The sequence below is a fragment of the Mangrovibacillus sp. Mu-81 genome (assembly GCF_036867415.1).
Taxonomy (GTDB): Bacteria; Bacillota; Bacilli; order Bacillales; family Bacillaceae_B; genus Rossellomorea.
Genome location: NZ_JBAJHU010000009.1, coordinates 115,343 through 168,582 on the forward strand (window position 1 = coordinate 115,343; position 53,240 = coordinate 168,582).

Below are 53,240 nucleotides of genomic sequence, written 5' to 3' on the forward strand. Positions count from 1 at the left end.
TCTTGGAAATCAATATCAACGATATTTTTCCCCCATACACTCCGGAGCTCCAGATAATTTATTCTTTCGGTGTGAAGGACGTCTAATTGAATGTTCAAATCCGGTGAAATTTCATCAGCAAAACCTGATAATTTTACAATCATTTTTTTCCTCCTTAAACTGATTCCTCATATTCAGCTATATATTCACAATCTATAACTCTACTAATCAATCTTAACAAATGAATGCCACGCTACACCTGTTCATAACTTCTAACATATTAAAAGCAACGGTCGCCCATTGGACGACCGTTCACTTCATTTAGAGATATACTTCAATTATATTCGTCTCAAAATTTAGTTTACTTTCTAATTCCGCTTTGGAAATGCATAATCCGCCTTGGCGATATCGATTCTTGATCGTGTCTATTGCTTTTACTGATTCGCCATTGATAACAACTCTTCGTCCCGTTTTTCCTGTGCCAAGATGATAAACAAATGAAACTGACTTATCATAAATCATATAGTCGAATGTTAACCTGTCAAAATTCTCAGGTAAAACAGGATCAATCACTAGTTCATCAGCAGCCGGACGAATACCCAAACAATTTGAAATCAGCTGATTCATATAAATACCAGGGCCGCTCGAATAGATCCGCCATCCCCCTTTTACCGGTACTGAACCATCTTTTAACTTATCAAAATCTTTCTGTGCCTCATAACGTGTGTTAAACTTACCGTCAGAACTGCTGAAGTACGCATTACTCTGGCGTCTCTCCGCATTCGGCACAACATCCTGAATGCGAACCGGATTAATTTTAGCTAATCCGCTCCATACTTCGTCTACTTTCCCAAGCTTGGCCATCGCTTCCACAAAACGAATATTTGCATGGACATACTGCAATCCAATCTCCCTGCCAAAGTTTGATGCAGTCTCCGCCCGTTGGAAGTGGGTACTGATTCCTCCCTTATATTTGGCTGGACGATTCATTAAACGAACTCCATCCGGGCTATATAAGGTTTCTTTTATCAATTCATAATGAGCTTCAGCCTGCTCCTTCGTAAGCAGCTCACTAATGATACTGCGCTGCATTGGCAGCAATCGATAATGAATCCCTGTTTTTTCATCTTCCGGGTGAAGCATCAATTCGGCTGAATCAGGATTCTCCATATATACAAAGCCTGGGATCACGCCTGATTTCAACATATATTGATTGAAATCAGCTTCAATTCCAGATGCTAGTTGTGCAAGTTCAGATGCTTCCTTTCCGTCTACTTCTTCCAGGACAACAGATAAATTCCGAAGAGCCTGATAGGTTAAAGCAACCGTCCAGCTGCTGACCATATATTGCTTCAATTTTGCATTTGCCGGCTGCAGGGTATCGTCCCAATCTCCATCTCCGTAAGATGATAAATGAGTGTCATGCAGGAAATGTTCTTTTATATAGTTGATCTGTTTTTTTGCATGCTCATAAATCGTTTCCACTTCATCCGTCAGCTTGAAACCATTCCCACGCTTAGTGTAAGGCACTTTCTCTTGTAATATATCGTAGTCCTTCGTAACCGCTAAATAATCACCTAATACCTTTAACGGCCATACGATAATGTCACCATGGCTCTCTCCAGCTTGGATATGAGAGTACTTATCAAACATAAACCATTGCGGCCAATTCCCATCATCCTCGAATTGATGAGTATAAACAGTTTTGATAATTTCCTTGACAGTTTCATATTTTTGCACAGCCATAAAGTATTCCATCGGCCCCTGGCAAACATCCCGTGTCCCCCATGCCGCTCCACTATATTGTTCCAGACCGTGCGGAACGGAAAAATGAACCAGCATATTATGTGTATACCACCATGCAAGAGCGTTTACTTTGTCTAATTCTTCAATTGTTTCGCCTTGCTGTGATAAATGGAATCCATTCATTAATTGACTCAAATAGTCACGATAACGTTCAATTTCTGTTGAGGCATCCCGCTTCGTAAATGGATACTCTTCACCATGCAGAAGACCCTGCATCGTCATTTCCCACTCTGCTGCAGGATCCAAATCGAACACAACGACAGATGCAGAATGAGGCTCAGCGTTTGAAGTAAGCTTACTTTCATTATCTAAAGTAAACTCAGCACCCTCAACACGGATCCGATATTTCAAGTCCGGATAAATAGCTGCAGAATTCGAATCAGCATCTGCGGTGAAAGATACCGTTTGACCTTCCCTTTCAAAATGGAATGGTACTTCGAGCTCATTTCCATTCATGGATACTTGATTCGTTACGAGATAACGATACGCATTCCCGGTTTCAGTTCTGACTTGCAGATGTATTTCCGGAGTATCGACCGATGAATAGTTTGTAATGATGAATGTTTCATCACTCGTTTTGTAGTACCAGCGTGTAAAGTTAAACCCCATTTCAAAGAGAGATGGCATCGTTAATAATCGATACACACCGCCGATTTCCACATAGATGCGCTGCCCGGATGTTTTCATTACGTTTAAGGCATTCCGTGCATTCGTTAACAGCTTATTGAATGAAGTGTTTCCCACAACAAGCTGAGAATTAAAGATCCCATATATGAATGATGTCGATGAGAGTACATTTTCTTTTATTTTGTCATTTTGCCCAGTCATGAGTATATGGCCGTGCGGGCGTTCGACAAGTCGCTCTTTTTCCTTTAAAACTATGTGCTCATATGTGTCTGTAAAGAATGAAAGTAAGGTATCTCCATCCCATTCTTCCTGTTGACGCTCAGGGAATAATTTCAAAATGTCTTCATTTGTCATAGAATCAGTAACCAAAGGTGTTCCGAATTCAGGGGTCCTGCCAACTTTTTCAAGAGATTGGACGGAACATTCTCTACGATTTTTCACATCTTCCCAGGCAGCTGCTACATCTTCGCCATACTCTATTGTGGTTACTGCATCAGGGTGATTTTCTTTAAATAATCCATAAAATACAAATTTTGTTTGTCCTGCTAATGTTACCCGTTCTGATTGTAAGCCTGTATAAGCAAACTCGTATTGGTAAATTTCATTCGGCAGAGAATCTTTATACAATACCTCCGGTTGATTTGTTTCTTTATAGGTCAAACCGAAGAACTGGAAACCATCTGTTGAGTAACCTACAGCTTTTGTTAATGACCCTTGTTGTAAATATGGAAACCCTCCTGGCTGCTTCTGATTCTGTCTGGAACAAACAACATATCCCTTCGTTTCATCTTTAAAAACCTTGTGATCGATGTATTGAGAAACATATGCTTCATTATTTCTGACAGCACCTTTACTTGCCATCCCTAAATCTTGTCCATACACCACATCTACTTCAACGTCATGACCATCAACTGTGATATCCCAAAACCAGATACCTTGTTCAGTCAAGTGAAAAGTGACTTGATAGTAAACATCATGAATATTTCCTTTCCATGTCACTTGAGAACTTGAAAATTCCACTTCACTATTTGATTGTGCTCCCAGTAATGGAAAAACGTGAATTCCATCCGATTGAAATAATCGCAAATATACATTATTCAGTGATCCATCAACGGGATTGGACAACCATTGATTGATCATAATTTGTCGATGAGTCGATTGAAAAATATCGCCGCTGTTTAAAAATGAAAAAAGTAAGGCTCCTTCTTTTAATTCAAACGATAAGTCCTTTGTTAAAGTCATCCTATTCCCCTCGATCCATTTCATTTGTCAATTCAAATGCAAGTTCTGTAACGTCTTTGCTGTTTGGACCAATATAAACAATAAATTCTCCCGGATCACTCCTGAACTGTAAATCCGAATGGTGGTAGTGAAGCTGCTCTTCATTTAAGGTAAACATGATTTCTTTCTCTTCTCCCGGGTCCAATGTGATCTTTTTGAAATCCTTCAACTCTTTTAATGGACGTACAACTTCGCCTACGACATCTCGCACAAATAACTGAACGATTTCATCCCCAGTGACATTTCCTGTGTTTTTTACTTTTACAGAAATCGAAATGGATCCTCCCGGGCTCATTGATGTTGCTGAAAGGGATGCATCACTGTAGGTAAAAGACGTATAACTTAATCCAAATCCAAATGGAAGCAGAGGCTCATTAGGGATATCCAAATACTTAGAAACATATTCAGTCACTGGTTCAATCTTCGGACGACCTGTATTGAAACTGTTATAATAAACCGGAACTTGGCCAACGGAATATGGAAACGACATCGTTAATCGTCCTGATGGGTTCACATCTCCATACAGTAAATCTGCCACAGCTGCTCCACCTTCTGTACCTGGGAACCAGGCTTCTAACACAGCATCTGTTTGATCAATTACGCCATGTAAGTCAAGAGGACGGCCATTAAACAATACGGCAACGATTGGTTTTTGTAATTGTTTCATTTTTGAAACCAAATCCAGCTGTACTTCGGGTAAACGAATATCTGCTCGGCATTTAGCTTCCCCGCTCATTCTTGAATGTTCACCTAAAGCCAGCACAATGACATCAGCATCTTTGGCAATTTGAAGTGCTGCTTCCATTTGCTCTTCTGTTCCTGACTCAACATCGCATCCTTGAGCGAGAAATAGAAGGGACTCATCTATTTTCATTCTAAAACCTTCACCTACTGTTATTGCATTTTCTTTCGATCCTTGCCAAGACCATGGCCCTAAAATGTCTCCATTTTGAGCAAATGGTCCAATTAATGCGACCTTTTGATCTTTATGTAATGGCAGGACTTGATCATTTTTTAATAGTACACAAGATTTTGTCGCAAGTTCCCTGGATGCTTGACGGTGTTCTTCACATAATATAAGTTCTTTCTCCAGCTGTTCATCCGCTCCGCGATATGGGTTTTCAAACAATCCCAATTTCTCTTTTAGTTGCAAAATACGAAGAACCGACTCATCGATCAAGCTTTCAGATATGGAGCCGTCCTCAACTAATTGCTTTAAGTTCTTAACATAACAGGCTGTCATCATCTCGATATCTACACCTGCTTCGATAGCCTTTTGGGCAGCTTCTCTTTCATTTGCTGCAACACCGTGGGGGATAATCTCCTTCACTGCACCCCAGTCAGATATAATGACACCGTCAAAGCCCCATTCATCTCGAAGCAATTGGCGCATTAATCTTTTATTACCAGTAGCAGGAATACTATCGACAGTGTTAAAGGAAGTCATAACCATCTCACAGCCTTCATCAAGGGCTGCTTTATACGCCGGTAAATATGATTCGCGGAGCATGCGTTCTGACATATCCACTGTATTATAGTCCCTGCCTCCTTCTGCTGCTCCATATGCAGCAAAGTGTTTGACACATGCAGCAACTCGGTGTTCATCCTTTTCAAGATCTGATCCTTGAAATCCGCGGACAAATGCCTTTGCAAACTCAGCATTTAAGTATGGATCCTCTCCAGTAGACTCCATCACTCTTCCCCAGCGCGGATCACGGACCAAGTCGACCATCGGTGCAAACGTAACGTGTACCCCGGAAACAGCAGCTTCTTTTGCTGCGACTTCAGCACTCTTTTCAGCCAATTCCATATCCCATGAACACCCGATTGCTAAAGGAACCGGGAAAATCGTTTTAAACCCGTGAACGATATCAGCCATCATCAGTAAGGGAATGCCTAGTCGATTTCCATCAAGATGGGCCTTTTGGATATTCATTGTTTCTTTTGCTCCTGCTCCACCCAGTACTGAGCCGCTGTTATGCACAACGTCTTTATTAATCCCCATATCCTCCATTGGCCCTGTAATTTTCCCTTGATTTGAGGAACCTTCATAAAATAATGTAGCTAACTGCATTAATTGCCCGATTTTTTCATCCAATGTCATTTGTTCAAGGATGATATTCACATGATTTTTTGTCATTTTGCCCCTCCGGTATGAATGTATATTTATCGTGATGTTTTAGAAACCCTATTCAAGTCTTGAATCAAACTATCCAAAACCTTTATCAACCAATAATTGAAACGTTACAATAAAAATATAAAAAAAATGGCTGACACTGAATGACTACGTTCTTATATTGGATTTTAAGATAAAGAATCTATTTTCATCCTTTGAATTGTTCGTGATAAATAATGAAAGTATCACGTTGAATGAAATCTGTGCCGCTTCAATTGAAACGTTTCAATAAAGATATTATAAGACTAAATGTATGCGATTTCAATATTAATACACTATTTTCTAAAATCCTTTTTTGACATTTATTCTATCAGGTTTACAGCACTTGGATTTGAAAGACTTTAAATGTCTTTAAAAAGCCGGCAGCTATGGCCATCAATCACTTTCTACTTAACTTTTCACACAGATGCCTGACCATTGCCGGTAAAAAAACAAAAGCAGCAGTTATAATACCTGCTGCTACTATTTTACACATGACATATCGCCTTATTTAAATTCATTCGGATGGCGTCTTTTTAGTTCGTCCACCGCATATTCACGGCCAGTCCTTTCCAGATGTTGAATGTATCTTGGTAAATTCCCTTTGGCATGGAAGGGGCCGCCTTCTCGCATCACTGTCCATAAAGGGTCTACATCTGATGAACTGGTATGCATCATTTCCTCATGCCATTCGTTTAATCGATACACCGCTTCTTTACAAATATGCGGATTTTCCTTTGCCACATTTTGAACTTCATGAGGGTCATCTTTAATATTAAAAAGCATTTCCTTGTCAAATAAATGAAAACCGTCATGGTAGGTTCGAATATATAACCAATCTTCAAACCTGACACTTCGCTGGCAAACATGCGCACATTGGGAAACGACTAGATAATCACGGCCAGTACCTGCTTCACCATTTAAGGCCGGGGCATAACTTTGCCCATCCCATCCCGGTGCTGGTTTCCGCTTTAAAAGTTCAGCCAGTGTTGGATTTAAATCTAAATGATAATGCAGTTCTTCATCCACATGACCTGGCTTCGTTAATCCAGGCCAGCGAATGATCATAGGAATATTACAAGTTGCATGGTCTGCTGTGCCATGTTCACCATATATCCCTAACTCCCCCATATTCTCGCCATGATCGCCGGTGATGATAATAATCGTTTCTTCCATGATTTCCAAATCCTCTAAAGATTTGAAGACTTTCCCCAGGTTCTCATCCATCCAGCGTACCCCGCAGTCATAACCATCTATCATCTGCCGCAATCCAGCGATGTCCTTTATCTCACCTGGAGATCTTGGAAAATCGGAGTTTTGTTTATTATCATACATATTGATCTCACTGGCACTATGAGGACCGACTTTCTTTTTGTGTTCTTCAAGCACATCTTCGGTGATCCATTCAGGGAGCGGATCGTGCTCGAACGGATTCCCAAATTCCTCCGGAGCACGATATGGAGTATGGGGATCCCAATAATTCACGTAGAGAAACCAATTATCCTCCTGGCCATTATGTTCGAGCCATTTCAGAACTTCCGGTGTCACTTCTTCTGCTGATTCTATCCCGGCTTTACCTGTGTTATGCATCTCCCGAAAACCCGCATAAAAATTCCACGTACCGTGCCTCTGAGCAAATGGGCTGATTAATACCGGCTTTAAACCGGCTTGATCCAGGAACGAAGGCAGGCTCTCCAGTGCAAGTCGATCAGAAAAATCCCTCTTTGGTCCATCATGACGTACATCACCTGCAGTTCCCCCGTGTCCTACCAGACCATTGTGTATACCAAGCTGGCCAGACATAAGGGCAGATCTGGAAGGTGCACAGGGTGCGTCAGAAGTATAATAGTTTGTGAACCTTACACCTTCCTCACATATGCGGTCGATATTAGGTGATGTGTCTCGATGATAGCCGTAGCATCCCAGGTGATCTGGTCTTGTTGAATCTAAATCTAACAAAAGAACTCTCATCATTATTTCCTCCTTTGATCATTCATCATTTTCATAGATATGTTTATTTTTATAGGTACAAGGAAATCTGTTTAGATGGATGATGGCTATACAGAATCCTCCATTAAACGTTTGCTTCTGTTTGGAACTTTTCCGGACGGTATCGGCGTTCCAATCTGTCAGCCGCAGGATTTCGATCTTGGTTACGCAGCTTTTCTAAATAGGAATCAAGATTCAAATCGTCTCTTGTATGGAAAGGTCCGCCTTCATGAATGACATTCCACATCGGGTCTACCGGGGAATCGGACGACACCATTTGTTCTGCCACCCATTCATCTAAGAGCCGCAGACCTTTTGCAACGATTTCTGGTTTCTGATCAACTAGATTATTTGTTTCGTGCGGGTCATTTTCTATATCAAATAACATTAATTCCGGAAATTCCTTCAATCCGTCATGATACGTACGTATGAACATCCAATTATCGAAACGCACCCCGCGTTGGCAGCTCCAGGCACATTGACTAACCACGAGATACGGACGTCCTGCAGTTTTTCCTTCTGTTAGAGCAGGCAAAAAGCTGACCCCGTCCCATCTTTCCCGCTGTACACCTCCAACCATCTCAGTCAAGGTAGGTCCAAGATCAATTTGGTAGTGGAAATCTTCATCTACATGTCCTTGTTTAATTCCGGGACCTGCAACAATGCAAGGGATACGGCTTGTGATATGATCTGCTGTCTGGTGGTCCCCGTAAACATTCAACTCTCCTTGATTCTCACCGTGATCTGAAGAAATAATGATGAGTGTCTCATTTAATATGCCTTTTTCTTCAAGGGCATGAAGGATTTTTCCTACATGATCGTCGACATGTCGAATGGCAGTATCATATCCGTCGATCCATTTCTTAAAATCTTTTCTACATGTAATCTCTTCCGGAATTCCCGGCCACTGTCTGACAGTCGGTAAATCTCTTGCACTATAAGGACCATAGCTTTCACGATGCATAGCGATCATCTCTTCCGTCAGCCATTCTGGCGCAGGGTCATCTTCAAAAGGATTTCCAAATTCCTCCGGGGTACGATATGGTGTATGCGGATCCCAGAAATTCAGATAAAGGAACCAATCTTCCTTTTCACTTCCTCTTTCTTTAATCCAGCGTAAAGCTTCTTTCGAAACATCTCCTGCTGTTTCTCCTGCATGTTTTCCTGTGTCATGAGCTTCCAGAAAGCCTTGCAGCATATGCCATGCAGAATGACGCCCCGGAAAAGGACTGATAATGGCTGTGTGATGTTTTTTAAATCTGAGTACATCGACCCAAGCTTGATATTCAGTATGGTGATAATTAAACGGGCGGTCCTTTCCGATTGGGCGCATATCAGCCTGTAAACCTCCATGGTTGACTACTCCTGTATGGATTCCATATCGGGAACTGAATAATGCAGTTCTAGACGGAGCGCATGGTGCATCGGAGGCATAATAATTTGTAAAGTGGACACCCCGTTCTGCAATGCTGTCTATATTCGGTGACGTATTTCGCTCATATCCATAGCACCCTAAGTGGTCGGGACGTAATGCATCTATATCGATATAAAGAATTTTCATATTCCTTTCATCCCCTTCTGCCATTTTATTGGTTATTTCATCAAAAAACATCGTTTTCTCTGCTCTCATCTTAAATGATAACGACTGCAAAAAATGGTCTCTTAATTGATCTCTAAAGTGGAAATGACTGGATAGTGATCGGATGGATAAGCATTATCTATTTTCCTTCTGTCAACATTTGTTTTTAACATCTTTATTTCAGGACCCGCGAAAATGTAGTCAATCGGCTCTCCTTCAGTCCCGCCATTAAAATGATGGAATGTCCTGCCTACAGGCTCTTTTAAAACCTTAAACGCATCTTGCAGGTTCACTGTTTCATTCATGATAGATGCTTCCCCCCGCAAGAAACGGACAACAGTATTGGCAGGCTCACTGTTTAAATCTCCTGTCAAAATAATCGGAATCTGTTTCCTATCATAATGTTCAGAAATCCTTTTCCAGATTAAGTGAATACCACTTTCTCTTGCATCTTGACTAATATGGTCGAGATGTGTGTTAAAGACTATAAATTCTGTATCCTCATTCTTGAGGCGAAAATGCCCCCATGTACAGATTCTCGGAAAGTCGCTTTCCCAGCTGATACTGTTTGGAGTATCTGGTTGTTCAGATAACCAGAATTGTCCCTTTTCAACTACATCCAATTTCTTATCATGATAAAAAATGGCACAAAATTCATCAGCCATACCGCCACGCCTGCCTTCACCGATCCATCGGTAATCTGTCAAGTCTTCCTCGATCTCTTTAATCATCCGGAGCAATCCTTCTTGTGTACCGATAATAGTTGGCTGGTGATTGTTAATAAGTTGATTAACCTTTTTTGCCCGATTCCCCCAGGCATTACTTCCATCCCGAGGGACATCCACCCTTAGATTAAACGTCATTACTGTAAGGACCATCTTTCCATCACTCTTTCTCATTTAAAATGGATTCACTCAAAAAACATGCAGTCATACACTTTTCTCTAACTTTACAAGCCGTTCAGTGAAGAAAGACATCCCACGCTTAAAAGCTGCCAGTCCATACAACATTGAACTCCAATCAATTAAGGTTACCTTGGTTGGATAGCATCGTTCCGGCTGTTCAAGATGCCACCATGAATATCTGTGCAATCCATATTGATAGGATGCACGGAATTTTCTTTCATCTTCTTGATCATTCGGGTTCGTATATACATCATACGGAATATGAAGGCGATATAACGCGTATAAATCATAAATCCCAGCTGGGTAAACAGGTAAAAAGCCAGCAACGATATAGGCAGATGCTATATCCCCTGGTGAATTATTGATTTTATCTGCATGGTATCCTCCATGGAATCCATCATTCGGGCCTGCTCCATATCCCCAGACATACGACGGAACATCTTTTAGCTCTTTCCATTTTAAACGATCCGCCATACAGGCATTAGCGTAAAAATCCCTGTAAATTGGACTTTCAGCATACTCAGGTACAAGGAAAAATGGGAATTGATGGACAAAAGAAGACAAAAAGTTTTCCCCTGCTCGATCCGTAAGAACCGGAATATCACGGTAATTGACCTTTGGTAATTCATCAATTTTATCTTCAGCGAAATTCTTATACCATAAATCCTGGATATCTTCATTTTCAGGCTGCCCCAATAAAGCAAGGTAAGCAACCAGTACATATTCGTTATATGCAGGTAATGGAAGTGTCCCTTGACCATCTTTGACGACCATGTTTATAACACCTTTGTCTTTATCTGCCACAACGACACTCCAGTCAATTCCTTTTAACAATTCATGTGCCATTTCTGCAATTTGAGGTTCAGTATCTTTGAAGTGACGGCCAGCGAACAGGGCTCCTGCCACTACAAGTGAAGTATCGATTGTTGAGATTTCCGACTTCAGGTTTTCTCCTGTTTCCATGTCCACAAAATGAGCGAAAAATCCTGTGTCTTTATCTCGGGCAGGTCTGCATCCATCTATTTCTCCCCTGAGAGCTTGAAGAGTGCCGATTGCTTTCTGCCTTGCATCATCGTCCCAACCTTCCACATCGGCTACCGCAAGACCAATGAGGCCAACTCCTGTTGCTGCAATAGAGCACCTTTGATCCGGGTTATTTCCTAATGTCATATAAGCATCAGCATAAAGCCCGGTTTGTGGATGACGCGAATCATCGAGTAATCGATACGTATCTTGATACTGACGATCAAAGAATTCTTTCACACTATTTGGTAATTTTTCATAAAAATCTGTAACAAGACTCATGAATAAAAACAATCCTTCCTTTGGTTTATGATAATTGACACTTCATTCAGCAGCCTTGCGATCATCGGATGTTCACGGTCTGACCCATTATTTCGTTTTTGCCTCATCCATCCAACTCTCTGGCGGAAGTTACTGACGATAAATGGAGATGAATCTTTTATTCAACTTACTGGAACTGATTATGCGTTCTGTGAATTTTTTTGAATTTTTCATGTCGGCTTTCCAGTTTATCTGCTGCTTCACTTCTTCCTTGGTTTCGAAGTCTTTTTGTATATTTTTCGAGGTTTCCTCTTGTATGGAATGGCCCGCCTTCCTGGATGACATTCCACATTGGATCGGATGGATAATCTGAAGTTGCCATTTGTTCAGCCACCCATTTGTCAAGAAGCTGCAGACCCTTAGCAACCACTTCCGGGCTCTCTTCTACTAAGTTTGTTGTTTCATGTGGGTCATTTTCTATATCAAATAACATCAGATCAGGAAAATCCTTTAACCCATCGTGGTAGGTTCTGATGAACATCCATTTATCAAAACGAACTCCACGCTGACAGCTCCACGCCGCTTGACTGACAACGAGATAAGGACGGCCGGCCGATTCACCTTTGGTCACGGCAGGTAAAAAACTAATACCATCCCATTTTCCGCGGGGAGTACCTCCTGCCATTTCAGTTAAGGTCGGCCCAAGGTCAATCTGGTAGTGAAAATCCTCATCGACATGTCCTTGACGAACTTCCGGTCCAGCCATGATGAGAGGTATTCTGCCAGTGATATGATCCGCGGTTTGGTGATCACCGTAAACGTTAAGTTCACCTTGGTTTTCACCATGATCGGCTGAGATGATGATTGTAGTATCTTCTAATATTCCTGCTTCTTCCAATGCTCCAAGAAGCATTCCTACATGGTCATCGACATATCGGATTGCCGTATCGTAACCGTCAATAAAGCGTTTGAAATCCTCTCGGGAAGTGATCTCTTTTGGAAGATCCGGCCATTGATTACCGGCTGGTACTTCACGAGCACTCATAGGACCAAAGCTGTCACGCTGTTTGGCAATGATCTCTTCTGTCAGCCATTCAGGTGCAGGGTCATTTTTGAAAGGATTACCATATGAAAGTGGTGTCCTGTAAGGCGTATGAGGATCCCAGAAATTAAGATACAGGAACCAATCCTCTTTCTCAGTTCCACGGCCTTTAATCCATTTAAGTGCTTCGGATGTGACGTCTCCCGCGGTTTCTCCGGCATGCTTCCCTGTATCATGCATTTCAAGAAAACCTTCAAGTACATTCCATTTTGCATGACGCCCCGGGAAAGGACTTATCATTGCCGTATGATGACCACGGAACCTAAGGACATCAACCCATGCTTGATATTCAGTGTGATGATAGTTAAAAGGACGTTCAATACCTATTGGGCGGGTGTCTGCATCCAACCCTCCATGGTTTACAGCCCCGGTGTGGATGCCAAGTTTTGAGCTGAACAATGCATTGCGAGAAGGGGCACACGGTGCGTCCGAAGCATAATAATTGGTAAATGTTGTACCCCTTTCAGCGAGACGATCAATATTTGGCGATGTATTGCGATGATAGCCATGACAGCCTAGGTGGTCAGGGCGCAAGGAGTCGATATCTATGTAGAGGATCTTCATTTTCATCTCCCTTTCTTATTCAAATTTATAGAATGACAGATTAATTTAAATATTGATGAAGAATCAAAAATATAATTGAAACGTTTCAATTATATTTTAAAGCTATGAAAGCGTTTTTTCAATGCTTTATTGTTGACTTGGCTTCATTCATTCAGCAGGTATCTTAAGCGATCACAAAAGAATCCAAAAGAAAAGTTAGGTGTTCATGCCATCCTGAAATTTATTTTTAATTGAGAGGATACATCCATTTATTTAATCTGTTGGTTCTGAAACCATTTAAATAGTTGTTCATTTTCATAGGTTTCTGTCCATGAATCGTGACCGACTCCTTTATATACAGTAAATTTTGCGCTTCCACCATGTTTATTCAAGGTTTGAATGACTTTTAAAGCCTCCTCCATCGGTACTATATCATCCTGTTCTCCATGGAATGCCCAAACCGGAAGATCCTTTAACCTCTTCAGTCCCTCTGATAATTGATCCGTGTTATTAGTTATCTGCAACTCTTCTCGTCTGGCTTCTGGTATTGAAAGTGCTCCACAGACCGGAGCAATGGCTGCAAAACGTTTTGGATTTGCAATTGCAAGATGCCAAGCACCAATCCCTCCCATACTTAACCCGGTAAGATAAATCCGGGCAGGATCTATTGGATACTTCTCGACAATTTCATCAAGCAGCGCACTCAATGATTCCAGTTCACTGCTCCAATAGGAGTCAGCAGGGCATTGCGGAGAGACTGTGATAAAAGGGAATTCTTCCTGATTTTCAACAATTTTTGGGACCCCATGTTTCTTGACTAATTCAATGTTTTCCCCGCGTTCACCAGCGCCGTGAAGAAATAAGATCAGCGGCCATTTTGGTGAGTCATTCTGTTGAAACGAATCCGGCAAATATAAAAGATAGTTCAACTTATAATCTTTTACATGGAACGTCAGCTCGTTTTGCATAAAACCAGGCTCCTTTCAATAGAAAATGATTATGTTGATAACTTTAGTTGACTATGCTAATAAAGCGATACGATCATTTGATGAATGTAAGTAGAAGGCTAATGTAAATGACGGCTCCTTTCTATCATAAAGAAGCCGTCATTTAAAATTATATGAATCGAAGAGTCAGGCGATCATCAATTTTTCCATGTTTCTTGGAAATAACGTAGGTCGTATTTTCTCTTTTCTGTACATGATAGTCTTCACTTGGTGCGATTTCACGATCTGTCTCTAAAGCGATGACATCCTCAGCCTGTGTTAGACGAAAATCGATTGTATCTTTTTTTACATTTTTCACTTCGGCTGTTGAATACTTTATTTTCACATCATTTAATGTGACATTGATCGGAATCATCAATCCATCTTTACTTTGAAGCATAATCTTGCGGCCATCTAATAGTTTTGATTCATTTTCATAAAGGTGTATGTCTTTATCAAATCCATCAAGATTCAGGATATGAATGAATCTCTCCCCTTCTTTTGTAGCAGTAGACGTCATAAAAATACCGTGATAGTTACAGTCGTGACGAAGAGATGCATGGGCACCCAGCTTTTCCAAGGCTTCTTTGTACAAATCAATATCCGTATTATAAGCCGTCGCTATTACTATCGCTCTCCCATTTCCTACCTTAGTATCAATCCCGCAGACTTCATCAGTTCCATAAATCCGGAAAATCACCTCAGCGTTATCAACCTCCAGTGCCTGCGCTTTATGTGTACGAATCTCAGGGCGCTGTTTTGCCCAGCCATCTGCATAAACAGAAAGTTTATAATTAAGGTTTGCTGTACGAACTTCAGTCGGTTGAACGCCTAGAGCATCAGCAAGAATTGTGCAAGGTTTTGCTTCCATATCATGTGTTGGAACTTCTCCATATAGAAGGATGTTCCCTCCTGCATATAGGAAATCAACCAGTTTTTGCTGGACCTCTCTGTGTAAGTAACAGGCTGATGGTACAGCAAGGACTGGAGTTTCATGAGGATCAACTGGCTTATTTTGAATATCTACTGAACCAAATCGGTATCCCGCAAGTAACATTGCACGTGCCATGTTATCCCATGCACTGCCGGCCCGGTTTGCTTCAATGTTTTGGTACATTTTCTTCATAGTTTCACTCTTAGAATAGCAAGACTCCGTCATGTAGTAATCAGGAATGAACGCAAACGCAACCGGATCACGTTCTTCTTCCATTACTGCCAGCTTATCTGAAACAGCCATAATCGTCTTGATTGAACGTGCCATTCTTGGGAACGTGTAATTTAGTTCACCTTCCGGGCCGATCGGGGCTGCAAATCCGTGTCTCTCTCCCGTATGGGCTATTCGATCATTTCCATCGTTGTATTCGTTATCCATCCGATAGTTTCTTCCACCAGTCAATAGATAATAGTTTAGTAGTCGGTTTCCTTGAGCAATACACATTCTCGCTTTGAAATCTGCAGCGGAAGGATCTAAACGTCCGCTGTAATTATTACCGAAGTTTCCGTCACCGCAATTGAATTCCACTGATGTTAAAGGCTGATCCTGATTGTGAACTGCATCCATAAAACCATTGATCAAATAGAGATCCTGGAAGGTCGCCATCGATAGGTCCCCAAAATATATATCAGACCCGGAAATATAACCAGGTGCTTGTGTATATGACTCATATAGCTGACTGATACCAATAGGAAATCTTAGAGCCCGGCCTCCGCCTGTCCCATGTATATTTACGACAAATGGTACGTCTTTTACACCAGATTCTTCACAATACGCTCTTAATGTTGCTACATAACGGGCGAATCGGTTTCTCATATAGTACCCAAGATCGTAGTGAAGTTCAGCAGAGTACTCTTCTTTAGGTGAACGAATGGCTTCTTTTCTTCCCTCAATATCATTGATATCAAATGGGTAACGGGAAATAAGGGCATTAACATCATAACGCTCTTTTAACCAGTGAGAAAAATCACTCAGAACATTGTCTGTTAAATCAGGACTATTACTTACCCATGAGAGCATTCCAATCTCATTATCAAGCTGCACAGCTATGATATTTCCACCGTTTGTATGCAAACGAGGTACAGACACAGCCGCCACGGCTTCAAACCATTTCTTTGTTTCTTGTAAAAAACCTGGAGCCATATAATCAAGGGTATGGGCCAAGGTCGTCTTTCCATCCCAAGTCACAGGAACTGTTTCTGGATGCTTTTCAATGACCCAGTGCGGAATTCCTTCATTTTTCATCTCAGCCATAATAAACGGTCCAGGTCGCAAGAAGAAATAAAGACCATTTTCTGCACATAAATCAATGAATCCTACTAAGTCGAGTTCCGGTCGTGTCTCACCAATCAAATCGATTTCTCCCTCAACCGGTTCATGACACAGCCAAGGTACATAAGTGGCAACGGCATTACATCCTGCAGCTTTCAATTTATCGATACGGTCCTGCCATTCATTACGATCTAGACGAAAATAATGGATTTCCCCTGCCATGATGATTTTTGGCTCACCATCTATGAGAATTTGCTTGTTTTTGATTTCAATCAATTATTTTCCCTCCCGCTTCCTATCAATTATTTATTTTAGATGAAAAATCCTTTTAACATTTGCAGGTATTCATCTTTTTTCACCTCATGATCGTTTCTTTTAACTTGTTCATTTTTATCGTTGTAGGCTTGCAAATATTTTTTACTTCAATGGAATTCGCTTTCGTAGATTCATTCGCATCCGATACCCATTTGCCATTCGTATTCACCTTTAACATTCCTGTAGGTCCAATCGGTTTCAGTGTCATTTCGATTTGATCTTTTGTTTCATGTAGGCGGGTGACTTCAGATGTGGCGAAATCAATCGTTAACCCCTCCGTAATTTGATAGTTTCTTATAATCATGACTGAAGATCTCGGAGGTAAATCAATCGCTTCCCCATCAAAAAGCGGTTGTCCATCTTCATAAATCACACCTGATTGCCCAATTTCATCATAGTTCCCTACAAATAAGAATGATTCCTTTCCATTCGTGCGTTCAACTAGAGATAGGTCTGCATTCGTCGAGCTTAAATGTATTTTTATTCCAAATTGTTCAGCGATTTCTGTGATAACATCTATTTGATAGTTGTAATCATGTCCCATTAAAATTCCCAGGATCAAGATTTCTCCCATTCCTATTTGCTTTTTATAGGAAGCTACTTGATTTGCCCCTGTACGTGTGAATGTGGCAATCGGTTCACCGTCAAATGTTGTAAAGTGCATTCGTTGTCTTATATTAACGGCATCAATGCCAAGTACATCAATATAATCAGGGGGGCCACCCACAACTTCCCATTCTCCTAAATTCAACTCATCTGCCAGAATGCGACAAGGTTTTCCTTGCACATCTTCAGATGGAACCTCCGGATAGATAATGAGCTTACCGCCCTGTTTTACATATTGTGCGAGACGTTTTTGCAGTTCCGCATCCATTTTTTTCGTTGAAAATACCCATAATGAAGGAATATCAGTAACGGATAAATCCTTCAATAGATCTATCGCTTCATACTGAATATTCGCAGCCACCAGTAATCGAAGAATACCATCAAAAGACGCTTGCTCCCGTTTCCCGATGACTTCCCCAAGGAGTGCACGGTCGCGCTCTTCAATCACCTCAGTCATATAGTCATTTGGATTAAATCCAACAAAAGTGTGGACTTTTTTGGGTGAATCAATTAACTTCTTCCCTATTGACTGGAATACTTCTCCAAGATGGCGTGCCTTATCATAGTTTGGACGTAACTCCCCTTTAGAATCGATCGGTGCCTGCCATTCATGCCTTCTGCCAAACAGTCCAATGTTTTCGTAGTTTTCGCCCCCGACAAACATATAATAATTCAATGCATTCATCCCATGGGCAACACAAGTTCTGGTATTCAAGTCCAGATCTTGTGGGTAAAGTCTCGGCCGGTCGGCCAAACGCCCGGATTGAAATTCCGCTGAAAATATCGGCTGATCTTTTTGCGAGATGGCTCTTGTGTATGTAGTTGCCAATACCAAATCGTGATAATTATCGTATCCGATATGTCCCGGATAAAAATCACCTGCAATCACAACATCATCAAATTCGGCCGTATCATACAATTGTGACAGTCCAATTGGATAATCAACCCCGCGACTATAGATTGAATAATCTTTAAAGCCATGAACATTGATAATGAATGGAACGGTTATTCCCGTTTCTTTAGCAAAACCCCTTAAGTCCCCTGCATAGTCTTTAATATATTTCCTTCTGAATTCACTCCATTCAAAATGAAAGGAAGGATATTCCTCAGGTAATCCACCTTCAAATGTTTTGACAAAATCTGAAAATGAAGCTTCATTTACTTTGTACTTCTTATTAAATTGTTCGATTGATCCATACTTTGCAGAAAGATAGCTGGTAAATTTATCTAAGGTCTCCTGGTTATAATCTGATGTATTGCTTACCCAGTGGAGCATTCCGATTTCATTACATAACTGATACATGATGATTGGTCCGCCTTGATTGACCTGTTCTGGAGCAAGCACCTTATTCACTGCTTCATACCATTTTTTTGTCTTTTCAAGGAAAACCGGATGTCTGTATGATACAACCCGGGTAGGATGCTCTTTTCCATCTCGTTTTTTTGCAATTACTTCCGGGTACGTATTTAGCAGCCAATCGGGCACGCCATGAAAACGGACCTCAGCCATTACATATGGGCCTGGACGAACGATACAATAGAGTCCAAATTCTTTAACCAATTCTAGAAATGCCACTAAATCACGTTCTCCCCTTGTTTCCCCTGTAAAGTCATAAACGCCTTCTTCAATTTCATGCCAAACCCATGGAACATATGAACTGACTAAGTTGCATCCGGCTTCTTTCAGTTTCGTCAGGCGATCTCTCCATTCTTTTTTCGGCACACGGTAATAGTGTAATTCCCCGCCATATAGAAAATCTTCTTTTTCATTAATCACAAATTTACCTTGCTTCATTGCTACTGACATGGTAAATTCCCTCCCATTTATTCGCTTTTCGTATGTGAATCATTTTCACTAGAGAAATCAACGAATCATTGAACAGATTTCGTATTTAGTTTGTCGATCATGCCATGTAGATTGTTCAAACTGATTTGTAAGCTCTTCAAAGGATCTCCCGGACACTCATCCTGTTCAACTGCGTACCAATCTATTCCACTTTGTTCTCCCCATAATAAAATCGGTTCGAACGTAATCATGCCTGTGCCTATTTCAGCAAATGATCGTGCTTCATCATCTGCCATATCTTTAAGGTGAATGATTGGAAGGCGGTGAGTGTACTTCTTGATGAAACTTAGCGGATCATACCCGGCTTTTTTTATCCAATAAACATCGATTTCAGCCAGAATGTGATTCTCCTCGACAGGATCAAGGATATATTCCAACGCACTCTTATCATCAATTGTTGTCTCAAATTCAAAATCATGATTATGATAACTGATACGGTATCCATCTTTTCGAAGTTTGCGTGCGATCTCATTTAAGTCACTTCTGATCGCTCGATAACTTCTTTCATTTCTTAATTCCTCATATATGAACGGGCATATAATGTCTTTCGTTTGAAAAAGTGCAGCTTCTTCTACAACTGTCTGCAAGTCCTCTCTTAAGCGATCGATACCAGCATGAATCCCGGCTGTCCTTAAACCTGTTTCTTCAAGTACGGATGCAATCTCTTCTTTTGAATATCCAAACAATCCGCTTATTTGTACCCCGCTCCATCCCATATCCTTTAAATCCCTTAATACTCCAGGAAAATCATCATTAAGTTGATCTCGTAATGTAAACAATTGAGCAGCCAGTTTTTGCTTCATGGTAAATCCTCCTCCAAGTACATGTAGATTCTTATCCAAATCTATTCTAAAAAGTCCCTTTAACATCTAGAATCTGAGTAGCGGAAGTTTGTTTGTTAAATTCAGAGTTGTTCATTCTTTCTTTCAGGTTTTCATAAAACAGTTCTTCATCAAGAGGCAAGTCCACCCAGGAGTCGGTCCATGAAGACAAGTGCATTGCATTCGAAAGAGTCAATCCCTTTATCCCTTCTTCACCAGGGGCGATTAGTGGTTTTTTATAAAGAATGGCCTCGATCCAATTGGTGATAATTCCTTTGTGACCGCTTTCAGAACCTTGCACAGGAATCTCACATTTCCAATTTTCCGGCATTCCAAATCCACCTCTCCATTCCTCATTAAACTGTCTTTCGGGAATACGATTTCTCCATAATGTTATCTTATTGTCTTCAACTACCAGCTTTCCTCTGTCACCATAAATCTCATAGCGATTCGTCTCAGGTGCGATGCCGGTAGAAGTAATAAATAGACCGGTGGCACCGTTTTCGTATTCAACATATGCCGTCACATCATCTTCCACTTCAATATTGTAATACTTGCCGAAACTGCAAAATGCCCGTACTCGCCTTGGCATCATATCGATTGTCCATTGCCATAAATCGAGTTGATGTGGGTCCTGGTTCAATAGTACTCCTCCGCCTTCACCAGCCCATGTCCCCCTCCAGTTTCCGGAATCATGATAGCTTTGCGAACGATACCAGTCGATCACCCAAATGGTTCGTTTTATTTCACCTAATTCACCAGACATTATCAAATCCCGTACTTTTTGATAAACAGGATTCGTTCTTTGGTTATACATGATAGAAAACACTTTATTTGATGTTGCTGCCGCATCATTCATTTCCCTTACTTGTTTCGTATAGACTCCAGCAGGTTTTTCACAAAGGACATGAAGCCCATTTTCAAATGCTTTGATGGCAATTTCAGCATGGTCAAAGTGCGGTGTTGCAATAATTACACCATCGACCAAATCAGAATTCAGTAAATCATCCGGGGTGTCAAAAACCGACACATTCGTCAGATGTTCCTTTGCCCATCTTTTCCTTTCTTCCGATTGATCTGTAACGGCCGTCAGTTCAATACCGTTAATCTTTTTATCTTGTATTATTTGTGCATGACTTGTGCCCATATTTCCAATTCCAATGATTCCCACGCGAACTTTTTTCATTTTTTCTCCCCCATAGTTTCACTTTGTCTTTCGATTATCGTGTATTGATTCCTTCCATCGTGTTACGGTTATCGATGATGACAGCCCTGTTATTCCCATATGATCCAACAAATTCAATTTTCGGATTGTAACGTTTCAATCATAAAAACAAAAGCAGTCAGCAATCCTTTAATAATTGGATTACTGACTAAATTATTCTTCTGTCATAAACAACCGTCATTTTACACTTACGACGTTTTCACTGTGATTGTAATTTAGGGATTCGCTTGTAATTTAGGATACGCCGGATATTCTGAATACTATTCTCCTGTAATACCTGAACGATCAATTCCTTCAACAAACCATTTTTGTGTCAGGAAATATACTACCAGTAGAGGTAAAATCGTTAACATCGTACCTGCCATCCTTATTCCTTCATTAATATTATCTCCAGTAGCGTCCTCACCGCCGGCGGAATACAATTTTTGATAAGTCGCAACAAATTTATTCAACTCGAGCGGTAAGGTGGTCAACTCATTTCCAAAATATAATGCAGCAAGATAAGTCTCATTCCAGTACCATACAAATGAAAATAAGAATGAAATAATGAACGCCGGAACTGCCATTGGAATCGCAATGACAATAAACACACGTAAAAACCCTGCGCCATCAAGCTGTGCTGCTTCCTCCAGCGACTTGGGAATCATTCTGAAAAATTGATAGAATATGAGGATGAATATGGCACTATTCAGTCCTTGTCCTAACAATGCCGGCAATAAAAAGGATTGAATATTCCCCAAGAAACCTAACTCATTAAAGAATACATACCTTGGAATCATCGTTAACTGCGGCGGTATGATGAAAGTTGCTAATACAAAGACCAATAAAGTCTTCTTAAAAGGAAATTCAAACCTTGCAAATCCATAACCTATTAACGAAGCAACTGCTGTTTGCACGATTGCAGGCAAAGCTGTAACATATAACGTCTCTATTAATGTCTGCAAGAAACTAAGGACTTGATTGGCTTTAGAAAAATTATCAAAGTATAGTTGCGTTGGAATCCAATTCACCAATGGATTTAAAATATCATCTAAAGATTTTAAGCTATATGAGCCCATATAAAGTAATGGATATAAATATACAAAACCGATGCCAATTAAAAGAATGTAAACGAAGCTTTTAAACAATAATCCGTTCTGCCCCCGATTACCAATGGAAATACTCATAAACGTATTACTGATTTTTTTTGCCGTTTCTTTCATCATGCTTCACCACCCTTTATCCATACTTTTTATTGACTCTCAATGTAAGTAATCCGACACTGATACTTAAAACAATTGCAATGACCAGAAAATAGATCCATGCAAGTGCAGATGCATAACCAAGACCCGTTTTAATTTCAAACATATTGACTTGAATATGGTCAATTACAGGATTCAATGCAAAAATTGAATACATAACGATGGTATAAATTGTATTAACAATTACCATTGGAGTTAAGCTTGGGAGAGTTACTTTCCAAAAAAGTTCCCAAGTCGATGCCCCATCGATCTTTGCAGCTTCATATATTTGATGATCAACCTTTTGCAAACCTGCTAAAAATATTAGTATTTGCACCCCGGAAAACCAAAGGATAAAAATCAAATTATCCATTAAATAGATGATCAGTTCATTCAAAAATCCCTCAGTGCCGGACATAATCATTTCAAAAATCGCATATTGCTCGATCGATGGAATCGATGTTACCCCCTGCTCCATTAATTCCTTCATGACTGGGCCACTTGCTATGATAACCGGAAGGAAAAAAATGGTTCTGAAAAATCCTTTAAATTTGATTGGCATATTCAGCAGCAAAGCAATAATTAATGAAAATACGATGATGATGGGGACAGATAGAACCAATTCTTCTAAGAACGTTAGTATTTTTTGGGTAAAAAGAGCATCCACTGCAAACGCATATGAGAAGTTGTCAAAATTCACGTATTCTGTCTGAATGCCATCAGTTGTCACTTTTACCTTCTGAAAACTTAGAAATAGAGAGTAAAATACAGGAAATGCTGTCAGAACAGCAAATCCCACAATCCAAGGTGAAATAAATGCATAACCAATCAAACTCTTTTTCGTTTTCATAGAAAGTGGTTTCATGATGTTTTATCCCCCTTGTTCAGTACCTTAAACCATTTGGCCTTAACCTCTATCCCATCGATCATATAGGGTTCGTTTGTATAATTGACAATGATTGATTTACCATTTGAGTACGTTACTTCAACAACACCTGTTTCATGGATATAACGACTTTCAATGCTGGCACCCTCAACTTCTCCCAAACTTTCTTGTATCATTTCATATTGTCTTACAATCTCATCCTCCCATTTATCAAATTCAGATGTATACAAGTCTCTCGAAGGAGTGTTCATCAATAATTGAGAAGATTGAGTCGTTAAATAAAATGATGGGTTGGCACCATATTCAACCATTCTAAGCACTTCTTCATCTCTATTAAAATGAAAATTTGAAAATGGGGCATAGTATGGAATATATCCTTTTAGTACAATTTGAATAAATGGTACGGTATCCGTTACAAAGCTGTAGTTCGAAGAATACATGGGAATATCCAAGTAACGCTCCGTCACTGACCAAAGATAATCATTCGGTTGATATAAGGAAAGTGATCCCACCTCTTTATCAAGCAATTCATGCATGTCTGTATATAAATCTACCATTTCCCGGCGAGTGGCAGATTTATCCGAATTAAAATCTGAAAACAGTACATTGGCACTCGTGTCCATTGCCAGTTTTGAAATGCTGTTTTCCTTATAATCATCAATTTCTTTTTTGGCCAATTCCAGTGAATCTTTCGGACTTAGATAAAAATAGTTTCGGTCAAAAGTAGAAAAATTCATTGTTTCCCCATTTTTTTTCCTGGCTACATCAGTGCTTCCTGAAAACCCGCCTGCTCCTTCATATGCCTTTGTATAATCAGTATAGAAATAAAGAGGGATATCCTTCTTTTTTAATTGAAGAATTGTGTCTTTATAGTCGGCTTTACTTCCTAACTCTTTTTCAATTGGGAATTTTTCAGGAAAAGTACCTGTTAAGCCCCCTTTTGTCCAACCACGATAAACAATATGCATGTTTTCAACATTTTGCTGTTGAAGTTGCCGGACATACTTTGGAAGGTCGTTTATACTGGTCATCTTTAATACTGAATCCCATAGTATACCCTCTTTGACTTCACCGCCCAAAAACTCTAGACGAACATCCACTTCATCCTTTTTTCGTGAGAGTTTACCAGACTCCACCAAGTATTGTTGATAGGACTTAGCCATTCCTACATAATCGGCATCTTCTTTGACCAAAAAAGTTGTTCTTTCCTTGATATCAAACTGATTCCGATTCTTTTGATATGTGTTGTAGCCACTCATACTCCGGCTCGTTGGTTGAAAATATTGATAGCGATAATGGTAATCTGAAGTGACCCAATTAAAGTTTGTCGATACACCAGAAGGGTACGCTATGAGTTCACCATATTCACTACCATTCTCTATTACAGTAAACAACCCATTTTTTTTAGCTTCATGTACGATCCCATACACTGGCATCGTTATCTTTTGAGGAGGACTGGTCTGTTCCTGAGTATCTTTCTTGTCGTCCACTGATCTTGTAAATCCTTCATCATTCCCATAAACCGATGCCTGGTATGGTGAATTAGCCCTTGAGTTTTCATCAAATCTGATTAAGGCTCCGCTTCCATCCGGGATAAACATATATCCGTTGATTTCATTTCCATGAACTGCCCCTAAAAAAGGATACAGACGCAATGATACGAGCTTTCCATTTTCACCTTCTCCAATTTTACTTTCAGGGATGCGAACCACTAAATCCTCTCCATCCAGTTCAACCTCTAACTGGAGAACGATATCCGCTTTCTTAAAGTTAATCACTGCAGTAAATCCATTTTCTTCTAAGTTTAATTCAGTAGTCGTTTCTTCAGAGAGAACATTTTCAACATACTCCTTATTTTTATCATCTATATAAGTAATGGTGACAGCAGAGTTCGCCATATTTCGCCATCTGTCATTCAGCTTATATTCTCGATTTTCAGCTAATCCGGAATTCCAAATATAACCTGTTCTTTTATCAATGATTTTCAGGGCAAGTGAATCGCGGTTGACATATAGTTTTAATTTGTCATTCTCTGCAACTTGTTCAAAGTTAGTCATTGAGGTATCAACTTCCACTGATTTACTTTCTTTTTCAGGCTGTGTAAATTGATTGGAGGAAAAGCGTAAAGTTTGCTTGGATAGCTCTTCTTGCACCTCAGATACTTCCGTTTCCGGTTCATTTTTTGACGATGATGTGGCAATAACCTGAATAGGAAACAACAGTACGATAAGAAGAATTGCCCATTTCTTATACACGAAGAATCACCTCCTGAATGATCGTTAGTATGAATTCATAAACTTGATCGAGCAACACATAAATGACAAAGAATACTAGTAACATGATAAGCATTGCAAAAAATGTCACTAAAATATTTCGGATCGTTTCGACAAATTTATAATCATGTATTTCTTGAATCATGATGAACAAGATAAAGATTGACCACACAGTAATAATTTGCATTGAGAAAGTAAAGATAAATGACTCATTAATTGTTAAGATGTTAGATACGATCGTAATAGGTACTATAAATAGAAGAATGGGTGCCAATGAATAAATGGTACCTATATAAATATCTCGAAATCTTCCTGAACCATCTGTAATTGTACTGACTAAGTAGTTTGCGACAATAAATAAAATGATTGGAATGAACAAAGTAGCTGCTTCCAAGAAGATGTTAATGTCTTCAACACTTTTATATGAGAATAAAAATCCAGTACAATATAAAACGAACAAATATTCAACAAATAGAATGATATACAATAGAGTAGCCGACAAAACGGATACCCGCTCTGTTTTAGGCAAATAATAAAAACTATCGATCGGATGCTTAAGAAATCTCAGTAGAAACAATAACTGTGACAGAAGCTTGAGGTTTTTCATCTTACCGAACCAGTCCCTAAGCGGCTGCAATATCTTCTTCTTTTTATCTGTATATCTTACGATTGACCATAAAATGAATAGACTTAGCAAAATGGAAAATACGCTGCTTAAATGATCCTGCATCCATTTTTGACGAATTTCCCAAAATGCGTCTGAATATCCGGCCTTATTATTCGCTGACTTAAATTCCTTTAAAGCATCATCATAAAGCTGTTGTTTAAAATAAGCTTGACCCATCGCAGTATGAGCCAGCCCGAAAGATGAATTCAGATTGAGAATTTCTTTCCAGTTTTTTTGACTTTCAATATAAAAACCTTCTGCATATAAAGAGAGTCCTTCATGAAGGATTGCGGTAAAGTCAGTAGGCTCAAAGATCTGGATCGTCCCTTTTTCACGGTCTGCAACAAAAAGTCTCCCCATATTATCTACCTCTATACTCGTTGGCTGCATGAAAAGGCCATTTCGATTAAGTCCATCATCTTTGCCGCCAAATACAAAAAGCAGATTACCAAAACGGTCATATTCGTATATTTTCCCATCTAAGCCAACCGTATAAATATTGCCAATCGGTCCAATCGCAATATCTACTAAATTTTTCGTGGAAGATATGTCAGTAGGCAACATATTGGATCCTGCAATATTTAATTTTCGAATAACTTCCCAGTCCGTGCCGGAAGTAATTGTATGAACCAACCCTTGTTCATCGATTGATATGTTGGTGGGTGCCGTTGGTACTTTCATAAATAAGCTTGCTTTTTGTCTTTGGGTTGTTATCATATCTTGAAGAAAAGTCATGATTGTCGGCCTGGATGTATTCACACCGTAAAATCCCAAAAATTCTCCAGCCTTGTTCAACTGAATGATCCCATTCGTAGAACCTTCCCCGATTATATATAGATTCCCCCTGGGATCCACTGAAATTTTTTGAGGCTTATAGGGTGATTTTTCACCGAATAAAGGTGATTTCGGTCTTTCGTATTCTTTGATAAGTTTTCCTTCTTTAGAAAAACGGAACACCTTTTCAGCAGTATAATCGGCAACATAAACATCATTTGCTTGATCAACAAATACACCTAATGGCTGTTTTAATATTCCTTCTCCAAAGATCCGCTTAACTTTTCCATTTTCATCAAATTTTGTTACTGATTTTGTACCAGAATCAGCAATATAAATATCGTTATGATCATCGATAAAAATATGCTCCGGGGTTGAAATTTCTATTTCATTTTCAAATATCCCAATGGGAACATACGCTGTTTGAGTTTCGATCACATTTCCATCAGCCGATAAAGTTTCTGTTTTATATGGAACAGAAACGGAAGCAGAGGAATGTATGGGAAACAATCCTGATACCCAAAGGCAAAACAAGATGATGAAAGTTTTCCTCATTACCCTTCCCCCTTACGTTACTTAATGCCTGAATGCGCCATTGTATTCATCACTTTACTTTGTAAGAAAATGAAAATAATCAAGTTGGGAATGAACATAATTAACGATGCTGCCGCTGCCATTCCCTGGCCAGCTACTGTGTTGCCTGATTCTCCAGCTAATGTTGACATGTAGAAGGCAAATGTTTTTAGGTTTTCATCATTAACATACAATACAGATGTTTCCGCATTGTTCCACACCAATTGGAAAGATAATATAGCAATCGTTGCAATTGCAGGTTTTACTAACGGGATAATAATAGTCAAGAATATTCTATAATCTGATGCCCCATCCATTTGCGCTGCTTCAATCATTTCATTTGGTATTTGATCAATGAATTGCTTCACTAAAAACAGACCCACCGGCATAGCCAGCAGCGGGAATATATGAGCAAAAAATGAATCAAGTAACCCTATTTCTTCAACCAATAAATAACGCGGAATTCCAACAGCAGCAGGCACAAACATTAAGGCCAGTGTATTGATTTCAAAAATTGTTTTCTTTAATTTGAACCTTTTCTTTGACAGCGCATATCCTGCCATGGTACTGATCAAAACTGTAAGAAATACGACAATCAGTGTAATTGTGATGCTGTTAAACAAATATCTGGTTATTGGCACACCAGTAGCATTTGTATTATTGAACAGATCATAAAAGTTTTGCGCTGTCGGTTTATCTACAAAAAATCTCGGCGGGTATGCGAATAACTCATCAATAGGTTTAAATGCATGAGAAATAATATATACGATTGGCATGACCATAAATACGGCTAAAGGTATCAGAAAGAGATAAAATTTCATCTGACTGCGATGAAATCGATCAGGATTTATTTTCGTCCCATGGAAAGATGACATAATTAACACATCCTAATATAGAAGATAGATTATAGTTGAAGATACACTAGTCTTTTTCTCCAAATAATATCTTGGCTACCTTTGCAAAAAGATAGATAAACAGTAATAACAATACAGATATCGCCGCAGCATATCCCATCTCATAACGAATAAATCCGAAATCTTCTAAATGATTCACCATTAATTGCCCGGCATATTGCGGCGTAGGATTTGCGCCTGATAATTCCACACCGATTGCTCCTGCCTGGAATGTACCCACTACAGCCATAACCGCTCCAAACAGCATTTGAGGCTTCATTGAGGGGATAGTGATGTAAATGATTTCCTGAAACCGATTGCTTATCCCGTCAATATATCCCGCTTCATATATTTCTCTATTAATATTCAAGACGCCGGATAACATAGCCAGGAAACCAACCCCCATGCTTCCCCAAAGTGTTACCACAATCATGATAGTCATTAAGAATTCCGGAGACTGAAGCCATTGGACGGGTTCATAAATGATTCCCATTCTGATTAACACACTGTTTAAGTAGCCGACTTCGTCACCACTGAAGATGATTTTCCAAACCACCCCCATGGCGACCCCGGCAGTCATGGAAGGGGAATAAATAATCAAGGCAAGGATTGTCCTCGGTACTTTTGAAATTTGCGCCAGCAGCCAAGCTAAGATGAACGAAAGAACGTAACCACCTGGCCCTACAATGAATGCAAAGGTAAGAGTATTAGGCAGGACATATTGCATAAAAACAGCATCCTGCGTAATCACATTTACATAGTTTGCCAGCCCGATAAAGGTCGGCATCTCGATTGCATTAAAATACGTAAAAGATAATGCAACGGCTGCAGCGACTGGTAAAATAATGAAAGTGAAAAACATGATCATATAAGGTGCCAGAAAAATTGAAGTACTTAAATTTTGTTTATTTTTCATCATCGGTTCCCAGCCACCTTTCAACCTTTTCAATGGTTGGAATTCGATAAGGTTTTACAACTTTTCCATTTTCTATATAACCGAATTCCTCTAATTTACGCCGCATTTCACGGTCAATTGTCACAACGGAATCATCAACCGCTGAGCGGGTATTCTCCCCATCAAAAACTACTTTATTCCAAACATTACTGATCTCTCTTTCTACCATATAAGAATAAGGAGTTTTCGGAACTTCCCTTAAATACTCCCATTGTGCCAATATTGTTTCTTTGAAGTTTTCAGGCCATGGCAATTGACTGAATGCATTAAGATTTGCCGTGTTCCACATGTACTCAGGTCCATATTGAGTTTGCAAAGTTCTTGCAAATTCTGTTTGGGTTTCTTCTGACATCCACCATTTCAAGACTTGCCAAGCCTTGTTCTTATGATCTCCTTCAAATACCATGGATGCCTGCGCAGAACCGGTTGCCCATCTGTCCACTGTCCCATCTTTTTGTTTTACTCCTGGATGAAGTGATATGTCCCACCATCCGGAAATTTCTGGAGCGGCAGCTGTAAGCTGAACAAATTCGTTAAATGAACCGATTCCGATTGGTAATGTTGAATACCTGAAATGATTATAAAAATTCGGTACTTGTAACGGAGTACTATAAATCGTATTTAATTCAGTCATGAATTGAATGCCACTCAGGGATTCTTCACTATCGATACGGGTACCTATCCCATCCTCTTTGTATAAGTCACCGCCGAATTGGTAAATATACGGAGCTGTTGCCTGAAAAGGCTTAAATGCGACCGCACCAGCAATGGGAGTGTAATAGTTCATGCCATACCTCTGAAGCTCAGGCAGGATATTTACTACGTCATTCCATGTATCAGGGACTGGTATGTCCAGAGAATTCAATATGTCTTTCCGGTAAAATTGAACAAAGAAGTCTTGTGTTTCAGGTAAAGCGTATACTTCTTCATCGACAATAAGCGGAAGAAATGCTCCAGGGGAAAACTGTCGTCCCATTTCAGGAAAATCTTCAAATTGCCTTAAATCGACAGCAGCTCCGCGAATGGCCAGCTCATAAGGAAGCCAGTTACTTATACCCAGGGCTAAATCCGGCTGAGAATTCGCAGCACTGGCTAAAATAAGCTTTCTTTCATCCGGCATCAGAGAGAGTTTTACTTTGATTCCTGTCTCCGGAGTAAAGTTTTGATCAAGCATATTTTGTAATAGATCTACATACTGTCTGGGTCTATTAACCCAAACTTCAATTGTCCCCTCTTCTACCTCAGATGTTGCTAGATTTTCTCCTGAGAATGATTGAATAAAATTCGTTACAGTATTCTTCAATTTAGCAAAGATACCGGCACTTACCTCAGGAAGTTCTTCTTCCCCATGAATATAGAAACGATCTAAAAGGAGTGGTTGTTTCTGTAAATCTATCATTAGTTTTCCTAATAATTGTGCAGCTGAGTTTGATCCTTCCGATAACTCAGATAATCTGTACGGGATTTCATCTGAATTTTCAGATAACGAAGTTAATTTGTCTGCACTTATTTGTAAAGAAACACTTTCTGTCGATTCCTGCCCGCCACTTACTTCAACAAGGTAATCGTTTTCTTTTTCCAATAATCCAGCCCATTTTTTCAATTTCTCTTCAATACCCGGGAGGTATTCACTAATATTCCAATCCCGGTTTTGATCAAGTTGATTTCCAGTTAACTTTCGAATCGATAATGAAAGATCTTCAATCCCTTTCATGACTTCGTCTATTGTATAAATAGTCTTTCCGAAAGGGGATGCATCGGCCTTTAGAGTAAGCTTGTTTTTACCTTTCTTTAAATGAAACAAATACGGGTTTCCGTTCTCATCGCTAAACGTTTCATTATACCATTTCTTACTATTCTTAAATCGATAGTGTTCCACTTCTTTGAAAGGGATAGATCCATTCAGTAATAGAGTGCGGAAAACAGGTGCCCCTGTTGATTTATTATTAAATGCTTTAAACGAAAGATGATAATATCCCTCTTCTTCGGCATTTATTTCCCAAGTTACGGTTTGTCCTGATTCACTCCACGATTCCCCCCCAAAAGAATTCAGAAGGAGTCGTTTTGAATCATATGGAACAATTGATACTTTATCTGTGGCAACAGGTCGGATATACGAACTGTTTTTTTCCAGGGGATGTTCTGCTTCATACGTTTGCAGCCCTGAAACTGCTGTTTTGTCTGCTGAACCTATGTATTCTTCATAATCAGGTACATCTTCCGGTGAGGTAATGGACACTCTCCCCAGGAGCATTTCCCCTCTCAGGTTTGTTAAAGAAAGCGTGTTTATTCCTTCTTCTAAATAAAATTTAAGCGGTCTTGAGTAGTAATGATTAGTGTCCGCTGCCTTTATATGGTTCCACTCTTTGATTGGTTGTTGTTTTGGAATAATTTCATTCCCATGTCTGTCGGTTGCAAATTTCTCCGTTTCATTTTCCCAGTTGACAGGAAAAACTATGCGTCTACTTTCGAAAAATGGATATTCCCCATTAACTTTGATAGCACCCTCTATTGGCATAAGCAAATCACCAAGCGGAAAATAATCAAATCCAATTTCATACAACCCTGCTTTATCTACTTCCACTTGTAAACTTACCGTATCCTCATTATCCCAGTAAACTACACGATCACCGTAGCCATAGCTTTTTGAATCAGATAATAGCTGATCTTCATCTATATTTTCAAATGAATCAGGAGAGATAGCACGCTCAAACTGAGCAGTGCTATCAATATTTTTTTTCTCCCATTCGTTGAGGATAAGACGATAATGAGGCTCTACTAATTGTTCGGGCGACTTTTTCAAAACCTCATTCCCTGCAGCATGAAAAATCGTGTTTGGTACTAATAACAGTAATAATAGTGCCCCTAACAAAGCCTTACATTTCATATCATTACCTCCCTCAACCTGTTATCACTTAATTAAGTGCTTCTGATCCTTCTTGAAGTTTTTTGTTTGACATTTCATTGACTTGAGAAATGTAATCTTCTATTTTTACATCGCCTTTTACACTTGCATCGATCAGTTGACCGATTGTAGCATTTGGTATTTCGTCACTGATTGAAACTCCTGTTGGGGCATCCCAGCGTGCATCAGTATATCCTGGGACTATTTTCGGCAAGTTAACAACTGCACCATCGATATTTTCATACGCCTTAAGGACTCCAGGTACATCCATTCTTGAGAAAAACTCATCAAGAATCTCTTGATCTGTCGAAATTGGCAGCGAGCTTAATGTGATGCCTTTTTCATCAGCGATCTCTAATCGTTTCATAAATCCTTCTTTGCCGAATGTCATGAATTTAGTAAATAAATAGGCTTCTTCTGGATGTTCAGTAGATTTAGAAATCCCCATAAAATCATTTACAACTACTGTTTTCCCACCAGGGATCCCAACGAAATCCCACTCAAAGTCAGAAGATTCATTAATCCCATTTACAGCCCAAGTACCATCCCATCTAAGTCCTAAATCACCTTGTCCCCAAACTTCAGCTGGATTCTCACCATTAAAGTTTGATTTTTGATCATCTGTTAATGAAGAAAATACATAATTATTCGAAACAAGACTATTGGCAAAATTTACACCGCTGATAAACTCATTGCTATTCAAATTAACTTGGCCATCTTTGTATGTGAACATCCCCATATCATCATTGGCAGCTACAGGATACCATTCAACAAGAGAGAATGGCTGATTTAACCCAATAATCCCATTGTTGATATCCGAAATATCTCGAACAGAATTTGAAAATTCATCAATTGTCATACCATATTCTGGTGCATTCAGATTGGCTTCATCATATAGACTTTTATTGACATAGTAACCTAAGAAATGTTGACCAGAAGGAAGAGCGATGACAGAATCATTATGAGTAAGACTCTTTTTAACCGATTCAGAAATCTTTTCAAAGTCTTCATCACCTTCTACCAGATCACTTACATCGTATAACCAGTCATTTGATAACGAAACTGGAATATTTGATATTTCAAAAACATCCGGCAGTTTACCTGCACTTGCAGCAGTAGCTAAAGAGTCATTCCATGGATCTGCAATCGACTCATTGATTTCAACATTGATATGAGGATATTCTTCTTCGAATGCCTTAATCATCTGTCTCTCAAGATTATTGTCTTCCTCAGGTCCCAATCTCCAGCTTGCAACAGAAATCGTGACTTCCTCTTTGTTCCCAGTATCCTTCTTATCCTTATCATTCGATGACTTTTCAGAACTACAAGCACTAAAAATTAAGCTAAGCGAGAAAACTGTTAGTAATAGAATCAACTTTTTCATCTAATTGCACCCCTTTAATTTTTACTTGCATCAACTAGTTAAGGCTAATTATTACCAATTCAAAACAGTTTATATTATAATAGGACTTAAGTATTGAAAACTATATCTCTATTAAACAGACCGACACCATCAAAATACTAAATAAACACCTCCATAATGGATAAATTATGGCATCCGTTCCTGTCTATAAAGAAATAGATACTACTACAAAGGGAAATTTTTAATCTTTTTGGGAGTATATTTTAAGCAACCCATTCTATTGTATCGTTTCAATAGATAGCTAAAAAAAACTTCACATTTGATCTCCTTGATACATTCTCCCGGATGAATGCGTTTACAATCTTCACGAAAAAAATATTCAATCTACTAATTACTCTCTTCTCTAATAGGATCTTTATAAAATCCACCGCTCTTTAGCTTGATGAGCGGTGAATAAATTCAATTGGAACTTCAGGAGGATTGAAATCATACTGCTTGTCCAGCATTTTAAACAATGCTTCTGCAGCAGTTTTTCCCCATAATTTCTTTTGTATTCGTATAGTTGATAATGGTGGATCGAAATGTTTAGAAAGCTCAATATCATCAAATCCAACAACAGCAATATCTTTTGGTACACTTATACCATTTTGCTGCAATGCCTTGATGGCACCCATTGCCATTTCATCGTTAGCACATATAAATGCAGTTGGCCGGGTTTCATTTTCTTTAATATATTGATCCATAACCAGCAAGCTGCTAATTTCGGTGAATTCTGCTCGAATGACATCATTTTCATTTAAAATCAAGTTATACTTTTTTAATGATTCTTTAAATCCTGCAAGGCGCATTTCACCGTCGTAAGAATCATAAGACCCGCCTATAAAACCAATTCTTCGATGTCCATTATCGGCCAGGTGTTTTACTCCAAAATCAATCCCTGTTTTGTTTTGCAACAGGACATTCTTAATATATGGGTTATTCATTTCACGATCTAGTGTGACGATAGGCATTTTCTCATTGGCAAGGAAATCGATTGTATAATCATCCAAATGGAAATTCAAAATAATGGCCCCATCTACGTAGCTTTCAACTAATAATCTATGTTTACTATTCGAGGCACACACTACCATTTCATATCCATTTTTAATGACAATATCCTGAACCCCCTCTAATATCTCGTTAAAGAAAGGTCCTTTGAATCCACTTAAGAAAAATCCAATTATCTCACTTTTATTTTTCTTTAAGTTTTTTGCACTTGCATTGGGACGATATCCAATCTTCTTTGCAGCACTCAGAACTTTCTCTTTGGTTTCTTTTGTAATAAGTGAGCTGCCGTTAATTGCATAAGATGCTGTTGATACACTGACATTGGCTTCTTTCGCTACATCCTTTAAAGTAGGCATTCGGTTCATTCCTTTTACTTGTATCAGATACATTCAAACAAAATCGCTCTTGTTTTGAAACGTTTCAATAATCTAATTTTAATCCAAATTAAAAACGATTACAATATCTTATTTCAAATGATGGTTATAATTTAATTACGTACAGGGATATTCCAATGAACGAATTTATCAATCTTGTATGTCAGCAGCACACCTAAATCCAATATTCCCAGTTGAGCTATCTGGGGTGTTAGCTGTTCTTGCAGCGACTCGATATCGATTACAGTAAGATTTATGACAAAGATACGAACCGCCTTTCATTACTTTAGCCATTCCTTCTTCAGGTCCAGTTGGATTCATTATTATCTCAGTTTTTGGATGCTTATTATTAAACCAATCAGCACACCACTCCCAAACATTCCCGGATACATTATATAAGCCAAATCCATTCGGTGAATAGGAATCTACCGGAGCTGTTGATCTATATCCATCTTTTGCTGTATTATTGTCAGGAAATTTCCCTTGCCAAATATTACACTGATGCTCACCTTTCAATTTGAGCTCATTCCCCCATGGATATCTTTTACTGACCATGCCGCCTCGAGCCGCATATTCCCATTCAGCTTCTGTTGGTAATCTTTTTCCAGACCAATTACAATAAGCCATGGCGTCATTCCATGAAACATGAACGACAGGATGATTCAACCAATTCTCAATGGTTGAACCTGGTCCTTCAGGCTGTTTCCAATTGGCTCCTTCCACTACAAACCACCAGGGTGTTTCTCTTACAAACTTTGTTACTCTTTTTTCTACATTTTCTGAAACAAGTAAATGGAAAACAAAAGACCAGCCAAACTTTTCTGCTTCTGTCACATAACCTGTTTCATCAATAAATTCTTTAAATTGCCTATTCGTCACGGAATAACGATCCATCGCAAAAGGTTTTACATGTACTTTTCGAATCGGACCCTCTCCATCTTTCGGATATCCGATATTTTCATTGGTTCCCATGAGAAATTCCCCGCCTGGAAGCTGAACCAAATCTTCATCATGTCGAAGATGGTTTGATTTACTGGATAAATAAGTACCCTGAGGATTTATTTTCGTACTATCTTTATCATGGCTTCCTCTCGATGCAGAACAACAAGATTGTATCTTCATGAACCCCACTCCCCTTCCCATTAATAAATATCACTATTATTAAAGTTGCACATTTTTAATAATTTAACAACCCATTGGACTATTTGCAACTTCGTAATAGAAATGATTTAACAAGTTTCAAATTATATATATTGGGCAGGGAATGACAAAAATAAATAAGCCCCTTAATAGGGACTTATCTTATGTAAAACAATTCGTTAATTCACTCGTTTGAGAAGAATGTTATTAAAGATGAGACCTGTACAAAGCGTCATGACGATTAAGATAAGGACGCTCGCAATGGGTGAAAGCCCCCAGTTTTCTTCAAATCCATCTAATACCCCGGAATAGATTCCCGCCATAATCGCTGTGAGAATGATACTGCTTGTCCGCATTTGGAATTCCCCCTTATTATCTAATAATGCCACACGACAACAGCCTGCCGGGAGAAGGGGCCATCTTCCATCCACATCACTATCCTATTCCTCAGAAGGCTGCTCTACTCTTTTCTACGTTTGACAATTGAAAAAAGATTCATTGCCCATCGAATATTTTCCACAAATTTCAAAACTTTCCCCCAATGCACTGCGTCAAATTGGTAGAATGGTAAGGACGAAAGCAGGTGATTTTTTGCAGGAAAATCAAAACGAAGCCTTACCTTACTCATCAAGGGATCTCATTCTTGAGAAAGCAATGAGAGAGTATGGCAGCGATATTTATTACATAGTGTATTCCTACGTGAAGGACCACAGCCTGGCCGAAGACCTTACGCAGGAAGTGTTTGTGAAGTTTTATAAAAAGATGGATACCTTTCGGGAGGAGTCTTCCCTTAAGACATGGATTGTAAGAATGGCGATCAATCATTGCAAGGATTACTTGAGACGGTGGGATACGCGGATGATCTCTTTCACGAATACGATCAATGATGTGGTGAAAGGGAAATTCGGCACCCCTGAACAAACTCTCATTGAGGAAGAAACCAACAGCGAACTCATCAAGAATCTATTATCCCTGCCGGTTAAATATCGGGAAATCATCTTTTTATTTTATTTTGAAGAAATGAAGCTGGCTGAAATTGCAGAATGCATGGATTTGAACATCAACACAGTCAAGACGCGTTTATCGAAAGGCCGAAAATTGTTGGGAGCCGCATACCAGAACAGTGAGGTGTATAACAATGGATGAATTGAGTCGTCTGCGTGGAATGATGAAAGAAGAAACGTTCAAGAATCATGGATTCACTGAAAAAATGAGAAGGAATATTTTAGATGAGATCCATTCAGGCAAGAAGGAGATTTCCTTTTGGAAGAAGCCTGTTCTTGCACCGGTCACGTCAGCCATATTTATGCTTGCCTGCCTTACCATGTTTGTTTATTTCGGCGTAAGCCAGCTTGGATTCCTCCAAGACGGGGAAAATGCCAGTCAAGCAGAATTTTACCAGCTGGAGCTCCATGTCGATGAAGAAGATACAAAGTGGAGTGAAAAAATCAAATTGCCGACCGTAGTTCCTTTTGAAGTTGTGGATCGAACCTACAAAGCGACCCAGGAAGATGGATTTGATACGTTTTCCGTTAAATTGACGGGACCCGAGAAACAAAGGTTGACGATCAGTATGGATATTGGACTTGAATCCGGCATCCCAGCCATGTATGAACCTGTGAAAATAGGTGATGTGACCGGCAGCTACCGGGACAACCGCGAATGGAGAACGAGCCATCTTACTTGGTACAAGGACGGTATCTTCTATTCCATGGGCTATAACCCCCGCAAATCGGACGTCACATTGGGAAAAGCAGAACTGAAGAAAATTGCAGAATCGTTCAAGAATTGAACGCTAAAAAATGATTATGTCGAAGGACATAATCATTTTTTGTTTATTTTTCTCCGTAGGCTGTTCTAACATAGTTATTGTTTTTATCATAATAAACTTTTTTCCAATATTGCTCACTCGTATCAGAGTAATTGTAAATAACATAAGAGACTGTTCTCTTAATCCCCTCATATTCCCAAGATAGACTTCCATATCCACCCGGTGGCCCTTCAATGCTCCTGTTGTAGTCCTCGGCTGCCGAAGCTGTAGTTTCAATGACCGTCATCGCTGAAAAGACCAACGCAATCGTAAGGATTGCTTTCATTCCATTTCCCCATGCGTTTCCCAATTTGTCATCCCCCTGTCATTCCACTTTTTACAAATTACAATACTTCCTTAGCATAATTCCATTTATTGTATTTTTCAATAGAATACTAGTAAAAAAGTATGAAAACAGGCGGGATGTGAAATTGAATCATTCTCGTTCGTTTATGAATCTGTATTAGTTTCTTCTTTCTCAACGTATAAATGGACAACAAGGATTTGATCTATGATCTCCTTGTCATAATCCAGCTGTGTTTCAAATGAGGTTTTAATGATCCTGCCCTCTATAAAGTTTTCGTCTCCCCGGTGGTCCTTAAACGTCAGAAGAGTCCCCGCCTCTTTCATTTTCAATAATGGCATAATGTCCTCAAACTCCTGCTGGTGAAAAATCTCTGTATGTCCTTCTATACAAAAATGAACGTTCATCATGCAACACTCCTATTTTCAAGTTGATGGCTTACGCTTGTAGTACCCGCCTCCATTGGTGGCCAAACATGCTCCAAAAGGTCCAAGGTTAGGAACCTGGACGATTGTGAAACTTATCAATGCTTTACATATTCAGCCTCCCATAACATATCAGTATCATGGATAAATTCCCGCTATTCGAAATTTTTCTTATTTTCTAATATACTCATGATATACTCTTTTTAAAGGAGAGCTGTTTTCTGAAAAATGATTGCTTTTCGGACATTGTCTAGTATTCCTAGTGCAGCTTGCAGACGTGCTCTTTTCACACTCAAGCTTAAACAAGAGACAGACTTACCATCGAAAATACCCAAGTTCCGGTATTTCTTGTGTGTAAAGCAACAATGTATGCGAAAAGAGCCTAAAGGAGAGATGAAGATGACAACGACAACTTATCCAATCTTTGAAACGGAGCGCCTGATCTTAAGGCAGATCACGAATGAAGACGTCAGTTTTTTATTTGAACATTATACTTCTAGGGAAGTCCTGCAGTACTTCGGAATGAGTCCCATCTCTTCTAAAGAGGTTGCAGAGAAAATGGTGGATAACTTCGAAAAGCAGTTCGAAGTCGGTGGGCCGATGCGCTGGGCGATTGTGGACAAAAGCTCGGACAAGATGATGGGTACATGCGGATTTCATGGGATTGCGAAATCCTACAAACGCTGTGAAATTGGATATGATCTACACCCGGATTACTGGGGGAACGGAATTATGGGCGAAGCGTTAAAACCGCTCATTACATATCTTTTTATCGATAGGGAAATGAATCGCATTGGAGCAGTCATCGTCCCGAATAATCAAGCGTCATCCAGGGTCGTGGAAAAGCTTGGTTTCCGCCGCGAAGGTTTGCTCCGTGAATACATCCTGCAGGAAGATACCATGTATGATGCATATATGTATAGTATGTTAAAGAAAGAATGGCTGGATTAGTTATGAGATACGCCTAAATAGGAAATAATGGTCAGTGCGGATAGAAAAGGAGGCTGGATGAATGGTTCAGCAAATGTTTCATCAATTCCTGCGCTGGCCTTTATTAGTGCGGATTTTTCTCATTGCCATAAGTCTGATGACCATATTCGGGATTCTCATTCACTTTATCGAACCGGACACATTCCCCTCTTATTTTGATGGGATATGGTGGGCAGTCATTACGATGTCAACTGTCGGGTATGGAGATTTTGTACCTGCATCAACCGGGGGGAGGATATTTGGAGTTGTACTCATCCTTGTCGGTGCCGGTTTTCTATCTACCTATTTCATTACGCTGGCTACGAATACAGTCATGTCGCAAAATGCGTATATAGAAGGAAAAGCAACGTTCAAGGGAAAGGATCATGTGGTGATCATCGGTTGGAATGAACGAACAAGGGAGATCATCTCCCAGTTGAGCTCCCTTCATTTCCGAGGACAGATCATCCTGATTGACGAAACACTCCAACAAAATCCTTACCGCAACCATCATATCCACTTCATAAAAGGAACACCATTTAAGGATAAAGTGCTTCAGAAAGCCAGTATGCATGAAGCCTCGATCGCCATCATTACAGCCGATCCGAATCGCAATGAAATGGAAGCCGATATGCACACGGTCCTCACGCTGCTCGCGGTTAAAGGCAATCATCCCGATGTCTATACCGTCGTGGAAATCCTCCAGAAGGAACAGGTCGTAAATGCTGAGCGGGCGGGAGCGGACGAAGTGATTCAAACCAATATGCAGACAAGCTATGTCATGATCAACAGCATCATCTCACAAGGAATGTCAAAGGCGATCCTGAAACTCCTGAATCATCTTAGAGGCAATCACTTGCAGCTTGTGGCCGTGACTGATGATTGTATCAATGAAACATTTCAGAGCATAAGCAATAGGCTCCTGCAAAAAAATATCATTCTGCTCGGAATCAAAAAAGGAGAGGAGACATCAGTGAATCCCCCTTTGACAACGCTCGTGGAAGCAAATGACGAACTGCTTGTCATCACAAATTAAGTCCGAAAGTATCAAAAAGCTGGACTACCATCAATCGGAGCCAGCTTTTTTTGAATGGATTAAATTCTGGACATTTAGTCTGCCTTGATGGTTTCCTCAAGTTCCTTAACAAGCTCCTTGCCGATATCAACGTACTTGTCGGGCAGGCTTGAATCCGGATCTACAGGCTCGGAAAATTGATTAACCGTCCCCGAGAAATCCCCGGCAGTGGCAAAATCATCGATCCCCCTTTGATACTTATGCCCAAGCAGGAAGGGCTTCCCAAATTCAACCGTTGCACCTCTCGAATCCAGCTGCCCGTCAACCGACCTGAAAGGAACACGCAGGAATTGATAGCCAACCTCGTCGTCGATCTTATAATCAAAGTAGCCATGGTCATACTCCCAATTACCGCCGATTGTATAGCCGAGCGGTTTAAGAAGCTGTTCAAGCTTGTACAGTTCATAATGTTTACCTTCAATAGTCGATGTAAGCTCAATCACTCAAATCATACCCCTTTCTTTAGGAGTAGTTTTTCCTAAAGGAGAGGAAAAATGTATAAGAAAAGCGGAGGCGACAAGCATAAGACAGGGCAGCCATAAAGGCGCTCTTTGCCTTTTTGGATGCAATGGCTTATGTCTCGAGCCTCTAGCCGCCGGAGCTGGACAATAGAAAAGCGGAAGGGCTTTGCCAGAGGCGGATGGCATAAGACGAATTGGCCATGAAGGCGTTCTTTGCCTTCTTGGTCGATTTGGCTTATGACATCCGCCTCTAAGCCCTGTAGCTGGACAATAGAAAAGCGGAGGCGGCTCGCTCAGAGGAGACAAGCATAAGACAGGGCAGCCATAAAGGCGTTCTTTGCCTTTTTGGATGGCCTGGCTTATGTCTCGAGCCTCTAAGCCCGCCCCGGAACTGGACAATTCTCAAATGATACTTATACTTTTTTTGTATAAAAAAAGAGCGCGGAGAATCGAACCTCCCGCGCTCTATATGATGACATTTATTTTAGACGTTTTTCGAGTTCTGCTTTCTTTTCTTCAAATCCAGGTTTCCCAAGAAGCGCAAACATGTTCACTTTATATGCTTCAACTCCTGGCTGATCAAATGGATTGACGCCAAGAAGATATCCGCTCATCGCACAAGCTTTTTCGAAGAAGTAAACCAGGTAGCCAAATGTGTAAGCATCCATCGCCGGAATTTCCACGATCAGGTTCGGTACTCCTCCATCGGTATGAGCCAGGAGGGTTCCTTCGAATGCTTTGTTATTTACAAAATCAACCGTTTCGCCTGCCAGATAGTTCAGACCGTCAAGATCACTGTCCGCTTTTTCAATCTTCAACTCGTGACGGGGTTCCTGAACTTTGATGACTGTCTCAAACAGATCGCGGCGGCCTTCCTGCACATATTGTCCAAGAGAGTGAAGATCTGTCGAGAAGTTAGCCGATGAAGGGAAAATCCCTTTCTGGTCTTTTCCTTCACTTTCGCCGAACAACTGCTTCCACCACTCGGAGAAATATTGTAATCCCGGCTCATAGTTGATCAGCATTTCGATTGTCTTTCCTTTGTTGTAAAGAACATTCCGTACAACTGCGTATTGATAAGCAGGGTTTTCAGTCAGTTCAGACTTGCTGAAGTCTTCGCGTGCCTCTGCAGCACCCTTCATCATCTGTTCGATTTCAACTCCGCTTACAGCAATCGGAAGCAATCCTACTGCTGTAAGGACAGAGTAACGACCGCCTACATCATCCGGTACGACAAATGTTTCATAGCCTTCGTCGTTTGCCAGTGTTTTGAGGGCACCCTTCGATTTATCCGTTGTCGCGTAAATACGTTTGCGCGATTCTTCCACACCATACTTCTCTTCAAGCATCTTACGGAAGATCCGGAAAGCAATCGCCGGCTCGGTTGTTGTACCTGATTTCGAAATCACATTGATCGAGAAATCTTTTCCTTCTAGAAGATCCATCAAATCTTTCATGTAAGTAGAGCTGATATTCTGCCCAAGGAATAGTACCTGCGGAGTTGACCGTTTCTCTTTAGGAAGGGCATTGTAAAAACTGTGATTCAGCATTTCGATCGCAGCACGCGCTCCCAGATAAGATCCGCCGATTCCGATGACGAGCAGGACATCAGAATCACTCTTGATTTTTTCAGCAGATTTCTGAATCCGGGAAAATTCTTCTGTATCGTAATCTACAGGAAGATCGACCCATCCCAGGAAGTCATTTCCTGCACCTGTTTGTTCGTGTAATGAATGATGTGCAACTTTCACTGCATCACTTAAGTATGTAAGTTCATGTTCCCCAAAAAACGATAGCGCTTTTGAATAATCAAAACGAATGTGTGTCATAACCATCCTCCGATTAAAATATTTTTCTTCTATCTCACTTTATCGGATGCTGAGACGATAATCAAGAACGCCCCCTTTTTGAAAGCGCACTCATCTAAATTTTTTTATAAATGGACGTTTCCTGCTGAAAAAAAGAGCAGCCATAAAAGCTGCCCTTTTCAGATGGAATATTATAAAGAGGCTCTCAAAATGGAAAGAACGTCTTGTTTGTTCAGCTTGTTGAAGTTGCCGAATTCTCCATTAATCATTGCTTTGTCGGCCATGACGTCCAGTTTGCTGTCGTCGATTTCATAGTCGGCAAGACTTGACGGGGCACCGATTGAGCTCCAGAATTCACGGAGCTTGCTGATTCCTTCAAGTGCAGTTTCTTCATCCGTTTTTCCAGTCGGATCGACATCAAACACGCGCTCGGCCATTTGGGCAAAGCGTGATGGATTCACCTTCAGGTTATGTTTCATCCAGTTCGGGAAGAGGATTGCAAGACCGCCGGCGTGAGGGATATCATACACAGCTGATACCGCATGCTCGATGTTGTGGCTAGCCCAGTCTCCGCGATAGCCCATTTGAAGCATTCCATTTAACGCGATCGTACCTGAGTAAAGGATCGTTTCACGAAGCTCATAATTCTCAAGGTCATTGAGCAATTTAGGAGCCGCTTCGATAACCGTTCTTAATGTGCTTTCACACATACGATCCTGTAAAGGTGTGTTTGCTGCATCGTTAAAATACTGTTCAAATACGTGAGACATCATATCAACCATACCGTAAACAGTGTGGTTTTTAGGAACCGTGAACGTGTTCACCGGATCCAGGATCGAGAACTGCGGGAAAGTCACAGGGCTTCCCCAACCGTATTTCTCCTGGGTTTCCCAATTTGTGATAACGGATCCTGCATTCATTTCAGATCCTGTTGCAGCAAGCGTCAGCACTGTTCCGAACGGAAGTGCTTCGTGGGCAGCGGCTTTCTTCGTGACAAGATCCCATGCATCTCCGTCATACTTCGCTCCGGCTGCAATCGCTTTTGTACAATCGATGACACTTCCGCCGCCGACAGCAAGCAGGAAGTCGATATCGTTATCTTTACAGATTTTGACCCCTTCTCTCACAGAAGAAAGACGCGGGTTCGGATCTACACCGGGAAGCTCATGCACTTGTGCATCAATACTATTTAAAATGGTTACCACTTCATCATACAGGCCATTACGTTTAATGCTTCCTCCGCCATAAACCAGAAGCACTTTCTTTCCATATTGAGGTACCAAATCTTTCAATTGTTCAACTTGACCCTTACCAAAAATCAGCTTAGTCGGATTATAAAAAGTAAAAGTATTCATCTTTTTGTTACCTCCTTTAATAATGACGGGTTCCCTGACTGACGGAAAACCGATTCATCCACCATTCTATTATCGAATATATCTTTCCCAAAATGCAAAGAACTTGCACACAGAAAAACTTTCTTGGCTGGAATAAGAATAAAAAGGTTGGACACCTTATAAATGAGCCATTGTTTAAGGAGGAAAAATGACATGAGTGGAATTCAACGTATTGCTTTGGTTCTAACGATTATCGGTGCCATTAACTGGGGGCTGATCGGATTCTTCCAATTTGACCTTGTAGCGGCCATTTTCGGTGGACAAGATTCTGCTTTATCCCGTATCATCTACGGTTTAGTAGGAATCGCCGGTCTCATAAATCTTGGATTATTATTCAAACCAACAGAAGAGATTGAAAGAGAGCCACATACAGAACCAACACGCTAGTCTGAAGATAAAGGGCCACTCTCATTGCTTTAAAATAAAATGGGGATGGCCCCTTTTTTTATTTGTTAAAGTGCAGACCGCCTCCATATATGATCCTCCGGCAAAATCGAAAAAAGCGGCTCCCCTCTAATAGTGAGCCGCCTCCATATCATTTCAGAAGTTTTTTCAGTACCTTCAATCCAAATTTAGCATTGGGATATCTGAAACTGAAATCAAATTTGGTTGTTTGTTTCAAAATGCTTTTGTAATGGGAAAACGCCGCAAAGCTTGATTCTCCGTGATAATTGCCGATTCCGCTTTCGCCAACTCCGCCGAAGGGAAGATAGGGAGTCGCCAGATGCATGAGTGTGTCATTCACGCAGCCTCCTCCATATGAGATGGAATTGTTCACTTTATCGGACACATGATCTTCGCTTGTAAATAAGTAAAGCGCCAACGGCTTTGGGCGGTCATTGATAAACCTGATAACTTCGTCGAGATCTTCATATTCCATCAACGGAAATATCGGCCCAAAAATTTCATCCTGCATGACCGGGACGGTATCGTCTTTCGGGACCATAAGGGTCGGTTCGATTTTAAGACTCGCATGATCGACACTGCCGCCTGTCAAAATATCACCGTCCTGAAGGTAGCCTGTCAATCGATTGAAGTGACGCTCATTCACGATTCTTCCGTACGTGTCATTCGTAAGTGGATTCTTTCCGTAAAATCCCATAATGGCTTTCTGGAATTCCTGTATGAATTCTTCCTTTACTTCTTTGTGAATGAAAAGATAATCAGGGGCCACACATGTCTGCCCCGCATTCGTCACTTTACCGAAAGCGACCCGTTTAGCAGCAAGAGGAACATTGGCTGTTTCGTCTATGATACACGGGCTTTTTCCCCCGAGTTCTAACGTGACCGGAATCAACTGCTTCGCTGCCGCTTCCATGATTACTTTGCCCACCGGCACACTTCCAGTGAAGAAAATATAATCAAAGTACTGTTCCAAAAGCAGCTGTGTCGTTTCTACGCCGCCTTCAATGACAGTAATATATTCCGGATCAAAATGTGAATCGATCAGACCCGTAATCAGGTTGGACGTATGCGGCGTCAGCTCCGAAGGCTTTATGATCGCTGTATTCCCAGCAGCAATGGCCCCTATGATCGGCGAGAGGGCAAGTTGCAAAGGATAATTCCAAGGAGCGATGATGAGCGCTGCCCCGTATGGCTCCGGTACTTTATACGCTTTGGATCCGACGTGCGTTTTCGCCGTTTTTACTTTAACGGGGGCAGACCATTCGTCGATATGCTTCAATGTGAACCGGATCTCTTCGAGGAGGATTCCGATTTCAGTTGTATAGGTCTCCATTTCGGATTTATTCAGGTCCTGCTTTAAAGCGAGCAGGATTTCTTTTTCATTTTCTTTTATGACATCAGCCAGTTTTTCAAGCGTCTGCTTTCGGACATCGAGGGGCTTCGTCTTCCCTTCTTTGTAAAATTGTTTCTGCTTGTCTACTGCGGATTGTATGGCTTCCCGGGATGCTTCTTCGATTACTGCAGTCAATAAGATCCCTCCTGCGATTCATATAAAATAAATTTATATTAAATATAGCATGAATGACCGGATTAATACGTATGTTAACCACTGAAAAACGAAAGAACCTGCCTCCGATTAAAATCGAAGACAGGTTCCTTTTTATTTAACGGGGTTATACCCAACCTCTGAATCTTGATGCCTCTGCCATCTTGCGTGCGCCGACCATGTATGCGGCAAGGCGCATATTGACCCGGCGATTCTGGGATGTTTCGTATACATTGTTGAAAGCATCAATAAGTTTAGCTTCAAGTTTCTCGTTTACTTCTGCTTCAGACCAGTAATACCCTTGATTATTCTGAACCCACTCGAAGTAGGATACCGTTACTCCCCCTGCACTTGCCAGTACATCGGGAACAAGCAGGATCCCTCTTTCAGATAGGATGCGCGTTGCTTCAAGAGTAGTCGGACCATTTGCAGCTTCTACCACAATGGATGCTTTAATGTCATGAACATTCTTTTCAGTGATTTGATTCGATATCGCTGCCGGAACAAGGATATCACAATCAAGCTCCAATAGTTCTTTGTTCGAGATCGTGTTTTCGAATAATGTTGTGACGGTCCCGAAACTGTCACGGCGGTCCAATAGATAATCAATATCCAGCCCTGCAGGATCGTGAAGTGCACCGTGAGCATCAGAGATGGCTATCACCTTTGCGCCTGCATCATGCATGAATTTCGCCAGGAAGCTTCCTGCGTTTCCGAATCCCTGGATGACGACGCGTGCACCCTTGATGTCAATGCCCCGCTTCTTCGCTGCCTGATCGATGCAGATGGTCACCCCTTGAGCCGTTGCTTTTTCACGACCTTGAGAACCGCCAAGCACGATCGGTTTCCCGGTGATGAAACCAGGTGAATCATTTTCACGAAGACGGCTGTACTCATCCATCATCCATGCCATGATCTGCGAGTTGGTATATACGTCAGGTGCAGGAATGTCCTTTGTTGGTCCTACGATCTGACTGATTGCACGTACATAACCGCGGCTTAACTTTTCAAGTTCAGTGAAAGACATCGTACGGGGATCACATATGATCCCGCCTTTTCCTCCGCCGTATGGCAGATCGACGATCCCGCATTTTAGACTCATCCACATGGATAAAGCCTTTACTTCTTCCTCATCCACCTCAGGGTGAAAACGCACGCCTCCCTTGGTCGGACCGACTGCATCGTTATGCTGCGCACGATAACCGGTAAACACCTTGATGCTTCCATCATCCATGCGCACCGGAATCCGGACAGTCAACATGCGGATCGGCTCTTTCAAGAGTTCATACATTTCCTCGGAGTAACCGAGTTTTGATAAAGCATCATTAATGACATGCTGTGTAGAAGTAAACAGATTAAGGTTTTCTCCCATTTTAAACATTCGCCTCTTTATTATGTGATCTGAAACGTAGTAATTGTAACACATTACCTTGTACGAAACCATTAACATTTCAAAAAATATTCATTCTTTTTAAAGCGCTTTACATGGACACTAATTATCTATTCAAAGATATGGGGAAACGTGAATTTCACGCTATTTCCCGGCTTACGCCCAAGTATGTTTCCACCTTACTTTGAAAGGACTTTTTTGATGCGCGCGATGGCCCAATCAAGTTCTTCCCCGGAAATGACGAGCGGAGGAGCGAAACGGATGACCGTGTCATGCGTTTCTTTACAAAGCAGCCCTTCCTCTTTCAATTGTTCACAATATTTACGAGCCGGTTCATGAAGCTCCACTCCGATGAATAATCCTCTTCCGCGAACTTCCTTAATCATAGGGTTATCTATCTCACGAAGTTTACTCATGAAGTATTCTCCCAACTCAAACGAACGGTCGGCGAGCTTTTCATCAAGCAGGACATCAAGTGAAGCGACTGACACAGCACAAGCCACCGGGTTTCCTCCAAACGTTGAACCGTGTGATCCCGGATTGAATACACCGAGCACTTCAGTGCTTGCTACTACACAGGAAATCGGGAAGACCCCTCCCCCAAGTGCTTTACCAAGGATGTACATATCTGGATCGACATCTTCCCATTCACATGCAAACATTTTACCGGAACGGGCAAGACCTGCTTGGATCTCATCTGCAATGAACAGGACATTATTTTCTTTGCAAAGCTCATATGCCGCCTTCATGAAGCCTTCAGGCGGAATGACGATACCCGCTTCACCCTGGATCGGCTCGATTAAGAATGCAGCTGTATTCGGAGTGATCGCTTCTTTAAGCGCATCAAGGTCTCCATAATTGATCAGGTTGATTCCTGGAAGCATAGGTCCGAATCCGCGCTTGTATTCTTCTTCGGAAGAAAGGGAAACGGCCGTCATCGTTCTTCCGTGGAAGTTTCCGTTACACGCGATGATCTCAGCTCTGTTTTCTTCTACGCCTTTCACATCATATGCCCAGCGGCGAGCGGTTTTGACCGCTGTTTCGACTGCTTCGGCACCCGTATTCATCGGAAGCGCCATATCTTTCCCTGTAAGCTGGCAGATCTTTTCATACCATGGTGCCAATTGATCATTATGGAATGCGCGGGATGTTAACGTCACTCGATCCGCTTGATCTTTGAGCGCTTGAATGATCTTTGGATGGCGGTGACCCTGGTTCACAGCCGAATAGGCACTCAGCATATCCATGTACTTGGTTCCTTCGGGATCCTTTACCCACACGCCTTCCGCTTCTGATATCACGATCGGCAGCGGATGATAATTTTTCGCACCATACTTTTCTGTTTGTTCAATAATCGAATGTGTACTCACTGACATAACAAGTTCCTCCTTACTGAGAATGGGCAGAAGGCGGTTCACGATTGAAATCCTTCTGATTTTTTTTTATAAAAAAGCTGCAGCATATGGAATTCATTTTCCCCTGCAGCGATTAACTGCTTATGCACAAGGATGGAGCCTCTGCTGACAAAGGCTCCTCCTTATCTTCATGCGGTATTAAAGTGTTTCTGATGTTGTTTTTGCCTGCATGTGAAGAAGCAGGTAGTCCGGTCCGCCCGCTTTGGAGTCGGTACCTGACATATTGAATCCGCCGAATGGCTGGTATCCAACGATCGCACCCGTACAGCCCCTGTTGAAGTACAGATTGCCTGCATGGAAGTCTTCACGTGCCTGTTCGATCTTCGCACGGTTATTCGTGATGACAGCACCCGTCAAACCGTAGTCAGTGTTGTTTGCAATCTCAAGAGCATGATCGAAATCTTTCGCTTTGGAGAATGCGACAACCGGTCCGAAGATTTCTTCCTGCATTAGACGGGCTTCAGGGGCAAGATCTGCAAAGATTGTCGGTTTCACGAAGAATCCTTTGGAATTGTCTCCTTCGCCGCCGATCATCAGCCTGCCTTCCTCTTTCCCGATTTCAATATAGCTCATGATTTTATCAAATGACGCCTGGTCGATCACCGGTCCCATGAAGTGATCATTGTCAACAGGATCGCCAGCCGTTAATTCTTTCGTCAATTCAACTGCACGCTCAAGGACTTGATCGTACACATCTTCCACGATGACTGCACGGGAGCAGGCTGAACATTTTTGACCGGAGAATCCGAATGCAGAAGCAACGATGGATTGTGCTGCAAGTTCGAGATCCCCTTCGCTGTCTACAACGATTGTATCTTTACCGCCCATTTCAGCGATCACTCTCTTCAGCCACTTTTGGCCTTTATGGACAACGGCGGCTCTTTCATAAATACGCGTACCCACTTCACGTGAACCCGTGAAGGAAATAAAGCGTGTCTTTGGATGATCGACTAAGTAGTCTCCTACTTCAGAACCGCTTCCCGGAACGTAGTTGATGACACCTGCAGGAAGTCCTGCTTCTTCCAATACTTCAATGAACTTCGCTGCTACAACGGATGTCGTTGAAGCCGGCTTAAGAAGTACAGTATTACCCGAAACGATGGCCGCGACAGCTGTACCAGCCATAATCGCAAACGCAAAATTCCATGGTGAGATGACCACGCCTACTCCAAGCGGAATATAATTGAACTGGTTGTATTCACCAGGACGGCTTTCTACAGGGAACCCATCTTTAATTCGAAGCATCTGGCGCCCGTAATACTCCATGAAGTCGATCGCTTCGGCTGTATCAGCATCCGCTTCCTTCCATGGTTTACCGGCTTCCTTCGTTAATAAAGCAGAAAATTCATGCTTACGGCGACGAACAATAGCAGAAGCACGGAACAGGATGTCTGCACGTATTTCAGGCTTCACTTTGCGCCAAGTCTGGAACGTGTCATAGGCAACATTCATTGCTTTTTCAGCAAGGTCTTTGTCTGCTTTCGAAACGCGTCCGATAAGCTCTTCTTTGTTTGCCGGGTTGACTGAAACAATCTTATCTTCAGTCGTAACACGCTCACCGCCGATGACGAGCGGATAATCTTGACCCAAGTAACTTTCTACTACTTTTAAACCTTCTTTGAATGCTTTCTGATTCTCTTGATCCGAGAAATCTGTGAATGGTTCGTGCTTGTAAGGAATCATTGGGCAGTTCCCCCCTTAAACAAAATATTATTCATCCTCAGTGAAAAGGCTAGTTAACAGGAATGCAAAAAATATTTGCATTTAGAAAACCCTTACACTTATAATAATGCAAAAGATAGTTGCTTTTTTCAAGAGTTTTTTTAAAATTTTTACATTAAGCGCTTTCAATAGATTTTATTTTACTGAAATAATGATTTTTACTAATTGGGGAGAGAGACAGCATGCAGGAATTTGAAAAACGTTTATATATGTATGAAAAGGTATCTGAACATCTTGAATCAGGTGTCCATGTCATCGACTCCAAAGGCAGAACCATCATCTACAACCGCAAGATGCGTGAAATTGAAGGCATGGAAATCGAGGACGTCCTCGACAAAAACCTGCTGGATGTATTTCAATTTCATTCCGAAGAAGAAAGCACGCTTCTTCAAGTCTTGAAAACTAAGGAACCTGCGCTCAATGTCAAACAAACCTACTTCAATATAAATGGAATTGAAATCACGGCAATCAATGATACCTTTCCGATTTTTCATGATGATGTGCTGATCGGGGCGATCGAGATCGCAAGAGATGTCACGATGCTAGAGAAAATGATGCGTGATAATCTGCACAAACGGACGAACAGCCTTTATACATTTGACAGCATCATCGGTGACAACATTCGTTTACAGGAAGCGGTCGAAACCGGCAAAAGAGCTACACGCACCTCTTCACCTGTCTTGATTTGCGGGGAAGCCGGGACAGGAAAAGAGCTGTTCGCACAAAGTATACACAATGGCAGCTCCCGTTCCGATCGTCCATTCATCGCACAAAACTGCGCTTCCCTGCCGGAAGATATGCTGGAAAGCCTCCTTTTCGATGGGAATGGCAGAACAGTCAGCCAGTCTGGAACAGAAAATCACCAAACCCTTTTTCAGCAAGCAAAGGGAGGAACATTGCTGCTTGATGAAATCAACTCTTTAACCACTTCCCTTCAGCAAAAACTGTTAAACATCTTGCAGGGCGTTTCAGATCTTCCGTATGATGTCCGCGTGATCGCAACGGTGAACGAAGACCCGATCGATGCGATCGCTGAAGGCCGCCTGTTAAAAGATCTCTATTACCGATTAAGTGTCGTTTCCATTTTCATCCCTTCTCTCCGTGATCGGAAGGAAGATTTGAAAGAGCTGATTTCGTTCTTCATCAGCCGGTTCAATCACCACTTCGCCATGAATATCAGAGGACTGACAGAAGAAGCCTCTACTATTTTTCTGAAATATGAATGGCCAGGAAATGTAAGAGAACTCGAACACGTGATCGAAGGAGCATTCAACCTGGTCGGTTTTGAAGAAATGATCGATTTCAATCATCTTCCAATCGGGTTCAGGCAGCGTCTGCAACATACGTATTCAAGCCAGGAACTCCAGGAAGAATCAGATTTTCTTTACCAGACGGGAGGCGACATCAAACCGCTGGAACGATTTATGGAAGAAGCAGAAACCTATTATATTCAAAAAGCGTTGAAGCATCATGAATACAATATTACCCAAACTGCAAAATCCCTTGGCATGAGCCGCCAGAATCTGCAGTACAGGATCCGGAAATATGGGATTGAGCGCAGGGCAGGGTACTGAGTGCTGATCTGGAATTTGTAAGAATGAAGCCATCAAAATATTCCGGCCAATCCCTCAGCAAAAACCTGTTGAAAAAATGTAACGGGTTCGGATTTCGAATACAATAATAAATTAGCAGTCCTATTCACAACTGAATTAGACTGCTTCTTTTTGTTGATATATATAGGGTTTATAAAATACACGGTAAATCTGCCCTGAATTTCGAACCCCATTTCACATGGTGTCATAAGTTTTGTAGCATGAAAATTCACATGCTAATTGTTTACCAATTGGTGTACTGCGAATGATATTCATCTAGCAGGGGGGGATTTTTAGAGGCAGATAAATGAAGCAGACATTTTTTTCATCCTTCATTGTGAGTAACCTCTGAATGTTTAAATAAGGGGAGTTTTTTCCTTTATCCTGCAGAATATGGCTAGGTTCGGGGGATATAAGGGGAGTTTTTCCCTTTAAGACAAGTACAATAGTCCATTTTCATGCTTTTGGAGTAAATAGAGGGAATTTTTCCCTCTATTTACTCTATTTTTCGTGCTATTTCCTCAATAAGAGGAGTTTCT

General features: G+C 40.8%; 39 protein-coding genes (1 of these 39 cut by a window edge). 6 read left to right on the plus strand and 33 right to left on the minus strand.

The window, feature by feature from the left end:
- From V6B33_RS16910 to V6B33_RS17025, 24 genes are all read right to left on the minus strand, one after another.
- Positions 1-143, minus strand: the 5' portion of a protein-coding gene (locus V6B33_RS16910) for a sugar phosphate isomerase/epimerase family protein (protein ID WP_334218859.1). Its footprint begins 688 nt before the window's first position; only the first 143 of its 831 coding nucleotides appear in the window; its start codon is at positions 141-143; its stop codon lies off the left edge, out of view.
- 157 nt (positions 144-300) lie between these two features.
- Positions 301-3,654 carry a GH36-type glycosyl hydrolase domain-containing protein gene (locus tag V6B33_RS16915; RefSeq protein ID WP_334218860.1) on the minus strand — a complete coding sequence of 1,118 codons (3,354 nt, stop codon included), beginning with the start codon at positions 3,652-3,654 and terminating at the stop codon, positions 301-303.
- Between the two features lies 1 nt (position 3,655).
- On the minus strand, positions 3,656-5,833 hold the full coding sequence (gene bglX / locus V6B33_RS16920; protein WP_334218861.1) for a beta-glucosidase BglX: 2,178 nt from the start codon (positions 5,831-5,833) through the stop codon (positions 3,656-3,658).
- 522 nt (positions 5,834-6,355) lie between these two features.
- Positions 6,356-7,819, minus strand: coding sequence for a sulfatase family protein (locus V6B33_RS16925; RefSeq protein WP_334218897.1), 1,464 nt, complete (start codon positions 7,817-7,819; stop codon positions 6,356-6,358).
- Between the two features lie 103 nt (positions 7,820-7,922).
- A complete protein-coding gene (locus V6B33_RS16930; protein ID WP_334218862.1) occupies positions 7,923-9,488 on the minus strand; it encodes a sulfatase family protein in 1,566 nt (521 codons plus the stop codon).
- Positions 9,489-9,499: 11 nt separating this feature from the next.
- A complete protein-coding gene (locus V6B33_RS16935) occupies positions 9,500-10,294 on the minus strand; it encodes an endonuclease/exonuclease/phosphatase family protein (RefSeq protein ID WP_334218863.1) in 795 nt (264 codons plus the stop codon).
- Positions 10,295-10,345: 51 nt separating this feature from the next.
- Positions 10,346-11,626, minus strand: coding sequence for a hypothetical protein (locus tag V6B33_RS16940; RefSeq protein ID WP_334218864.1), 1,281 nt, complete (start codon positions 11,624-11,626; stop codon positions 10,346-10,348).
- Positions 11,627-11,792: 166 nt separating this feature from the next.
- Entirely contained in the window at positions 11,793-13,271 is a 1,479-nt protein-coding gene (locus V6B33_RS16945) for a sulfatase family protein (protein WP_334218865.1), read from the minus strand.
- A gap of 248 nt (positions 13,272-13,519) precedes the next feature.
- Positions 13,520-14,218: a prolyl oligopeptidase family serine peptidase gene (locus V6B33_RS16950; protein WP_334218866.1), complete on the minus strand. Its 699-nt coding sequence runs from the start codon at positions 14,216-14,218 to the stop codon at positions 13,520-13,522.
- A gap of 148 nt (positions 14,219-14,366) precedes the next feature.
- Positions 14,367-16,778 (minus strand): beta-galactosidase, encoded by a 2,412-nt coding sequence (locus V6B33_RS16955; protein ID WP_334218867.1) that lies wholly within the window; start codon positions 16,776-16,778, stop codon positions 14,367-14,369.
- Positions 16,779-16,857: 79 nt separating this feature from the next.
- Complete coding sequence (locus V6B33_RS16960) at positions 16,858-19,230, minus strand: beta-galactosidase (protein ID WP_334218868.1); 2,373 nt, start codon at positions 19,228-19,230, stop codon at positions 16,858-16,860.
- Between the two features lie 65 nt (positions 19,231-19,295).
- Positions 19,296-20,072 (minus strand): sugar phosphate isomerase/epimerase family protein, encoded by a 777-nt coding sequence (locus V6B33_RS16965; RefSeq protein WP_334218869.1) that lies wholly within the window; start codon positions 20,070-20,072, stop codon positions 19,296-19,298.
- Between the two features lie 46 nt (positions 20,073-20,118).
- Positions 20,119-21,276 carry a Gfo/Idh/MocA family protein gene (locus V6B33_RS16970; protein WP_334218870.1) on the minus strand — a complete coding sequence of 386 codons (1,158 nt, stop codon included), beginning with the start codon at positions 21,274-21,276 and terminating at the stop codon, positions 20,119-20,121.
- A gap of 299 nt (positions 21,277-21,575) precedes the next feature.
- Positions 21,576-22,520 carry a carbohydrate ABC transporter permease gene (locus tag V6B33_RS16975; protein ID WP_334218871.1) on the minus strand — a complete coding sequence of 315 codons (945 nt, stop codon included), beginning with the start codon at positions 22,518-22,520 and terminating at the stop codon, positions 21,576-21,578.
- A 13-nt stretch (positions 22,521-22,533) separates the two neighbouring features.
- Positions 22,534-23,385 carry a carbohydrate ABC transporter permease gene (locus V6B33_RS16980; protein WP_334218872.1) on the minus strand — a complete coding sequence of 284 codons (852 nt, stop codon included), beginning with the start codon at positions 23,383-23,385 and terminating at the stop codon, positions 22,534-22,536.
- 11 nt (positions 23,386-23,396) lie between these two features.
- Positions 23,397-25,676 (minus strand): DUF5696 domain-containing protein, encoded by a 2,280-nt coding sequence (locus V6B33_RS16985; protein ID WP_334218873.1) that lies wholly within the window; start codon positions 25,674-25,676, stop codon positions 23,397-23,399.
- Entirely contained in the window at positions 25,669-27,573 is a 1,905-nt protein-coding gene (locus V6B33_RS16990) for an SMP-30/gluconolactonase/LRE family protein (RefSeq protein WP_334218874.1), read from the minus strand. The genes V6B33_RS16985 and V6B33_RS16990 overlap by 8 nt, the downstream gene beginning before the upstream one ends.
- 134 nt (positions 27,574-27,707) lie before the next feature.
- A complete protein-coding gene (locus V6B33_RS16995; protein ID WP_334218875.1) occupies positions 27,708-28,583 on the minus strand; it encodes a carbohydrate ABC transporter permease in 876 nt (291 codons plus the stop codon).
- Between the two features lie 46 nt (positions 28,584-28,629).
- Positions 28,630-29,520 carry a carbohydrate ABC transporter permease gene (locus tag V6B33_RS17000; protein ID WP_442915553.1) on the minus strand — a complete coding sequence of 297 codons (891 nt, stop codon included), beginning with the start codon at positions 29,518-29,520 and terminating at the stop codon, positions 28,630-28,632.
- A complete protein-coding gene (locus tag V6B33_RS17005) occupies positions 29,507-32,443 on the minus strand; it encodes an extracellular solute-binding protein (RefSeq protein WP_334218876.1) in 2,937 nt (978 codons plus the stop codon). Before V6B33_RS17005 ends, V6B33_RS17000 begins: the two co-directional genes overlap by 14 nt.
- A 28-nt stretch (positions 32,444-32,471) precedes the next feature.
- Positions 32,472-33,845 (minus strand): ABC transporter substrate-binding protein, encoded by a 1,374-nt coding sequence (locus V6B33_RS17010; protein ID WP_334218877.1) that lies wholly within the window; start codon positions 33,843-33,845, stop codon positions 32,472-32,474.
- A 413-nt stretch (positions 33,846-34,258) separates the two neighbouring features.
- Positions 34,259-35,227, minus strand: coding sequence for a LacI family DNA-binding transcriptional regulator (locus tag V6B33_RS17015; RefSeq protein ID WP_334218878.1), 969 nt, complete (start codon positions 35,225-35,227; stop codon positions 34,259-34,261).
- Positions 35,228-35,395: 168 nt separating this feature from the next.
- Positions 35,396-36,367, minus strand: a complete 972-nt coding sequence (locus tag V6B33_RS17020; protein ID WP_334218879.1) for a formylglycine-generating enzyme family protein — start codon at positions 36,365-36,367, stop codon at positions 35,396-35,398.
- 197 nt (positions 36,368-36,564) lie between these two features.
- The gene (locus V6B33_RS17025) at positions 36,565-36,741 is read right to left on the minus strand and encodes a hypothetical protein (RefSeq protein ID WP_334218880.1); all 177 of its coding nucleotides are present in this window, start codon (positions 36,739-36,741) and stop codon (positions 36,565-36,567) included.
- A gap of 235 nt (positions 36,742-36,976) precedes the next feature.
- Between V6B33_RS17025 and V6B33_RS17030 the strand changes: the two genes are divergently transcribed.
- Entirely contained in the window at positions 36,977-37,531 is a 555-nt protein-coding gene (locus tag V6B33_RS17030) for a sigma-70 family RNA polymerase sigma factor (RefSeq protein ID WP_334218881.1), read from the plus strand.
- Positions 37,524-38,177, plus strand: coding sequence for a hypothetical protein (locus tag V6B33_RS17035; RefSeq protein ID WP_334218882.1), 654 nt, complete (start codon positions 37,524-37,526; stop codon positions 38,175-38,177). The genes V6B33_RS17030 and V6B33_RS17035 overlap by 8 nt, the downstream gene beginning before the upstream one ends.
- Before the next feature lie 43 nt (positions 38,178-38,220).
- On the opposite strand, the gene V6B33_RS17040 is transcribed toward V6B33_RS17035, so the two are convergent.
- Together V6B33_RS17040 and V6B33_RS17045 are read right to left on the minus strand one after the other, a co-directional pair.
- Entirely contained in the window at positions 38,221-38,505 is a 285-nt protein-coding gene (locus V6B33_RS17040) for a hypothetical protein (RefSeq protein ID WP_334218883.1), read from the minus strand.
- A gap of 140 nt (positions 38,506-38,645) precedes the next feature.
- Positions 38,646-38,909 carry a hypothetical protein gene (locus tag V6B33_RS17045; protein WP_334218884.1) on the minus strand — a complete coding sequence of 88 codons (264 nt, stop codon included), beginning with the start codon at positions 38,907-38,909 and terminating at the stop codon, positions 38,646-38,648.
- 414 nt (positions 38,910-39,323) lie between these two features.
- Here V6B33_RS17045 and V6B33_RS17050 point away from each other — a divergent pair, with 414 nt between their 5' ends.
- Both V6B33_RS17050 and V6B33_RS17055 read left to right on the plus strand, forming a co-directional pair.
- A complete protein-coding gene (locus V6B33_RS17050) occupies positions 39,324-39,875 on the plus strand; it encodes a GNAT family N-acetyltransferase (RefSeq protein WP_334218885.1) in 552 nt (183 codons plus the stop codon).
- A gap of 61 nt (positions 39,876-39,936) precedes the next feature.
- The gene (locus V6B33_RS17055) at positions 39,937-40,929 is read left to right on the plus strand and encodes a potassium channel family protein (protein WP_334218886.1); all 993 of its coding nucleotides are present in this window, start codon (positions 39,937-39,939) and stop codon (positions 40,927-40,929) included.
- A 74-nt stretch (positions 40,930-41,003) separates the two neighbouring features.
- Here V6B33_RS17055 and V6B33_RS17060 read toward each other — a convergent pair whose 3' ends face one another.
- From V6B33_RS17060 to V6B33_RS17070, 3 genes are all read right to left on the minus strand, one after another.
- Positions 41,004-41,411: a YugN-like family protein gene (locus V6B33_RS17060; RefSeq protein ID WP_334218887.1), complete on the minus strand. Its 408-nt coding sequence runs from the start codon at positions 41,409-41,411 to the stop codon at positions 41,004-41,006.
- Between the two features lie 497 nt (positions 41,412-41,908).
- A complete protein-coding gene (locus V6B33_RS17065) occupies positions 41,909-43,258 on the minus strand; it encodes a glucose-6-phosphate isomerase (protein WP_334218888.1) in 1,350 nt (449 codons plus the stop codon).
- Between the two features lie 170 nt (positions 43,259-43,428).
- Positions 43,429-44,592 (minus strand): iron-containing alcohol dehydrogenase, encoded by a 1,164-nt coding sequence (locus V6B33_RS17070; RefSeq protein ID WP_334218889.1) that lies wholly within the window; start codon positions 44,590-44,592, stop codon positions 43,429-43,431.
- A gap of 192 nt (positions 44,593-44,784) precedes the next feature.
- Between V6B33_RS17070 and V6B33_RS17075 the strand changes: the two genes are divergently transcribed.
- The gene (locus tag V6B33_RS17075; RefSeq protein ID WP_172254185.1) at positions 44,785-45,018 is read left to right on the plus strand and encodes a DUF378 domain-containing protein; all 234 of its coding nucleotides are present in this window, start codon (positions 44,785-44,787) and stop codon (positions 45,016-45,018) included.
- Between the two features lie 148 nt (positions 45,019-45,166).
- Here V6B33_RS17075 and V6B33_RS17080 read toward each other — a convergent pair whose 3' ends face one another.
- The 4 genes from V6B33_RS17080 to pruA form a co-directional block, all read right to left on the minus strand.
- Positions 45,167-46,564 carry an aldehyde dehydrogenase gene (locus V6B33_RS17080; protein WP_334218890.1) on the minus strand — a complete coding sequence of 466 codons (1,398 nt, stop codon included), beginning with the start codon at positions 46,562-46,564 and terminating at the stop codon, positions 45,167-45,169.
- A 145-nt stretch (positions 46,565-46,709) separates the two neighbouring features.
- Complete coding sequence (locus V6B33_RS17085; RefSeq protein WP_334218891.1) at positions 46,710-47,954, minus strand: Glu/Leu/Phe/Val family dehydrogenase; 1,245 nt, start codon at positions 47,952-47,954, stop codon at positions 46,710-46,712.
- A 197-nt stretch (positions 47,955-48,151) separates the two neighbouring features.
- Entirely contained in the window at positions 48,152-49,348 is a 1,197-nt protein-coding gene (locus V6B33_RS17090) for an ornithine--oxo-acid transaminase (protein ID WP_334218892.1), read from the minus strand.
- A 177-nt stretch (positions 49,349-49,525) separates the two neighbouring features.
- Positions 49,526-51,070, minus strand: a complete 1,545-nt coding sequence (pruA, locus tag V6B33_RS17095; protein WP_334218893.1) for an L-glutamate gamma-semialdehyde dehydrogenase — start codon at positions 51,068-51,070, stop codon at positions 49,526-49,528.
- Between the two features lie 221 nt (positions 51,071-51,291).
- On the opposite strand from pruA, the gene V6B33_RS17100 reads away from it, so the two are divergent.
- The gene (locus tag V6B33_RS17100) at positions 51,292-52,683 is read left to right on the plus strand and encodes a sigma-54 interaction domain-containing protein (RefSeq protein WP_334218894.1); all 1,392 of its coding nucleotides are present in this window, start codon (positions 51,292-51,294) and stop codon (positions 52,681-52,683) included.
- Positions 52,684-53,240: the final 557 nt, after the last annotated feature.

Coding starts and splice junctions, on each gene's coding strand:
- V6B33_RS16915 (WP_334218860.1), bottom strand. CDS start 3,654: ATGACTTTAACAAAGGACTTATCGTTTGAATTAAAAGAAGGAGCCTTA.
- bglX (WP_334218861.1), bottom strand. CDS start 5,833: ATGACAAAAAATCATGTGAATATCATCCTTGAACAAATGACATTGGAT.
- V6B33_RS16925 (WP_334218897.1), bottom strand. CDS start 7,819: ATGAGAGTTCTTTTGTTAGATTTAGATTCAACAAGACCAGATCACCTG.
- V6B33_RS16935 (WP_334218863.1), bottom strand. CDS start 10,294: ATGGTCCTTACAGTAATGACGTTTAATCTAAGGGTGGATGTCCCTCGG.
- V6B33_RS16940 (WP_334218864.1), bottom strand. CDS start 11,626: ATGAGTCTTGTTACAGATTTTTATGAAAAATTACCAAATAGTGTGAAA.
- V6B33_RS16945 (WP_334218865.1), bottom strand. CDS start 13,271: ATGAAGATCCTCTACATAGATATCGACTCCTTGCGCCCTGACCACCTA.
- V6B33_RS16950 (WP_334218866.1), bottom strand. CDS start 14,218: ATGCAAAACGAGCTGACGTTCCATGTAAAAGATTATAAGTTGAACTAT.
- V6B33_RS16960 (WP_334218868.1), bottom strand. CDS start 19,230: ATGTCAGTAGCAATGAAGCAAGGTAAATTTGTGATTAATGAAAAAGAA.
- V6B33_RS16965 (WP_334218869.1), bottom strand. CDS start 20,072: ATGAAGCAAAAACTGGCTGCTCAATTGTTTACATTACGAGATCAACTT.
- V6B33_RS16970 (WP_334218870.1), bottom strand. CDS start 21,276: ATGAAAAAAGTTCGCGTGGGAATCATTGGAATTGGAAATATGGGCACA.
- V6B33_RS16975 (WP_334218871.1), bottom strand. CDS start 22,520: ATGATGAAAGAAACGGCAAAAAAAATCAGTAATACGTTTATGAGTATT.
- V6B33_RS16980 (WP_334218872.1), bottom strand. CDS start 23,385: ATGAAAACGAAAAAGAGTTTGATTGGTTATGCATTTATTTCACCTTGG.
- V6B33_RS16995 (WP_334218875.1), bottom strand. CDS start 28,583: ATGTCATCTTTCCATGGGACGAAAATAAATCCTGATCGATTTCATCGC.
- V6B33_RS17000 (WP_442915553.1), bottom strand. CDS start 29,520: ATGATGAAAAATAAACAAAATTTAAGTACTTCAATTTTTCTGGCACCT.
- V6B33_RS17005 (WP_334218876.1), bottom strand. CDS start 32,443: ATGAAATGTAAGGCTTTGTTAGGGGCACTATTATTACTGTTATTAGTA.
- V6B33_RS17010 (WP_334218877.1), bottom strand. CDS start 33,845: ATGAAAAAGTTGATTCTATTACTAACAGTTTTCTCGCTTAGCTTAATT.
- V6B33_RS17015 (WP_334218878.1), bottom strand. CDS start 35,227: ATGCCTACTTTAAAGGATGTAGCGAAAGAAGCCAATGTCAGTGTATCA.
- V6B33_RS17020 (WP_334218879.1), bottom strand. CDS start 36,367: ATGAAGATACAATCTTGTTGTTCTGCATCGAGAGGAAGCCATGATAAA.
- V6B33_RS17025 (WP_334218880.1), bottom strand. CDS start 36,741: ATGCGGACAAGCAGTATCATTCTCACAGCGATTATGGCGGGAATCTAT.
- V6B33_RS17035 (WP_334218882.1), top strand. CDS start 37,524: ATGGATGAATTGAGTCGTCTGCGTGGAATGATGAAAGAAGAAACGTTC.
- V6B33_RS17045 (WP_334218884.1), bottom strand. CDS start 38,909: ATGATGAACGTTCATTTTTGTATAGAAGGACATACAGAGATTTTTCAC.
- V6B33_RS17050 (WP_334218885.1), top strand. CDS start 39,324: ATGACAACGACAACTTATCCAATCTTTGAAACGGAGCGCCTGATCTTA.
- V6B33_RS17055 (WP_334218886.1), top strand. CDS start 39,937: ATGGTTCAGCAAATGTTTCATCAATTCCTGCGCTGGCCTTTATTAGTG.
- V6B33_RS17065 (WP_334218888.1), bottom strand. CDS start 43,258: ATGACACACATTCGTTTTGATTATTCAAAAGCGCTATCGTTTTTTGGG.
- V6B33_RS17070 (WP_334218889.1), bottom strand. CDS start 44,592: ATGAATACTTTTACTTTTTATAATCCGACTAAGCTGATTTTTGGTAAG.
- V6B33_RS17075 (WP_172254185.1), top strand. CDS start 44,785: ATGAGTGGAATTCAACGTATTGCTTTGGTTCTAACGATTATCGGTGCC.
- V6B33_RS17085 (WP_334218891.1), bottom strand. CDS start 47,954: ATGGGAGAAAACCTTAATCTGTTTACTTCTACACAGCATGTCATTAAT.
- V6B33_RS17090 (WP_334218892.1), bottom strand. CDS start 49,348: ATGTCAGTGAGTACACATTCGATTATTGAACAAACAGAAAAGTATGGT.
- pruA (WP_334218893.1), bottom strand. CDS start 51,070: ATGATTCCTTACAAGCACGAACCATTCACAGATTTCTCGGATCAAGAG.
- V6B33_RS17100 (WP_334218894.1), top strand. CDS start 51,292: ATGCAGGAATTTGAAAAACGTTTATATATGTATGAAAAGGTATCTGAA.